We start from the raw sequence: 56,325 nt of genomic DNA, 5'->3' as shown, positions 1-56,325 counted from the left end.
GCTGGGGCGGTCATCGCTCCCCTGCTTCGCTGCCTGTGCCGCCGGCCCGCGGGCTGGCTCCGCGGGACGCCTGCTCCCGGTGCCGCCGTCGGAATCCGAAGACCGTGATCCGCTCAGGAACAGGGGCAGGGCCGGAAACAGCGGGCGCATCTGCCAGATCAGCAGTGCAGTGAACGCCAGCCAGGAGAGAACAGTCAGTCCTGTCCATGCAGCAAGCCGGCGTCCCGTCATCGGCCGCGGCGGGGGCTCTTCTCCCCGGCTGCGGCGCTGGATCAGTTCCTGCCAGGCTGACCTTCCCAGTGGCGCCAGAAACACCAAAGCGCCCGCAATAGTCAGGATTCCGGCTGCCGCATCAGGTACCCCGGCAAACTCCAGCAGGACGCGCAGGAGCGTGTCCAGGAGCGCAGCCCACAGGAAAGCCCACAGAAAAAAGCGCCGGCGCTTCGGCGGCAGCGATTCCCAGGTTCCGTCCCAGCGTGCGGGAGGTGCGGGCCGGTCCGGCGTCACTGCTCCTCCATGGGTCGGCGATACTGCAGGGATCACGCGCAAAGCTACCCCCGTTTTCCGCGGCGGCAACGAACTTCGCGCGCCGTCCCCGGACGCGTCCCGGACCGGCGCCCGGACTTCCGTAGACTGGCTGTATGTCTGCCACTTTTGCTGCCTCCGACGCCGTTGAACTCGCTGTTTTGGAGCGCAACGGCTTCATCGAATCCCGCCACGTGGGTTCCGCCGTCGTGCTGTCCGGTGACGGGTCGGTGGTGACCGCCCTGGGCGACATCACCACTCCGGTTTTCCCGCGGTCCTCCCTCAAGCCTTTCCAGGCTGTGGCCGCAATGCAGGCAGGTGTGCCGCTGCGCGGACCGCAGGTGGCGCTGGCCGCTGCCAGCCATATCGGCGCGAAGGAACACACCGACGTCGTGCGCGGAATGCTCGAGGCCGCCGGCGTCACGGAGGATCACCTCCAGTGCCCGGCGGACTGGCCGCAGGACGAAGAGGCGCGCACCGAGCTGGTCCGCGCCGGAAAGGGCAGGCAGCGCATCGCCTTCAACTGCTCCGGCAAGCATGCCGCTTTCCTCTGGGCCTGCACGGAGAACGGCTGGGACACCGGTTCCTACCTGGATCCGGCCCACCCGCTGCAGCAGGGCATCGCCCGGGTTTTCGAGGACTTCTGTGAAGAGAAGGCCGCGCACTGGGCAGTGGACGGCTGCGGTGCCCCGCTGGCCGCAGTGTCGCTGACAGGGCTTGCCCGGGGAATCGGAAAGCTGGCCAAAGCGCCGTCGGACAAGCACGGGGACGCGCGTGCCGCTACGGTCGCCACGGCGATGCTGGACTACCCCTGGGCCGTCCACGGCGCCGGCCGGGAGAACACCGTAGTGATGGAAGACCTGGGCATCATCGCCAAGAGCGGTGCTGAGGGCGTGCTGGTGCTCGGCACGGATACCGGGGTTTCAGTTGCCCTGAAGATGCTCGACGGAAACGGCCGTGCCGCCACCCTGGTGGGGCTGACCCTGCTCGCGGCCAGCGGCGCCATTGACCCGGAGGGCGTTTTCAAGGTGCTGGCCAAGACCGTTCCTCCTGTGCTCGGCGGCGGGGAACCCGTGGGCAGCCTGCGGCTCGCCTCCCCGGTTACCGCCCTGCTGGATTAGTCATGGCACGGCGCAGGATTTCTTCAGCCGACGGCATGGCTGCCCTCACCGCGGCAGCGGCCGGGCCGGCCGACCGGAACACGACGGCGACGGCGGTGCGCTACGCCCTGGAGGAACTCGCTGAGCGGGTACCGGGCAACTCTGTGGAGGTACGGGTACCGCCCTTTGGCGTCACCCAGTGCATCCCCGGTCCCCGGCACACCCGGGGCACTCCCCCGAACGTCGTGGAGACCGACGCCGCCACCTGGCTGGGGCTGGTCACCGGCACCCTGGCATGGGCCGACGCGGTAGCTGCGGGCAAGGTTTCGGCCTCCGGCCTGCGCGCGGACCTGTCCGAGTGCCTGCCGCTGTTTCCACGGCTTGCGGCTGGTGGGACGGCATGATCTCTACTGCCGGTAGAATTTGGTCATGACTTCCGAGCAGCACAGCCCTGAACGCCGCGAGATCACGATTCGCCGTGCTCCCCGTTTTGTCCCCTTTATGGCGCTGGGCGCAGTCGCTGCCTTCATCGTCGCCCTGATCATGGCCTACACGGGACCCGAAAACCCGCAGTACACCCGCGAAGCCGTGCTGGGATTCTTCACCGTCATGTTCCTCCTTCCGGGCGTGGCGCTTGGCTCCATTGCGGCCCTGTTCCTGGACCGCATCAGCGTGCGCCGCTCAGAGCATGCGGTAGTCGAGGCGGCCGACGACGAGCCCGGAAGCACAGGCACCTCGCCCACCGCGTAACGCTCTGTCCCGGAGCCGGTTGAAGCCGGGCGGCGTGAGAGAATGACTTCCATGGCACGCGGTGACGGAATGCTTTCCCACGATCTCATGCCCGGCGAGAAAGGCCCGCAGGATGCCTGCGGGGTTTTCGGAGTCTGGGCCCCCGGCGAAGAGGTAGCGAAGCTTACCTATTACGGTCTGTACGCGCTGCAGCACCGCGGACAGGAATCCGCAGGTATTGCGACAAGCGACGGCAACCGGATAAGCGTCTACAAAGACATGGGACTGGTTTCCCAGGTCTTTGACGAGACAACCCTGAACACCCTTCTGGGCCACATTGCGATCGGGCACTGCCGGTACTCCACTACCGGAGCCTCGCACTGGGCCAATGCCCAGCCCACCCTCGGCGCAACTGCCGCCGGAACGGTGGCCCTGGCCCACAACGGCAACCTGACCAACTCAGCTGAACTCTACGAAATGATCCTGGCCCGGCAGGGCCGCCCCCGCTCCGGCGAAATCGCCCAGGGCAACACCTCGGACACCGCACTGGTTACCGCACTGCTGAACGGCACCGACGGGCGGACCCTGGAGGAAACCGCCCTGGAACTGCTGCCCAAGCTGCGCGGCGCGTTCTCCTTCGTCTTTATGGACGAAGGCACCCTGTATGCCGCCCGTGACACCTACGGTGTCCGGCCCCTGGTCCTTGGCCGCCTGAACCGCGGCTGGGTTGTGGCCTCCGAAGGTTCGGCCCTGGCCACGGTTGGCGCCAGCTTCATTCGCGAGATCAAGCCCGGCGAGTTTATCGCGATCGATGAAAACGGCATCCGCTCCCAGATGTTCGGGGAGCCGACGCCGGCCGGCTGCGTTTTCGAGTATGTCTACCTGGCCCGTCCGGATGCCTCCATCAACGGCCGTTCCGTGTACGAATCCCGAGTGGAGATGGGCCGCCAGCTGGCCCGCGAAAACAGTGTCGAAGCAGACATCGTCATTCCGGTTCCGGAATCCGGCACCCCGGCCGCCGTCGGCTACGCCGAGCAGTCCGGCATCCCGTTCGCCCACGGCTTCGTGAAGAACTCCTATGTGGGCCGCACGTTCATCCAGCCGAGCCAGACGCTGCGCCAGCTCGGGATCAAGCTGAAGCTGAACGCCCTTGAATCAGTGATCCGCGGCAAGCGCGTAGTGGTCGTGGACGACTCGATCGTTCGCGGCAACACCCAGCGGGCGATCGTGCGGATGCTGCGGGAAGTCGGCGCCAAGGAAGTCCACGTCAAGATCTCCTCCCCGCCCGTTCAGTGGCCGTGCTTCTACGGCATCGACTTCGCCTCCCGCGCCGAACTGATTGCCAACGGCGCCAAGGTGGAAGAGATCTGCACCTCGATCGGTGCCGATTCCCTGGCCTACATCTCCGAAGACGGCATGATCGGTGCAACCCAGCAGCCGCGCGAGAAGCTCTGCACAGCGTGCTTCACCGGCCAGTACCCGATCGAGCTGCCCCCGGCCGACCGGCTAGGCAAGAACCTGCTGGAACCGCCGACGGACGCGGACGGTTCCAACGGATGCGACCCGGGTCCGGACAGTGAATTCGAGACCCTCCTGACCCCCTCAGACAAGAAAGAATCAGTATGAGCGCGAGCGAAAACGCCATCACCTACGCCTCCGCAGGTGTGGACGTCGAGGCCGGTGACCGGGCTGTCGAACTGATGAAGGCGGCGGTCAAGGCCACCCACAATGATTCAGTTCTTGGCGGGGTTGGCGGATTCGCCGGCCTGTATGACGTCTCCCGGCTGCTGACCTACAAGAAGCCGCTGCTGGCCACCTCCACCGACGGCGTCGGAACCAAGGTCGCCATCGCCCAGGCACTGGACATCCACCACACCATCGGGTTCGACCTGGTGGGAATGGTTGTGGATGACATCGTCGTTGTCGGCGCGGAGCCCCTGTTCATGACCGACTACATCGCCTGCGGCAAGGTCGTCCCGGAGCGCATCGCGGATATTGTCCGCGGCATCGCTGCCGCCTGCGAGGTTGCCGGTACCGCCCTGGTAGGCGGCGAAACCGCCGAGCACCCGGGGCTGCTGGGCGTAGATGAGTACGACGTCGCCGGTGCCGCCACCGGTGTCGTGGAAGCAGCGGACCTGCTGGGTCCCGAGCGCGTGCGGGAGGGCGACGTCGTCATTGGCATGGCGTCCTCCGGCATCCACTCCAACGGCTACTCGCTGGTGCGCCGCGTGATCAACCACGCCGGCTGGCAGCTTGAACGCCAGATTCCCGAACTGGGCCGCACCCTCGGTGAAGAACTCCTGGAGCCGACCCGCGTCTACGCCGCCGATTGCCTGGATCTGGCACGCTACGCCGCTGCCGGCGTGCACGGTTTCAGCCACGTCACTGGAGGCGGCCTGGCTGCCAACCTCGCCCGCGTCCTGCCCAAGGGCCTGGAAGCCACTGTGGACCGTTCCACCTGGGAGCTTCCGCCGGTCTTCAAGCTGGTCAGCGAGCTCGGCAATGTGCCGCTGCCTGACCTGGAGCGCACCTTGAACCTCGGCGTCGGAATGGTGGCCATTGTTGACGCCGCCGGCGCTGACGCTGCGCTGGCCCGCCTGGCTGAACGCGGTGTTCCGGCCTGGACGATGGGAACCGTCGGCGCTGCCACGGATTCCGAAGCCGGCGACCCCAACTACGTGCAGGGCGCCAAGGGCGTCGACGGCGGGGCCGTGCGCCTGGTGGGCAGCTACGCCTAGGTTTCCGAGGGGAGCCGCCCGCACTTCATTGAGATGACAGAAACTGCCCGTATCAGCCTTGATACGGGCAGTTTCTGTCATCTCGATGAACGGACAGCCGGCCCGTACAGTCGGAGTTTTCCGCCCCTTAACGCCCTTCAGCGGATCCACCATGATGGTGATCCGCTGAAGGAGGGCAATTAGCTTGCCGAAGAATGACAGGCTGCCGGCATCTAACCGATGCGGCGGGAGCCCTCATCATCGTCGTCTTCATCGCCAAATTGATCTGCGTACTTATCCTCGTACGCCGAGTAATCCGGCTCCGCCGGTTCCTCGGGATATCGACTCGACGGACGGCTCGAGGGTCCTGACAGCTCGCGCTGCAGGGCCGAGTAATCCGTGGCAGGAGTGAAGTACTTCATCTCGCGTGCCTGCTTGGTTGCTTTTGCCTTTTGACGGCCGCGCCCCATGGCGTGACCCCCTTTTTGCGTCGATCCGGAGGTGGTCGCTCGGGCAGGAGAGCGAGGCCCCGGAATATTTGGTCAATTTGTCGTAACTACAGGTTACATGTTTTCCCGCTGGGTTGTGCCCCTCAGGACCCGCAGGCGCACTCAACTTCCCAGTTTAGTCTCTCTCCCCTCCCGCCGCGTACTGCGCCGCGACCTGCAAATTCGCTAAAGTCAGGGAGGAACAGATGCCGCGGGACACCTTTGCGGCCATGGACAGGGAGGACCGGCGTTCACCATGAGCGATCAGAAGAGGACACCGCAGCAGGGAAAAACCCTGCGCGGACAGTCCCCGCGTCCCCCTGCCCCGAACGGGAGCACCGCTGCCCCCAAGGGATCCGGTGCCAAGCCACCGGCTCCCAAAACCGCACCTCCGGTCCGGAACAACCCCGCCACAAGGAGCATTCCAGTTATCAAGCCCCAGCCGTCCGCCTCCAACGGGCGCCCCGGTCCCGCTGACCCAGCCGACCGGCCCGCCGGTTCAAAGCCCGTGAAGCCTGCGAAGCCCGGCAAGTCAGGCCGCAAGCTGACCGGAGCCAAGCGGCCCGCCGCAGCAAAACAGGGCACCGTCTCGAAGGGACTACTTGGATCCAAGGGTGGAGCCAAGCGCCCTGCGCTTCGCCCCGGCCCCGGCGCCAAGCAGAATGCCGGCCCCGCGGATGAACCGACGCCGAAACCTTCCACGCCGGAGAATCCCGGGAACGCTGCCCCCGCCGGCGAGAACGGCAATGCCGGCGCCGCGGACAGCAGCACGGCTGCTCCCGCCCCGGATCAGGCGGACAAGCAGGCCCATCCGGAATCCGGCTCGTCGCCGAAGATTTCCGCCCTTCCGGACCTCTCGGCGCACACAGATTCCCCCGCCTGGCTGTCCGCCGGCGGAACCCGGGACGCCGAGCTTTGGGACGGTGCCTTCGACGCCGAGGCCCAGGACGCTGCCCCTGCCGAGCCCAGCGTGGTTCCCGCAGAAGACGTGCATCTTGAAGAGCCTTCCCTTGAGACCCCGTCGATCAGCTCGGACGCGGCAGAAGCTGCTTCCCTGCCCGAAACTGCCGCAGAAGTCCGGGCCGTCTCCGAGCAGGCCGCAGAAGCAGGCAAGCAGGCAGGCATCTCCGAACCGGCCCCCGAAGGCACGGAAGTCGCCGTCGAACCCGGAGAAGGTCTCACCGAACTCGAACCAGCCGCCGACGACAAGCCGGCAGACCAGCCCCCAGAACCGGGGCCGGAACCGGGACCGGCCCCGGAAGAAGCCTCCGCAGAAGACGAAAGTGGCGAAACACCGGGCGGCGTGACCAGCGGTTCCGGTGACCTGGACGAGGCAGTCGACAGCGCGGATGACAGTGACGCCGCTGCGGACACGGATGCCATGGCCACGGACAGCGGCGACGACGACGCGTCCGGGAAGGACCCGGAATCAGGCGGATCCGAGGAGACCGGCGAGGATGCGGCACCGGACGAGACCCCCGAAGAGACTGCCCGTGATCCCAAGCCTGCAGACGGCGCCTCCACGCCTAGGGAGGAACCAGCCGCGGGCGGGAATACGCCAAAGGACGCGGAGGGCTCCGGCACCAAAACCGCCGCGGCACCGGCGATCCGCACCTCGACCGTGAAGGGCGGCAGCTCCGACGTCGGTGCTCCGGTTACCGACTCGTTCGAGTCCCTGACGCTGACCAAGAAGGATCCCGACGACACGGGCCTGGTGCACACGGTGAATCCGTCGGGTTCAAGCGCCCTTCCTGCGGACTCCCGCCGGGCTCGGCGGACCCGGGAAGCCGAGGAAGCTGCAGCCAGGAGCAAGGGTCCGGGAAAGACCACGCGCACGCTGGTGCTGCTGGGCTCGATCCTCATTGTGGTGCTGCTGGGCATCTGGCTCGCCACAGTCATCGCTGACAGCAACCGCGAAGCGGGAGTCCTGGAAGACTCCGTGGCTCCCGTGGATCTGGAAGCCGGCGCGTGCCTGCAGGATTTCCAGAGCGTGAACGCTGAAGTCACGGTGGTGACCTGCGAAACTGCACACAACGCGCAGCTGGTCGCGACGTCGTCCTACGCCGATTCGGATACCTTCCCCGGAACCGATGCCCTGGCCGCGAAGGCAGAGGAGGTGTGTTCCTCCGTCATCTACACCGACGCAGCCTCGAAATACACCGACCTGGAACTCAACCGCGCGGTTCCCACGCAGAGCTCCTGGGACGCCGGTGACCGCCGGGTGGACTGCTTCGTGGTGGCACCAAGCGAAGAACTGACCGAATCCCTGATCGTCCAGCCGTAAGTTCTGACAGCAAAAAGGGAGGACCGCCGTTAGCGGTCCTCCCTTTTTGCTGCCTTACGCCTCGGACAGACCTAGCCCACAGGCGCTGCTGCCTGCACGGTCAGCCCCGGTTCTGCCAGTTCATCTCCCACGGCCTCCGGGCGGTCCACCAGCACGGTATCCCCGTCCGAAATCCGGCCGGCCAGGATTCCCTTGGCCAGCTTGTCCCCGATTTCGCGCTGGACCAGGCGGCGCAGCGGACGGGCGCCGTATGCCGGGTCGTAGCCGGTCAGCGCCAGCCACTCGCGGGCGGCGTCCGTGACGTCCAGGGTAAGGCGGCGGTCGCGAAGCCGCGCAGCCAGCGCCTTGACCTGCAGGTCCACAATCTCGGACAGTTCCTCAAGGTTCAGCGGATCGAAGAGGATGACGTCGTCCAGGCGGTTCAGGAACTCCGGTTTGAAGTTGGCATTCACCATGGACATGACCGACTCACGCTTCTGCTCCTCCGTCAGGCCGGGATCCACCAGGAACTGGGAACCGAGGTTGGACGTGAGGATCAGAATGACGTTGCGGAAGTCCACGGTGCGGCCCTGTCCGTCGGTGAGCCGGCCGTCGTCGAGCACCTGGAGCAGGATGTCGAAAACGTCCGGGTGCGCCTTCTCCACCTCATCGAGCAGGATCACCGAGTACGGACGCCGCCGGACGGCTTCCGTGAGCTGGCCGCCTTCTTCGTAGCCGACGTACCCCGGAGGGGCACCGACCAGGCGCGAGACCGTGTGCTTTTCGGCGTACTCACTCATGTCCAGCCGGACCATGGCACGCTCATCGTCAAAGATGAACTCTGCGAGCGCCTTGGCCAGCTCGGTCTTTCCGACGCCGGTAGGGCCGAGGAAGAGGAAGGAACCGGTGGGGCGGTCCGGGTCGGCAACCCCGGCGCGGGACCTGCGTACGGCGTCCGAGACCGCCTGGACAGCCTTCGTCTGGCCGATCAGCCGGGAGCCAATGACGGATTCCATGTCCAGCAGCTTCTGGGATTCGCCCTGCAGCATGCGGCCGGCCGGAATACCTGTCCAGGACGAGACCACCTCGGCGATGTCGTCCGCCGTGACCTCTTCGGAGACCATCAGTTCCCGTGCGCCGTCGCCGTATTTGTCCTCTTCCGCTTCCTGCGCGGCGTCGAGTTCCTTCTGCATCGCGGGGATCTCGCCGTAGAGGATGCGCGAGGCTTCCGTCAGGTCGCCGTCGCGCTGTGCCTTTTCCGCGAGGGAACGCAGTTCGTCGATGCGCGCCTTGATGTCGCCTACCCGGTTCAGGCCGGCCTTCTCAGCCTCCCAGCGGGCGTTGAGGGCGGCGAGCTGCTCCTTCTTATTCGCCATGTCCTCCCGCAGGACTTCCAGCCGTTCAAGTGAAGCTTCATCCGTTTCGCCGCTGATGGCCAGCTCCTCCATGGTGAGCCGGTCGACGGCGCGGCGCAGCTCGTCGATTTCCTCCGGGGCGGAGTCAATCTCCATGCGCAGGCGGGACGCTGCCTCGTCAACGAGGTCGATCGCCTTGTCCGGCAGCTGGCGGCCGGTGATGTAGCGGTTGGAAAGGGTGGCCGCGGCAACGAGGGCGGAGTCGGCGATGGCAACCTTGTGGTGCGCCTCGTAGCGCTCCTTCAGGCCGCGCAGGATCCCGATGGTGTCCGGGACGCTGGGCTCGCCGACGAATACCTGCTGGAAGCGGCGCTCAAGAGCGGCGTCCTTCTCGATGTTCTCCCGGTACTCGTTCAGGGTGGTGGCGCCGATCAGCCGCAGTTCGCCGCGGGCCAGCATCGGCTTGAGCATGTTCCCGGCGTCCATGGATCCCTCCGCGGCACCGGCGCCGACGACGGTGTGGAGTTCATCAATGAACGTGACGATCTGGCCCTCGGAGTTTGAAATCTCCTCAAGGACAGCCTTGAACCGCTCCTCGAATTCGCCGCGGTACTTTGCCCCGGCCACCATGGAGCCAAGGTCCAGGGAGAGCAGGGTCTTGCCGCTCAGGCTCTCCGGGACGTCACCGGCAACTATCCGCTGGGCGAGGCCTTCCACCACAGCGGTCTTGCCCACGCCGGGTTCACCGATGAGGACGGGGTTGTTCTTGGTGCGCCGGCTCAGGACCTGGATAACGCGGCGGATTTCCGAGTCGCGGCCGATTACCGGATCAAGCTTTCCGGCACGTGCCATCTCGGTGAGGTCGGTGCTGAACTTCTCCAGCGCCTGAAGGGTGTTTTCCGGATCGGCATTGGTCACTTTGCGGTCTCCTCGCACGCTGGGAAGGGCACTGGCCAGGACATCGTGGCCTGCGTTGTTGTCCCGCAGGGCCTTGCCGGCGGGACCGTTGTCCACCGAAAGCGCCAGCAGCAGGTGCTCCGTGGATACATAGGCGTCCCCCAGCTGCGCGGCCTCCTGCTGAGCAGTATTGATTACCTGCAGCAGCGGCCGGGAAAACTGCGGCTGCTGGACGGAGGAGCCGGAGCTGGAGGGAAGGTCGTGGATGGCGTTGCTGGCTGCAACGCTGACAGCGTCGGGATTCGCTCCGGCCGCTTTCAGCAGCGCGACTGCAACGCCCTGGCGCTGGTCCATAAGCGCCTTAAGCAGGTGCGCCGGTTCGATTTGGGGATTGCCGGCGGTGGTTGCGTTCATGGCCGCAGCCTGAAGCGCTTCCTGGCTCTTGTTGGTGAATTTGGTCTCCACGGCGGGCTCCTTCTCAGGCTCAGATAAACCGTTCAAGCTCCCGGCGGACTGGGCTGCATCCCGCTGGAACGGGCTGCGCGGCCCAGGCTCCGAAACCCCTGCCCGGAAACCCTGGCCGCCCGCTTCATCCAACCGTACTCAACTAACTTGAGTGTACTTCACTCAACCCCTGCTGTAAAGTTTTCCACGGCCACCAACCCGGCTCTGACCTGCAGTTACTCAGGTGCCGGCAGCGGCGCGTGCTGGCGCTCGAACTCCTCCCGGACACGCTCCCACTCAGTATTCCGCGCCTGGTAGAGATCCTGCTCCGCCTCTTCCATCTGCACCCAGCTGGCCACCGGTGCCGCGGTTTCCCTCCCCTGCAGGTGGGCTTCCAGCCGGTCCAGGAAGAACTCCCAGCCCGGCCCGGCCGCCCAGGCCGCAACCTCGGGATCGATGACCGCGAACTTCTTCCGCACCGAGGCATAAAGCAGTTCCACGCGCGTGGAACCGTCAACGTCTGCCAGATGGATCTCCAGCTCTCCCGGATTGCCGTGCGGCGGCAGCCAGGACACCGTGAGCATGCGCGGGGCATCGCACCGCAGGATGGTCCCGGTGGAAAACCCGTCCAGTTCATACTCTCCGCCGCGGCGGAGCTCCCCCCGGAGTTCCGCAAAGTAGGCGCCAACCCGCACCGGATCAGAAAGTGCGTTCCAAACTTCCCCGATGGGCTGATGCAGGTCGCGTCCTATCACCAGCATCCGCGCGTGTCCCGCCTGGATTTGGCGAAGGCCAAAAGACCGCTCGGTTTCGGATAGCAACACGTCCAATTCGGACATTCCCGCTCCTTCAGCTTGCCGTTATCACGGTCCCAAAGGAGGCTTCCGGATCGATCCAGCGGTCCGGCCGGAGGTCTCCGGAACCGGTAAATGTGATGCGCACCACTTCTGCCGCACCTTCTTGGAGGTTAGCAGGACACCGCCCGCACAGGACAGGCCCGACGGCCGGGTTGGTCCTTCCGGAAGCCGGGACGCGCACCCCGGCCCCGGACCGGAAAATTTGGCCCAGGTCACACAAATCAGCCTCCCACGAGGGCACTTGCTAGGGTAAAAGTCACGACTAAGGGACCTTACTTTTTATTCAAACAGCCTTGAAGGACGTCATGACCAAGACTGCAGAATCCGAAGCGCCGCCCGCGGCCGTGGAGAAAACCAGGACTAACAAGGTGGTCTTTACCGGCTCAGCGGTAGGAATCACGGCCATTGCGCTGTGGGCCATGATCTCCACCGAATCCGCCGAGGAAGTCATCGGAACCATGGTTGGCTGGGTCTCCACCAACATGGGCTGGTACTACTTCCTGGTGGTGACCATGGTGGTGGTTTTCGTCCTGGTCCTGGCACTCTCGGGGATCGGCAAGACCAAGCTCGGACCCGACCACTCCAAGCCGCAGTTCGGCCTGTTTACCTGGGGTGCCATGCTCTTCGCGGCGGGCATCGGAATCGACCTGATGTTCTTCTCGGTCTCCGAACCGGTCACCCAGTACCTTGCCCCTCCGACCGGTGACGGCTCTACCGCGGAAGCCGCACGCCAGGCACTGGTGTGGACTCTCTTCCATTACGGCATCACCGGCTGGGCACTCTACGCACTGATGGGCCTGGCCCTGGGCTACTTTGCCTACCGGCACAACCTGCCGCTAAGCATCCGCTCCGCGCTCTATCCCATCTTCGGGAAGAAGATCGACGGCCCGCTGGGGCACGGCGTGGACATCGCTGCCCTGCTGGGCACCATCTTCGGCATCGCCACCTCACTGGGCATCGGCGTCGTACAGCTGAACTACGGCCTGAGCTTTATGTTCGGCCTCCCTGAAAACCTCACCGTGCAGATCGCACTGATCGCCCTCTCCGTGATCATGGCTATCGTCTCCGTGGTCTCCGGCGTTGAAAAGGGTATCCGCCGCCTCTCCGAACTCAACGTCATCCTGGCTCTGGGCCTGATGGTCTTTATCCTCATTGCCGGCAAGACGAGCTTCCTGCTGGACGGGATCGTGCAGAACATCGGCGACGTGCTTAGCCGCTTCCCGGGGATGACCCTGGACACCATGGCCTACGACCGGCCGGATGAATGGCTCTCCGGCTGGACCCTGTTCTTCTGGGCCTGGTGGATCGCCTGGGCACCGTTCGTCGGACTGTTCCTGGCCCGCATCTCCCGCGGCCGCACCATCCGCCAGTTCGTGCTCGGCGTCATGATCGTGCCCTTCGCGTTCATCCTGCTGTGGATCTCCATCTTCGGCAACAGCGCCCTGGACCTGGTCATGGGCGGCAACGCAGCCTTCGGCGAGGTAGCCATGAACCAGCCTGAGCGGGCCTTCTACGGACTGCTGGAGCAGTTCCCCTGGCTGCCCGCCACCGCCGCGATCGCCACGTTCACCGGCCTGCTGTTCTACGTAACTTCCGCAGACTCCGGCGCCCTGGTGATGGCCAACTTCACCTCGCACCTCAAGGACGCCGATTCGGACGCTCCCAAGTGGATGCGCGTTTTCTGGGCCGTGATCACTGGCCTGCTTACCCTCGCCATGCTGATGGTGGGCGGTGTAACCACGCTGCAGAACGCCACCATCATCATGGGCCTGCCGCTGTCCATCCTGCTGCTGTTCATCATGCTCGGGGTCTACAAGGCACTGAGAGTGGAGAACTCCCTGGCCGCCAGTTTCCGTGCCTCCCTGCCGAGCATGATCGCCGGACGCAGCCCGGATCCGCGCGGCGGACGCACCTGGCGCCAGCGCCTGACCCGCGCGATGTCCTATCCCGGACGCCGGCAGGCAGCACGTTTCGTTGAAACCGTCGCCTGCCCGGCACTGGCCGAGGTACATGACGAGCTCGAGGCCAAGGGTGCCGAAGTCTCACTCTCCCAGTCGGAGGCCGGCAGCGGCATCCTCTCCGCAGACCTGACCGTTGGACTCGGCGACGAACGCCCGTTCAAATACCAGGTCTACCCGGTTGAATACGAGACCCCGTCCTACGCGCTGCGCAGCGCTTCCGCCGAGACGAAGTACTTCCGCATGGAGGTGTTCTCGCTCGAGGGCAGCCACGGCTACGACGTCATGGGCTACACCAAGGACCAGCTGATCACCGATGTCCTGGACCACTACGAACGCCACCTTGAATTCCTGCACCTGAACCGGGAGATGCCCGGAAACACCGCAATCACCGAAGACCCGGTTGTGAAAGACAACTGGGACGCCGACTTTGTCGGCGGGGAGGAGAAACGATGAGTACACCGGCAACACTTTTCATCGACGGGGCGTGGGTTCCCGCATCCGACGGCGGCACCAGGGAAATCCGCAATCCCGCCGACGGCGAACTGGTCGCCGTCGTTTCCGAAGCCACCTCGCAGGACACTGAGAAGGCTATTGCCTCTGCCCGCTCTGCGTTTGACCGCGGCGAGTGGGCAGCCGTTCCGGCACCCGAGCGCGGCGACTTCCTGCTGCGGGTCGCAGCCGAGCTGAAGGCCCGCAAGGCCGAGTTCGCCCGCGCCGAGACCCTGGACACCGGCAAGCGGCTGTCCGAAAGCGAGATCGACATGGACGACATCGCTGCCTGCTTTACCTACTTCGGGAAAATCGCCGGCCAGAACGCCGGCCGGATCGTGGACGCTGGAAACCCCGACGTCGTCTCCCGCATCGAGTACGAGCCCGTTGGTGTGTGCGGGCTGATCGCGCCCTGGAACTATCCCCTGCTGCAGGCCGCCTGGAAGATCGCTCCGGCGCTGGCGGCGGGCTGCACCTTTGTGCTCAAGCCGTCGGAGCTGACGCCGTCCACTTCCATCCTGATGATGAAGGTCCTCGAGGACCTGGGCCTGCCCCGCGGCACGGCCAACCTGGTGCTCGGTGCCGGTGCCGTGGCCGGAGCCCCGCTGGCCGAATCGCCCGACGTCGACCTGGTTTCCTTCACCGGCGGGGTCGCCACGGGCAAGACCATCGCGGCCGCGGCTGCCGGTACGGTCAAGAAGGTCGCCCTTGAGCTGGGCGGCAAGAACCCCAACGTCGTCTTCGCGGATGCCGACTTCGACGCCGCCCTGGACAACGCCCTGAACGCAGCCTTCGTCCACTCCGGCCAGGTCTGCTCCGCAGGTGCCCGCCTGATCGTCGAAGAGCCGATCGCTGAACGCTTCGTGGCCGAGCTGGTCCGCCGCGCCGAACAGATCCGCATGGGCGGCCCGTTCGACGAAAACACCGAGACCGGACCGCTGATCTCTGCCGCTCACCGGGACAAGGTGACGACCTACGTGAAGAACGCCGTGGCGGAAGGCGCCCGCGTGCGCTGCGGCGGCACCTGGGGCACCGGAGAGCTGGAAAAGGGTTTCTACTACGCCCCCACCGTCCTGGACAACGTCCAGCGCGGCAGCTCCGCCCTCCTGGAGGAGGCCTTCGGCCCGGTAGTCACCGTTGAGACCTTCAACGGCGAAGACGAGGCCGTTGCCCTGGCCAATGACACCGCCTACGGCCTGGCCGGAGCCGTCTGGTCCGCCGACGCGGGCAAGACCCAGCGCGTGGCCCGGCGCCTGCGCCACGGCACCGTCTGGATCAACGACTTCCACCCCTACCTGCCGCAGGCCGAATGGGGCGGCTTCGGGATCTCCGGCGTGGGCCGGGAACTCGGGCCCACCGGACTCGGCGAGTACCAGGAAGCCAAGCACATTTACCAGAACATCAATCCCCAGGTGACCGGCTGGTTCACCGACCACGGAAAGGTCAACTAAGTTCCATGACTGATCTGCACAAGCGCGAGTTCGACTACATCGTCATTGGCGGCGGCTCCGCCGGAGCGGCCGTAGCGTCCCGGCTCAGCGAGGACCCGTCAATTGAAGTAGCCCTGGTCGAGGCCGGCCCGGATGACCGCGGGCTGGAAGAGATCCTGCAGCTGGACCGCTGGATGGAACTGCTTGAATCCGGCTACGACTGGGACTACCAGATCGAGCCGCAGGAGAACGGCAACTCCTTTATGCGCCAGGCCCGGGCCAAGGTGATGGGCGGCTGCTCCAGCCACAACTCCTGCATCGCTTTCTGGGCTCCGCGGGAAGACATTGACGAATGGGAATCCCGCTTCGGTGCCGAGGGGTGGAACTCGGAGATGGCGTTCCGGCTCTACAAACAGCTGGAAAAGAACGAGGACGCCGGGCCGGACGCGCCGCACCACGGCGACAGCGGCCCGGTTCACCTCATGAACATTCCGGCGAACGACCCCTGCGGCGTGGCGCTGCTGGACGCCTGCGAACAGGCCGGCATCCCGCGGGTGAAGTTCAACACCGGAGAAACCGTCATCAACGGCGCCAACTTCTTCCAGATCAACCGCCGCGCGGACGGCACCCGCTCCTCGTCGTCGGTCTCCTACATCCACCCGATCATGGACCGGCCCAACTTCACCCTGCTGACCGACCTGCGGGCCCGGGAACTGACGTTCGATGAGAACAACCGCTGCACCGGCGTCGACGTGGTGGACGGGCAGTTCGCCCGTACCCACTCGCTCACGGCACGCACCGAGGTGATCCTCTCCGCTGGGGCGATCGACTCCCCCAAGCTGCTGATGCTCTCCGGCATCGGTCCGGCCGCGCACCTGCAGCAGCACGGCATCCACGTCCGGGTGGACTCCCCCGGCGTGGGCGAGAACCTGCAGGACCACCCGGAGGGCGTCATCCAGTGGGAGGCGAAGAAGCCGATGCCCGAAACCTCCACGCAGTGGTGGGAAATCGGCATCTTCACCCCGACGGAAGAGGGCCTTGACCGCCCGGACCTGATGTTCCACTACGGGTCCGTCCCTTTCGACATGCATACGCTGCGCCAGGGCTACCCCACCACGGAGAACGGCTTCTGCCTGACCCCGAACGTCACCCATGCCCGCTCACGCGGCACCGTGCGGCTGCGCAGCCGCGACTTCCGTGACAAGCCCATGGTTGACCCGCGGTACTTCACCGATCCGCACGACATGCGGGTCATGGTCTACGGCATCAAGAAGGCCCGTGAAATCGTCGCCTCCCCGGCGATGGCCGAGTGGGCAGGCCGCGAGCTGTATCCGGGCCCGGACGTGCAGACGGATGAAGAGATCACGGAGTACATCAGGAAGACGCACAACACGGTGTACCACCCGGCCGGTACGGTGCGGATGGGATCTGCCGACGACGCCATGTCGCCGCTGGATCCGCAGCTGCGGGTCAAGGGCGTCACCGGCCTGCGCGTCGCCGATGCCTCGGTCATGCCGGAGCTGACCACGGTGAACCCGAACATCACCACCATGATGATCGGCGAGCGCTGCGCTGAACTGGTGCGGCAGGACCGCACCGGCGGAGCAGGCGCGGCCGCCGCCGCGGAGACCGCCGCCGCATAGTTCCCCGCCCGCGGGGGTCTGCTGGACAAAGTGGGGAAGCGGATCCGGGGCGCCGCCCGGCGCCCCGGATCCGCTTCACGTGCCAGTTTTCCAGATCCGCGCCGGTACGCTGAGCGCATGGGGAAACACCGCTGGCTCGCGTCCGTACTGTCCGTTGCTGTCCTGGGACTCTCGCTGAGCGCCTGCTCAGCGGAGGGCCCAACGCCGGAGGAAGCAGCCCAGGCTCTCGCGGACGGTCTGGCTGAACTCGACGTTTCCAACAGCGCTTTCCTTGATTCCACCCCCGAGGAGGCGAACTCCCGGCTGGCGGACTGGACCTCCGGCATGGCGCCCCTGAAACCGTCCGTCAGCGTGGCGTCCGTGGAGGAAACCGGCGACGGCGAGGCCGTGGCCACCCTGAACTACGTGTGGGACGTCAACAAGTCGGAAAACGACTACAGCTATGACACGACCGTCGCGCTGCAGCGCGGCGAAGACGAAGAGTGGCAGGTCCGCCTCACCTCGGAGGCAGTCCATCCGGATTTGGCTCCGGAGGACTCCCTCCTGCTCGAAACCGGGGCCCCACAGCGCGGGGACATCCTCGGCGCCGGAGGCCAGGTGCTGGTCACTGACCGGCCCGTGTGGCGGGTCGGCATCGACAAGACCCGCCTCGAGGAAGAACAGCTGGAAGCCTCCGCCTCGGCCCTGGCCACCTTCCTGGAGATTGACCCCGCTCCCTTCGCCGAGCAGGTGAAAGCGGCCGGCCCTGAGGCTTTCGTGGAAGCGATCACTCTCAGGCAAGACGCCGTGAGTCCGCCACCGGTGTTCCAGAAGGAAATCTCGGCATTCACCGGAGCTGCCGCGCTGTCCTCCACCCTTTCGCTTGCACCAACCCGCACTTTCGCACGGGCGCTGCTCGGCTCTGCCGGGGAGGCGACGGCGGAACTGATCGAAAAGTCCGACGGGAGGCTCTCCCCCGGCGACATCACTGGCCTCTCCGGACTGCAGCGCGAATATGACGAAGTCCTGCGGGGCGCTGACTTTGTGAGCGTCCGAACCGTCGCTGCCGACGGTACCCGCTCTCCCGTCCTCTTCGAAGAGCCCGGAGAACGGGGCGAACTGCGCACCACGCTGGACGCCGGCATGCAGACGCTGGCTGAATCAGTGCTGGAGGACGAACCCTCCGCTTCTGCCCTGGTTGCCATCCAGCCGTCCACCGGCAATGTCCTGGCCGTGGCCAACGGACCGGGCAGCCAGGGACAGCAGACGGCCCTGCTGGGACAGTACGCACCCGGCTCAACCTTCAAGCTGGCCACTACCCTGGCCATGCTCCGCTCCGGAACCACGGCACAAAGTACCGTCTCCTGCCCGGCGGAACTGAACGTTGACGGGCGTAGCTTCAACAACGCCAGCACCTACCCCGCCCAGTTCCTCGGCGACATTCCCTTGATCCAGGCCTTCGCCCAGTCCTGCAACACGGCGTTCATCAACGCCCGCGGCGACATCTCCCAGTCCGCCCTCGCCGACGCCGCACTGAGCCTGGGCATCGGGGTGGAAGCACCGATCGGCACGGGCGCCTATTTCGGGGCAGTTCCCGAGACGGCCGAAGGCACCGCACACGCCGCCTCAATGATCGGACAGGGCCAGGTACTCGTCTCCCCGTTCGCGCTGGCTGTCGCCGCGGCCTCCATCGGCAACGGCGGGCTGGTCTCTCCCACGCTCGTAGAACAACCGGACGGTACGGCACCGGCGTCACCATCGGCGTCCGCTTCCCCCTCAGCGTCAGCTTCCGGCCCGGCCGCCGCCGGGGCAGGAACGCCGCTGTCAGCGGATGAAGCCGCTGCCCTGCGCGAAATGATGCGCGCGGTAGTGACCGACGGCGGTGTGCAGCTTCTGGGCTCCGTGCCTGGAGAACCCGTCATCGCCAAGACCGGCACTGCCGAGTTCGGCAGCGACGTTCCGCCGCGCACCCACGCCTGGGTGGTTGCGCTGCAGGGCGACCTCGCCGTCGCGCTCTTCATCGAAGAAGGAGAACTCGGTTCCACCTCCGGCGGCCCGGTGATGAAGGCATTCCTGGACGGGCTGGCCGGAAGCGGCCAATAGGCCCACCGGACACCCGACTTCGGGGCATCCCTGTGCCCTTTTGCCCGGTGCGCAGCTAGCCTTCCGGGATGGGGAAGAACCGCCTGGCAGCAGCCATCCTTTCCGTCACGATCCTTGGCCTCCCGCTGGCGGGATGCTCTCCTGAAGAACGCCCGGGACCGGAGGAGTCCGTCGCCTCACTGGCCGAAGGGCTCTCCCGCCTGGACGTCTCCGGAAACGAGTTTGCCGGTTCCACCGTCGAGGCAGTGAACGGCATGCTCGCCTACGAAGTCTCCGGCATGAATCTGGAGCCCTCAGTCACTGTCTCCAAAATCGAAGAGATCTCCGGCAGCGAAGCGGTTGCCACCCTGAAGTACGTGTGGGACGTCAATGCGTCGCCGGAGGACTACAGCTACGAGACCACAGTGACCCTGGAACGGACCCGTGACAGTGACTGGCAAACCCGTTTCCGGTCCACTACGGTTCATCCGGATCTCCTTCCCGGGCAGCGGCTGGTCCGCAAGGCCAGCTCACCTCCGCGGGCAGACATACTCGGTTCCGGCGGGTCTGTGCTGATGAGGCACTGGCCGGTGTGGCGGGTTGGACTGGATAAGTCCGTGCTGAACCCGCGGGAATATGCAGAGTCGGTCTTCTATCTCTCGCTCTATCTGGGCCTGGACACCGACGCCTTCGCCGCCAAGGTCCAGGCCGCCGGACCGGATGCCTTCGTCGACGCAGTAACGGTCCGCCAGGACAAAGTGCCGCCGGCCTTCGAGTCGGACATCGCCACTGTCCCGGGTGCAGCCGCCCTGCCGGAAAGGCAGGTGCTGGGCCCCAGCCCGTCGTTCGCCGCGGGCCTGCTGGGGACGGTAGGACCGGCAACCGCAGACATGGCCGGCGCCGGACCGATGGCACCCGGTGACCTGACCGGACTTTCCGGACTCCAGCAGCAATACGATTCACAGCTCCGCGGCTCCGACGCGGTGAGCGTACGGATCGTGGGCCAGGACAACGCGCCTTCCGAGCCGCTCTTCGAAGCACCTGCTGAGCCCGGCGCTGCCCTGCAGACCACTTTGGACCTGCCCGTCCAGGCCCAGGCCGATGCCGCGGTGGCAGATTCGCCAGGTGCCGCGCTGGTGGCCGTACAGCCGTCCACCGGCAACGTCCTGGCTGTCGCGAACGGTCCCGGAACGCCGGGCACGCAGGCCGCGCTGCTGGGAGAGTATTCACTGGGCACCGGGTTCCAGCCCGTAACCGCGCTGGCCCGGCTCCGTGCCGGAATACCCGCCGGGTCCGCCGAAACACCCGGGAACGCCGACATCAGTGCAGCCGCCCAAGCCCTCGGCCTGGGGGTTGCTGCCCCGCTGGGGACACAGGCGTTCTATGGGTCCGTGCCGGATGGTTCCGATGAAACCCGGCAGGCAGCCTCTGTCAGCGGTCCGGGCGAGGTAGTGGCTTCCCCCTTGGCCGCTGCGGTGGCCGCGGCATCCGCAGCCAGGGGCGAACGGGTTTCACCGGTGCTGGTACTTAATCCGGAAGACGCCGGCGGAACGGATCAGGACCCGCCTTCCGGGGATTCGGACACCGCGCAGGAACTCACCAGGGCGGAAGCCGAAACACTGCGTTCCAGTATGGCCGACGGCAGTTCCTCCGGCGCACTGGACCCGTTCCAGTCCGTGTCCGGGGGCCCGGTCCTGGCAGCAGCAGGCACAGCCGGGACGGGCGGGGAAAAGGCCGGGCATGCCTGGGTAACGGCGGTCCAGGGCGACCTCGCCGTAGCAGTGTTCGTCCAGGGCAGCGGCGAAGACTCCGCCGCCGTGGCGGCCGCTTTCCTGCAGGGCCTGGCAGGCTAGCGGTAGGACGGTCCCGGATACGTTCCGTAGGGAGCGCTGCGGCTGTAAGGCACCAGTCCGGAACCGGAGGTGGACACAATCCGCTTGCCCAGGGGCGTGAGGGAAATGGGGATCATCTTCAGGTTCGCGATGCCCAGCGGAATGCCGATGATACTGACGAACATGGGAATGGCCGTCAGCACATGGCCAATGGCAATCCAGATTCCGGCGACTATCACCCAGATGACGTTCCCCAGGGTGGCAAGCACCCCGGTACCCCGCCCGTTGTCCACTACGGTGCGGCCAAAAGGCCACAGAGCGTAGGACGCAATCCGGAAGGACGCGATGCCAAACGGGATCGTCACGATCAGCAGGCAGCACACAATCCCGGCCGCAACGTAGCCAAGAGCCAGCCAGATGCCGCCGAACAGTAGCCAGATGACGTTCAGGATTGCCTTCATGAACCCATTGTTCTCCATTTAGCCTGCGGAGTCACGGCCGGCGGCTTACCGGCGGCGCTGCGGTTATGCCTAGACTGGGGGCATGCCGCCAACCAATGATGCAGGGGTACCCGTCGAACTCGGATCCAGCGACTGCTGGGACTACATCCGCCAAGCGTCCGTGGGGCGGCTGGCCGTGGTGGTCGAGGGACATCCCGAAATTTTCCCCATTAACTTCGCCGTTGACCACGGCACCGTTGTCTTCCGCACCGCCGAAGGCACAAAGCTCTCCGCGGCCCTGGACGATTCGTCCGTCGCCTTCGAAGTGGACGGTTACGATGACAGGCTCGGTTATGCGTGGAGCGTCGTCCTGAAGGGCATGGCCTCCCAGCTCGAATCTATCGAGGACGTCCTGGACTCCGCTGACCTGGAACTTTTCCCGTGGCAGGCCGGGGAAAAGAACCACTTCGTCCGGATTGTCCCGGCTGAAACGACCGGACGGCGTTTCCTGATCAGCAACGCAGCGCGCCGCCATGTCCTTGAAGCCCGCCGCCGCCAGGCCCTGATCGAATAGGCATGACCAGCACCCTAATGCGGTTCGCATCCCTCCCCTCCCGTTCCTGGGGCTCGAATTCCGGGCGGGCCAAGGACCTGGCAGCCGGTCCACCCGGCCCTTCGGGCGGACCGGGCTGGCGCCTGTCGGCTGCCACCATCGAGAAATCCGGCCCCTTTACTGAGTTCCCGGATACTGACCGGATCACGGTTCCGGTGGAAGGCGAACTCCTGCTCCTCACGGTGGACGGCACAGAGCACGCCATGGAACGGCTCCGCCCGCTGCGCTACCCCGGCGACGTCCCGGTGCAGGCGTCCCTGCCCACGGGCGAGGTCACCGTCCTGAACACCTTCGCTGACCGGAACAGCTACGGAGCCGCGGTCATGGTGGTGGAGCTGTCCAAGAAGAACCCGCCGTCCCTTGGCCCGGACCAGTTCCTGGTGCTTCTGCAGGGATCCGCCAAAGCCGTGCTCGACGGCGGGAACCGCACCGAGGAGCTGGAGCTGCTGGACACCGTTGCCGGCGGTGAGGACCAGCCGCAGGTGCTCGGACGCGGATTTGGCGCCGTCGTCAGCTTCTATCCCCTGGACTGAGCCTGAGTCCCGGGGCCGGGGGCTGGGCCGCGGTGCTCCCGGACGCCTAGCATCTGGGCATGAGCACATCCTTGAACGAGCTGCCCCGGATCGGGGCACCGGCTTCCCGCGGTCTGGGAGCGGCGGGGTACACCACGCTGCGCCAGCTCGCCGGCGTGCCGCGCGGAGACCTGGCCCAGCTGCACGGAGTCGGCCCGAAAGCCCTGGACATCATCGAAGCCGCACTGAATGAGCACGGGCTCGGCCTCAAATAGGCGCGTGTACACTTCGGCAAATGGCGATTGATGCGGACGGCGAAACCGGCGCCGGACCACCCGGCGAGGAGTTCCATGAGCAGGCCTCGGCTGCAGCGGACACCAAGGCACGGCGCACCCGGTTCATCGCCGCGGCCCTGACCGGAACCCTATGGACGGCATCCGGGGTGGTGTCCTCCGCAGCCGCGCACCTTCCGGTACCCGCGGCACTCGCAGCGCTGGCCGTGCCGCGAACGGTGGAGCTGGACTTTGGCGCCTACCCCGCTGGCCGGTCGCCGCTGCCGGAACAATGGTTGTCCGCCCTGGCCGCCGGTGTGCTGGCGGCGGCGCTGACGGCGATGCTGCTGCAGTCCCTGTCCCGGCGCCAGCCGCGTATACCCCCGTTTCAGGCTGTTTGGGTGTGCACGGCCCTGGCTGCGCTGGCCGGTGGCCTGGTCCTGGGGCTAGGCGGAATGCTTGATGGCTGGCCTGCACCGCGTCCGGCCCGGTTCTTCGAGGCGCTGGTTCAGTTCCTGCTGGCGGGTGCCCATTGGGGTGCGCTCTGGGGATGGCTTCCCGCTTTGGTTGCTGCCCGCGGCGCCGCTGCGGGAATGCCTGCGGCCAGCCCGCGGACCGGGACCCGGCACCGTCGGGCACGCAGTTTTATCTTCCCGGCAGCCGTAACCCTGCTGGCCGGCGCGGTTGCCCTGGCCGTCTTGCCGTCAGCGGACAGGCCATCGGACAGGCCACCCGGCGAACGGCAGGGCGGCTGGCAGGCTGCGCCGCAGCCTGTTCCGGAAGCTGTGCCTGAACCGGCACCGGAGGCCGCCGTGTACGGGGCCGAGCTCACCGGCCACCCTTTTGAAGAACCCGATCCGGACTGGTGTACCGGCCACGAGGTGCGGATGATGGTTGACGGCTGGGACGCCGGACTCGGCAGCCGAGTCGGCCGCCTCACGCTGGAGGTGACCGGCGGCCGGAGCTGCGTTGTCCATGCCTACCCGGACCTGGATTTCAATCGGACTGACGGGTGGGCCATGGACATCACGACGGTCCATGGCGGGTCAATGATGACCAGGGATACGGTTCAGGATCCGTTCGTGCTCGAGCCGGGCCAGTTCGCAGAAGCGGGAATCGGCTGGCGTGCTACGGCAGGGGCCGGGATGAGCCGGGTGGGCACGCTGCTGGTGGCCCCCTACTCCGGGACCCTCCGCCAGGCTTTGGAAGTAGACCTGGACCTCACGGAACCCGGATTCCTTACGGTTACGTCCTGGGTTCCGGCAGGACCCGACGCACCACCGCCCGGGACCCTGCGCGCAGACTGGGAATGACCGCGCCCTGTCCAAGAAAAAAGACCCTGTACCCGGAAACGGGTACAGGGTCTTTCCTATGCGTTTTGGCTAGCGTCCGCGGCGATCATTTGACGCCGGTGCCGTTGCGCGGCGGGGACCGGCGGCGCGTGCCGGCCGGCCGCTGCCTGCCGGAGCGGCAGAACGGGTTCCGCCGGCGCGGTGAGTTCCGGTTGCTGCCACGTCGCCGGCGCGCTGGCCGGTGGCGGGACGGCGGTTGCGGCCCTGCGAGGTGGCTGCGGCAGCCGCTCCGCGGCGGCCCTCGGGGCTGCGCTGGGCGCGGGGAGCGTCAGCCGAAGCAGTACGCTCGGCCGAGACGCGTCCGCGGCCGCCTGCACCGCCGCGTCCGCCGGCCCGGGTTCCGGAACCGGAACGGGCTGCGCGCTTGCGCTGGGCGTTGGCTCCCGTGGAGCGGCCTGCACCCTGCTGCGGGGACTTCGCTGCCAGCTGGGCTGCACGGACGTGCGGCTCCACCACGGCTGCGCGCTCACCGACGAGCTTGGCAATGGACGGGGAGTTGTGGGACACCTTCTCGATCGAGACGTCGACGCCGGCAGCCTTCATCAGCTTGGACACCTCGCCCTTCTGCTCGGGCAGGGTCACCGTGACAACGGTTCCGTCCGAGCCGGCACGCGCGGTGCGGCCGGAGCGGTGCAGGTACGCCTTGTGCTCCGTGGGCGGATCGATGTGGACAACCAGCTCGACGTCGTTCACGTGGACGCCGCGGGCGGCGACGTCGGTGGCAACGAGGACGCGGACGTCGCCGGAGGCGAACTCGGCCAGGTTCCGGTCACGGGCATTCTGCGAGAGATTGCCGTGCAGGTCGACCGCGGGAATTCCGCTGTCCGTGAGGAACTTGGCCATCTTGCGGGCGTGGTGCTTGGTGCGCATGAACATGATGCGGCGGCCCTGGCCGGAAGCCAGTTCCTTGACCAGCAGCTTCTTGGCCGTCTGGTCCTGGACCAGCAGCACGTGGTGCTCCATGGTGGTGACCGCAGCCTGCGGGTCATCCACGGAGTGGGTCAGCGGGTTGGACAGGTAGCGGCGGACCAGCTTGTCCACGCCGTTGTCCAGGGTGGCGGAGAAGAGCATGCGCTGGCCCTTTTCCGGGGTGCGGTCCAGCAGGCGCTGAACCACCGGGAGGAAGCCGAGGTCGGCCATGTGGTCAGCCTCGTCCAGCACGGTGATTTCAACGGACTCCAGGCTGATGACCTTCTGCTTCATCAGGTCCTCGAGGCGCCCCGGGCAGGCGATGACAATGTCGACGCCGGCGCCCAGCGCCTTTTCCTGGCGCTGCTGGGAAACGCCGCCGTAGATCACGGTGGTGTTCAGGCCCAGCTCGGCAGCGAGCGGCTCAATCACGTTGTTGATCTGCGTGGCCAGCTCACGGGTCGGCGCCAGCACCAGGCCCAGCGGGCGGTTCGGCCGGCGGCGGTAAGCGGCTTCGGCCTCAGCCAGCCGGGTGACCAGCGGCAGGGAGAAGGCGAGGGTCTTGCCGGAGCCGGTACGCCCGCGGCCCAGGACATCCCGGCCCTTGAGGGTGTCGGGAAGGGTTTCCACCTGGATGGGGAACGGTTCTGCGATTCCCTGGGCGGAGAGGTTGGAGACAAGTGCCTTGGGTACGCCAAGGGCAGCAAAAGTAGTCATGAAAAGACAGGCAACTTTCGGTAAGTGGCCCCCTATGCCATCTGGCGCAGAGGGTTCGCCGAAGAAAAGTCAGACAGTGTCCACCGCCCCGTAACTAACGGGCGGGACAAAAGAAAGCGTTCATCGACGCAGGTTGCGCTGCTTACACACGCGGCTTTTAGGCGCGGCAGTCGCAACAACTTGCCCCAGTTTACCGGATCAGCGCCAGTAACCTAATTAGGGGGGCTTAGGACAGACACAGCCCGGTGTCCGCACACGGTTAGCATTAACAGTGATGACTACTGACCCAGCCCCGCCCGTTTCCGACGCCGCCGACGGGTCCGAGAGCCCTGATGCCGTGCATTTCCGGGCCCCGGTGTCCTTTGTCCGCAGGGGCTCGCGCCTGCAGGGACGGCGCCAGCAGGCCTGGGATGAGCTCTCGGATGTCTTCGTCATCGACGTTCCGCGTGTGCATTCGGACACCTCCGTGGACCCGGACTACGTGTTCGATGCCGAAGCCGCCTTTGGCCGCAAGGCTCCCCTCGTCGTCGAAATCGGTTCCGGCCTGGGCGAAGCCATTACGCATGCCGCAGAACAGAACCCGGACAAGAACTTCCTGGCCGTGGAGGTCTACCTGCCCGGCCTGGCGCAGACACTGCAGCGCATCGGCCAGAAGAACCTCACCAACGTGCGGGTGGTCCAGGCCAATGCTCCGGAGGTCCTCTCAACCATGCTGCCCGCCGGGTCCGTGGACGAGCTGTGGGTCTTTTTCCCGGACCCCTGGCACAAGACCCGGCACCACAAGCGCCGTATGGTCAAGGACTCCTTCGCAGAGCTCGCCGCCCGCGCACTGGTCCTGGGCGGCCTGTGGCGGCTCGCCACCGACTGGTCCGACTACGCGGTCCAGATGCGCGAGGTCCTCGACGCATCGCCGCACTTCGAGAACCTGCACCCGGGCGAGCGTGCCGGCACGGACGGCCCGCTGACCCAGGTTTACGCCCGCGGCCTGGAAGGCAAGGAAGCTACCAACGACGTCGATACCCGCGGCGGCTGGGCACCGCGCTTCGAGGGCCGCATCCTGACCAGCTTCGAGAACAAGGCCCACCAGGCCAACCGGCTTATCTTCGACCTCACCTACCGCAAGGCCTGAAATTTCCATGACTGAACCAAACGATGCACGCGTTGGCCTCTACATCGACTTCGACAACATCGTCATCTCGCGTTATCAGCAGCTGCACGGCCGCAACGCGTTCCAGCGTGACGGAATCCGTGATTTCGACCGGTCAAGCCGCGACGCCGACCCGGAGATCAGCGCCAAGCTGACCGCAGCGACCGTTGATTTCAACGCCATCATCGACTTCGCCGCTTCCTTCGGCACGCTGGTCGTCAACCGTGCCTACGCGGACTGGTCAGTGCCCGTCAACGCGAGTTACCAGCGCCAGCTGATGTCCCGGGCGGTGGACCTCACCCAGCTGTTCACCACCACCAACACGGGGCACCAAGAACGGTGCGGACATCCGGCTGGCCGTTGACGTCGTCGAGGACCTCGGGCCGTTTTGTGGTGGGCATCGGCGTTGCCGGTTCCACCAGCACCTCGCTCGCAGCGGCGTGCGACGAGTTCGAGGACTACGACTCGCTGCCCGGCATTGACAGGGCCACTGCAGCAGCGGCGGCCGAGCGGCCTTCCCCGAGTGGCTCAACACGGGCACGATCAAGAACCAGATGCGCCGGATGGACCCTTCCTTCAACGGAGAAGCCGCTCGGTTTCCGGTCCTTCACCGATTTCCTTGCCTCGCACGCCGATCTGGTCGAACTTCAGGAGGACGGCCCGCACCGGCTGATCCGCCTCCGCCCGGAGGCTGACCCCCAGGGCTGATCGCGCGGTGGAAGTCAGTGCAGGCGGAAGACGCGGATGCACACGGTGTCCGGTTCTGAGCGGGCGTATCCCACAAACTGCGCTTCGGTGAGCCAGCGGTGTGCCTCGGCACCGGTCTGGAACACGAATGCCGTCCGGTAATACAACTCTGCCTCGCTGACTTCCTCCCCCGCATTCAGGCGTTGCTCCACCGAATCCTGCGCGTGCCAGTAGCCGCGGTTGACCACGTCGATGGCGGCGCCGTCGTCGGCTTCGATGAGATAACGTGCGTCGAGCTGCGTCGTCGCGCCGCGCGTCACCCACCAATCGGCGCCTACTGGCAGCACCCGCCCGTTCAGCCGCGGGCCCGAGACTGTGCCGCCGACGATCGGTGTGACGTTGAGATCCGGCGTGCCCCCGACCCGGAGGGGATCAGACACCCTGACCTTCAGCTCGAAGGCAAACTCGAGCCCGGGCTCGAACGCGCTCATGCGACCACAGTCTTCGTGCTGACGTCGACCGGTGTCAGCGTCCCGAGGGCTGCCTCGACGTCACGCGCCGCGGCCAGGGCGATGTGCTCACCGTTCCGCCGGCCGATGAGCTGAACACCTGTCGGCAGGCTGTCCTCGTCAAGGCCCGTCGGCACGGCGACCGAGGGAAGCCCCAGGAAATTGACCGTGACGAGCAGACGGTGTGCCCGCCACAGCTCAGTCGTGGCTTCGGGCCCTGATAGGTCGAAACCGATCTCCGGCATCCGCCGGGCCGAAACGGGACCAAGGATGACCGGGTACTCGGACTGGAACCGTTCCCAAGCGGCAGCGATGACCGCACGCTGCGCCCATGCTCCTCCGTACGTCTGGCCGGTCTCGAGAATTTCGGTCTCCTTGGCATTGTCGAGGAAGTACTGCGTCGACCCCTGCGACAGCGGCATCGGCAAGGCCCCGGGCAGGAACGCACCCACCATCTCGGTCGTCGAGATCTTGCGCCACAGGGTGGCCGCCTCGTCGATGAGGGGCGGCTCAGCCTCGATGATCTCCCAACCCGCGGCACTCAGCGCGTCTGCAGCGCGGTCGACGGCCGCGGACACCTGCGGGTCGACACCCCACCCAAGTGGGTCGCGTACGACGGCCGCCCGGCGGGCTCCGTCGTACGAAGAAGGATGCGGGATCGTCACCGCCGCAGGGTCACTTCCATCGGCGCCGTGCATCAGCCCGAAGGCCGTGTCCAGGTCATCGACGCGGCGGGCAATCGGCCCGTTGACGGCGAAGAACTGCAGTGACAACGGGACCGGTTCGAGCACGTCGACCGACGGCGCGGGGATGCGTCCGGCCGACGGGCGCAGGGCGCACACTCCCGCGGCATACGCGGGGAGTCGCAGCGACCCCCCATAGTCGTTGCCCAAGCCCAGGGGTGTCATCCCGGTTGCGACAGCGACGGCATCTCCGCCGCTGGATCCGCCCGGTACCCGCTGCGGGTCCCACGGGTTGATCGTCCGTCCGAACAGGTCATTGTCGGTGTCCCAGCGCAGACCCCAGTCGGGCATATTGCCGCGCGCCACGGGGATCGCTCCGGCCTCGAGCAGACGGCGGACCATCGTGGCGTCCTTGGTGGCCGCAGCTTCGGCGAGGAAGGCCCAGCCGCTCGTCGTCGCCGACCAGGTGATGTCGATGTTCTCCTTGACGGTGAACGGGACGCCCGCGAGCGGGCCGGCGTCTTCGCCGGCGGCCAGGCGGCGATCCACTTCCTCAGCGAGGGCACGGGCGCGGTCGTGGAAGACGACCGTGAGCGCGTTGACGAGCGGATTGATCTCGTCGATGCGGGCAAGATGGGCGTCGATGACGGCGCGTGCTGTCACTGCGCGGGTGCGGACAGCCTCGGCGAGTTCGGATAGTGACAGCTGCCACAGGGGACGATTGGTCATTTCTTACCTCCAGGATGGACGATGAGCGTGGTCGAAGCGACCTCGGTCGGCGGGACGGATCCGGGTGTGGGGAGACGTCGGCGTGGCACCCACCCATCCCGTGGAATGGAGTCGAGCAGCATGCGTGTGTAGTCGGCGCGGGGATCGTCGAGCACCTCGGCGATGGGCCCCTGCTCGACGATGCGGCCCGTGCGCATCACCACGACGTAATCACACAGACGGCGGACGGTGGTGAGGTCGTGCGAGATCATAAGCAGGGCGACACCCGTGTCTCGGCGGATGCCGTCGAGCAGCGTCAGGATCTCGATCTGGGTAGTCACGTCCAGGGCTGACACGGCTTCGTCGAGCACCAGGATTTCGGGGTCGGCCGCAAGGGCCCGGGCGATCGCGACGCGCTGCCGCTGCCCGCCTGATAACGACCGCGGCCGCTGATCTGCGAGCGAGAGGTCGAGTGTGACGGCCAGCATGAGTTCGTCGACGCGCGCAGCGAGCTCGACACGTGTCGCCTTCGTCCGATGCACAGCGACAGCCTCCGACAGGCACTGCCGCACCGTCTGGCGGCGGTCAAGGGACTGGTAGGGGTCCTGGAACACCATCTGCGCGATCCGGGCGCGTCTGCGGCGGCCCGACGTGCCGCGTGCGGCCTTGATCCAGTCCTCGTCCTTAACGGTGACAGTGCCGGCATCCGCCGTCTCGAGGCCACAGATGATGCGGGCCATCGTCGACTTACCCGACCCCGATTCACCGACGATGCCGAGCGATCCGCCCGGTGCCAAGGTGAAGGCCACATCGTCGACGGCAACAAACTCCTCGCGCCCGCCCCCGCGTCCCGAGCGCACCTCGAACACCTTGCGCAGCCCCTCGACGACCAGCACAGGCCTGCCCTGCTCGCCGGAACCGGCGACGAGATCGCCGGGCAGGGACGCGGAGAGCAGCCGCTTTGTGTATGGGTCGGTCCCGTCCTGCCGCATCGTGGCGGCCCGGAGCGTCTCGATTGTCCGGCCCTGCTGCATCACCGCGACGCGGTCGCACACGGCACCGGCCAGGGCGAGATCATGCGTGATGAACAGCATCGCTAGGTTACGGTGTTTGCGCAGGTCGGCAATGACCGCCATAACCTCTTCCTGCGTTGTTACGTCGAGGGCCGTCGTAATCTCATCGGCGAGGAGGATGGGCGGATCCATCGCAAGGGTCGCCGCGATCATGACCCGCTGCAGCAAGCCGCCGGAGAGCTCGCCGGGGCGCTGGCGCATGCGGCGGGCCGGATCGGGGATTCCGACCTCGGCAAGCAGTTCGACGGCGCGGCGCTCCGCGGCATCGTGTTTCTGCCCGGCCACGGCGATGAGCGCCTCGGTCATGAAGTCGCCGATCGTGCGCAGTGGATTCAGGTGAGCACGCGGTGTCTGGAACACCATGCCGATTCGACGGGCGCGCACGTCGCGCAGCTGCTTGGGGCCAAGCACCGAGATGTCCTCGCCGTCAACCCGGATGCTCCCGCCGACCGTGAAACCGTCGGGGAGCAGGCCGGCGACGGCGCGAGCCGACAGTGTCTTGCCCGAACCCGACTCGCCCACGAGTCCAAGGGCTTCGCCGGCCCGCACATGCAGCGTGCAGTCGTGCACGAGTGTGTGGGGTCCGTTGATGCCGGGAGCGGCAATTGAGATGTGGTCGAGCTCGAGGACGACATTGGTCATCGGTCCACTCCTTCTGCCCAGTCTGTGACGCGGGCGCCGAGAATGTTTACGGAGAGCACAGTGAGCACGACCATCAGCGCGGGGAACATCGACTGCTCGGGTGCGCCGGTCAGAAGTGCCGGCTGGCCGCCGGAGATCATGACACCCCAGTCGGATGCCGGCGGCGCAGCACCCAAACCGAGGTAGGAGATCGCGGCCAAGTCGAGCATCGCGTAGCCGAACCCGATGGTGGACTGGGCGATGATCACGGGCAGCAGCGCCGGGATGAGGTGCTTGAAGCAGATCGCGAACGAGCTCACCCCCTGGATGGTTAGTGCTGCCATATATGGTTTACCGAGCTCCGAGCGGGCACCGGCGCGGACGAGGCGCGAGAGAATCGGCAGATAGGCGATCGACAGCGCGATGACGGGGGCGATAAGGCCTTTGCCGAACATGGAGATTGCGAGGACGGCGAGGACGAGGCCGGGGATCGCGAAGATCACCTCGATGGTGCGCGTGCTCACGCGGTCCACCCAGCCGCCAAACCAGGCTGAGAGGATCCCGATGACCGAGCCAAACACAGTGGAAAGAACCACAACGATGATCGGTGCGACAACGCTCGGTCCTGCCCCGGCGAGGATGCGCGAGAAAATATCGCGCCCCAGATCGTCGGTTCCCATCAGATGCGGCAGGCCGGCAGCCCCTGAAATGGGCCCGACGTACAGCTGATTCGGGTCGAAGGGGGCCAGCAGCGGCCCGAAAACAGCGATCGCTGCGACCGCGGTCATTACTACAACGGCGCCGATAAACAGTGGGCCGTGTTTGGCCGCCCGGCGCACGTTACCGGGGATGCGGCCGCCGGCAAGCTGAGCGACACTCATGCGTTCCTCCTGGATTTGGCCGAGTCTGGATCGATCACGGCTATAACGACGTCGACAATGACATTGAGTACGACGAACAGGGCCACCAGCAGCAGCGAGAGAGTCTGCACGACCGGCAGGTCCTTGCGTGCGGCAGCCTCGGTGAGCAGCGAACCGATGCCACCGAGCCCGAACGCCTGCTCGGCGATGGCCGCGACCGCAAAAAGACCTGCGACCGTTGCCCCGGAAACCGAGAGAATCGTCGGCGACGCATTAAGGAACACATGCTTGCGGAAGATCTGACCCCGTGGGATACCACGCACGACAGCCGTGCCGACGTGCTCAGCGTGCTGCTGCGCGACGATTGCTCCGCGGGTGATGCGGCTCATGTAGGCGATGTAGAGCACCGCCAGGGAGATTGCGGGGAGAGTCAGGTGGTACAGATTGTCGAAAAACCCTTGGCCGGCGCCATACACCGGGAACCAGCCCAGCACGCGGCCAAAGACCCAGATCAGCACGATCGCGACGACGAAGGTTGGCATCGAGACTCCGATCGAGGTGGCGACAAGCACCCCCCGATCGGTCGCGCCGCCCTTTTGCGCGGCCAAAATGCCTGAACCGATACCGAAGACGATGATCAGCACGACTGTGTAGACCACGAGCAGGAATGTGATCCCAAAGCGCGGCGCGATGAGGTCGATGACCGGCGTCTTGTAGACGAATGACGTGCCGAAATCGCCCGTGAGGACATTCTGGATCCAGTGCAGGTACTGGATCCAGACCGGCTGGTCCAGATGGTACTGCGCACGGATCGCGTCGATCATCTCCGGCGTCGGCCGCACGCCCCCGGCGAGGGCGACGACCGGATCGCCGGGGGTGAGCAGCATCGCGGAGAAGATCACGACGCTGGACAGGAAGAGAGTCAGGAGCAGCCCTCCGAACCTGCTCAGCAGCTGCCGGGCAGCGTGTATGTTCATTCGTCCCGCCTGTTTCTGTTCAGCTCCACGTCGATCATTCGCCACCGAGGTGCAGAGCCCAGGGGCTCGCGTACGCGGCCACAGAGGTCACAGCGCCGGTGAGGCGGTTGTTGAGGAACGTCGTGTGGAATGCTCCTGCGAGAGTCACCTGCAGCATGTCGGGCGCGAATCCCTCCTGGGCGGCGGTGTACGCCTCGGCCGCACCAAACGGGTCCGGCGTCGTGCGGGCAGCCTGAAGCGCACCTGTCACCTCGTGGTTCGCGTAACCGGTCCAGTTGAAGATCCCGCCGAGGTCCGGGCTCAGGAGGAACAGCTGGGGGTAGGCGAGCACGCCCGGAGTCTCGGTGTAGCCAGTCGTCGCGACGAAGTCGATGTTTTCGCGCGGGCCGGGATCCGGGAGGAAGATGGCCGCGAAGTCCGCTGCTTGGCGTTCGTCGATCTCCACTGTGAGGCCGATCTGCTGGGCGGCGTTCTGGATAATCGCCGCCGTCTGCGAAAACTCCTTGTTGCCTGCGGGGATCGCAAGCCGCAGCGGCACCGCTGTGTCCTCCCCCGATTCCTGGACGAGCTTCTTCGCGGCGTCGAGGTCGGTTTCGGGCTGTTCGAGCGCATCGTAACCAGCCTGGTAGGCATCGGCTGCGGGCGAGCCCGACCATGAGAAGGGTGCAACAAACGTGCTCTGGGGTTGGCCGAGACCGTTCAAGACCGTTGAGATGTACTGCTCGCGGTCAATCGCGAGGCTCAGCGCCTGACGAATCTTCGGATTCGCGCCCGCACCGGTGTCCCGAGTCGGTCCGAAGGAGAAGGACGCTGTCGAGGGCCCGACTACGAGCCGCCCCTGGTCCGAGGATTGAAACGCATCCCTGCTGCCGGGCGCCACGTTGAAGGCTCCGTCGACGTCGCCTTCCAGCAGGGCATTGGTGAGCGTCGTCCCGTCGGGAATGAACTTGAAGGTCAGCTTCTGCACAAGCGGCGCACCATCCCAGTAGTCCGCGTTGGCAACCGTCACGATCTCGCTTCCGGGCGTCCAGCTCTCGAGCTTGTACGGCCCTGCGCACAGCAAATCCCCACCCGATGTTCCCAGTGCCGGTCCCTGCTCCTCACTGACAGTCTTGCTGAGCACGGCACCAGCCCCGCCCGACAACGCGTCCCGGAAGGTCGAGTCCGGAGCAGCGAAGTGGATCGTCACCTGGTTGTCGCCCGTGATCTCAATGCCGCCTTCGGGTGCCACCAGCACGAACGCACCGAAGAACGCGGACGTGACATCCAAGTGGTGGCGCTCAAGGCTGTAGACGACGTCGCCGGGTGTGACGGGCGATCCGTCCCAGAAGGTGACGCCCGGGCGGATGTCGATGACGAACGTCACCGGGTCAACCCAGTCTGCGCTCTCGGCAATACCCGCATCGATGGTGAAGTCGGGCTGTACGCGCAGCAGGCTGTCACACAGGTTGGGCTGAATGAAGTTGTAGTCGGCGCCCGGAACCAGAGAGCGGGGCTCACCTTCCACGAGCCCCCAGGTGACGTCGTCGACGGCGGTTTTTCCCGCAGCCAGCGATGCTACGAGCGACTCCGGGTCAATGGTCGCTGCGGCTGACTGCTCGGGAGTGCGGGAGGTGCATCCCGTCAGCAGAAGTAGTGCGACGACGCCGGTTGAGAGCGCTTTCACGGTGGCGCGGTGGCCGGAGTTTTTCATGGCGGTTCCTTTCACAGGTTCGCGCACCGGCAGATCACCAGTGACGTAGGTCTCATTTGGATAATACAACAGTGTTGTACATCAAGGTTGCATGCAGATCACAATGAAATTAAGGTTGGGGACATGCCCCGAGAGGTAAACACTGAGAAGCGGCTTGCCGACATTGCAGCCGCGACGGTCCGCGTCGCACGGACGGCGGGAGCACAATCGGTCACGATCCGCTCCGTTGCAAGGGAATTGGGCGGCTCGACGACGCTCGTGACGAACTACCTGCCTTCACGGGCGGCGCTCATCATGAATGCCCTCGACCAGGGGCGGGACCGCTGGCTTGAAGAGCGCCGCGCGGTGGTCGCGGCTAGCCCTCCTGGCGAACGTCTGGCCGCGCTCATCGACTGGTCGTTGAGCGCCACCAGCGACGACTCCGTGCTGCGCACTCTCATCCTTGAGATAGTCGCCAACGCGCGCGTCGAGCCTGAGATGCGCGAATCGCTGCACCGCGAGTCGGTCGAGTTCCAGCAAATCCTCGAAAGCACGGCGAGCGAGTCCGGCTTCGCCGACGCGCGTCACGTCGCCGAGCTTCTCTACATCATCGTGCGGGGCGCATATATCGCGACGGTCGAGGACCCTGAGCACTGGAACGAGGACCGTGTGCGCGGCGTCGTCCACTCCACAATCTCGACGCTCCCCCGCCGTCACGACGCCACTCAGATAGCGTCTCCGGTGCCCTCCGCCGAATAGCAGTTCGCCGGCGCTGACCGGAGGCGAAGGATCCCCGCCAGGCCGGAAGGCCCGGCTTCCTGCATGGATTGTCCGAAACATCCTCGTGCTCCCGTCAGCGCACCACGTAGACGCGGACACAGACCTGACTGTCCTCGTCGCGTGCCAACCCGATGAACTGGTGCTCGGCAAGCCAGCGGTGTGGTTCAGCGTCCGTCTGGAAGACCGGAGCCGTGCGGAAGTAGTACTCATCCTCGGGAACGGTCTCCCCCGCTTCGACCCGGGCAATAACCTCGGCTGATGCGCGGTAGTAACCGCGGTTAAGGATGTCGATGACGGTGCCGTCATCGGCTTTGAGCAGGTAGCGGGCTTCCAGCTGGGCAGTGCCGCTGCGCTCAACGGCCCAGTCGCCGCCGCCGGCAAGCACAGCTCCGTTAAGCAGCGGGCCCGCGACGCTTCCGCCCGTCACGGGCGTGAACGAAAGTTCCTCATCGGCACTGCGCCCGATGCGCCAATAATGCGCGGTGTCCACTCGAATCTCGAAAGCAAACTCGAGGATGGGTTCGGGCCGGGTCATGATTCCTCCAGCACACTCAGGGTGAACGTGAAGGGCTCATCCCCGCCGAGCGTGAGCGACTGGCGGTTCTTGCGGAAATCAACCGCCGACCATGGGTGCTCGCCCGTGCCTGGTTGCGGAATGAACTCCGGGAAGTCGCTGCTCGAGACGTGCACGCGCAGTCGATGACCCGGTGCGAGGCGATAGCTCACCTGGCCGAGGTCAACCTCGACGACGGTCGGCTGCGAGGCGTCGGCGAGCTGCACCTGGCCACGGGCGATGCGAAGCGCCGTGCCGTCGGGGGCAACGTCGAGCAGACGAACGAAGAAATCCATGACAGGACCATCGGTTTGGATGCGGGCGCGCGCTGTAACAGGGCCGACGAGGTCCACAGCATGCTCGACGGCGTCGCCGGTGAACACGAGTACGTCGCCGCGGTCACCGATCGGCGCCTCGTTGGGCTGATCCAGGAGGAACGCGAAGGCATTGTCCACGCTCGACGGGACGAGGTCGGCGGGATCGTGCACCCATTCGGCCGTCGAGCCCGCGGTGTCCGGAGCCATCGCCAGAAAACCGTCAGAGGTGGCGAACAGGGTGCGCTCGACGGCGCCCGGCGGTGGCCAGGAGGCGGACGTGCGCACCTCCTCGGTTCCAGCCAGGGCCCATGTGACGCGTGGGAAGCCGGACGCTGAACCTTTGCCGCGGACAAAGATCTCAAAGAACTCAAGGGCCGCGTCGAGCATGCGCGGAAGTTCGCCGCGCAGCTGCTCCTCCGAGCGCTCCGCCACGCGTGCGTCAGCCGGGTCCCCCAGATAAAAGGACTCGTGATCCATCGCCTCGATGCGCAGGAAGTGGTTCATTGCCCACGCCGGACGCTTTTCAATCTCGGCAACGTCGGCCCAGGACAGTGGGGCGCAGTTGTCCCACAGGCCGATCGTCTGCAGAACCGGAACAGGGCGGGCGTCGAACGGGCTTCCTGCCGGGAACCGGCGCAGGTGCACCGGGCGGGGGAACCACTGATCGTAGGAGATCGACCGCGAGCCGATCTCAGTGAGCACTTCCTCGACCTGGGCACTGAATGGGCGGCGGTCAAGATCGAGCTCCCAGAAGTAGGCGTCCTGCGAGTGGAAGTAGGAGAGTGGGTAAAGGTAGGTGACCCCCCACTCGACACTGCGTGTGATGTCGTTGGACCGACGCTCAACGGGCTCACCCAGCTGGGTGCCTGTGACGCGCGGCGCGATCGCCTTGAGAGCTGGGTGCTGCGTTGATACGGCCGCCCACTGCGTATACCCGTAGTAGCTGTCGCCCCACATCGCGACGCGGCCGTTCGACCAGCGCTGACGGGTGATCCACTCGATCGTGTCGTATCCGTCGTAGGCCTCATTGACGAACAGCAGTGTCTCACCCTCGGAGCGGAATTTACCCCGCACATCCTGGGCGACCACGCGGTAGCCGCGGGTCATGAAGTACTCGGCGACCAGCGGGATAAAGGTGTACGTTCCGCTCTTGTCATAGGGGAGCCTGATGAGGATCGTGTCGCCGGGATCGGCGTCGCCGTTCGGCAGATACACATCGGTGGCCAGCCGCACTCCGTCCCGCATGGGCACGAATTCCTCTTCGGCCAGGGGGCTTGCCGGGGCCGGCCCGACACTCACAACCTTGTTCATCAGCGTCCTCTCGCATGGTGCGTTGAATGCACGATAGAGTCTCTGATAGTTTCTAGTCAATAGCGACTAAAAAAGAATTCCCAAGTCATCTCATCCATTGAAGGAGCTCCACATGGGACGCCCCTCTGTCTCCGCCGAGCGCCGCCGCCAGGTCCTCGAGGCGGCGATCCGCAGCCTCGCCGCGAACGGCCTGGCCGGCACCTCGCTGGACCGGATCGCCGAGGAAGCCGGCATGGCACGCGGCCATATCCGGCATTTCGCGGGAAACCGCGACGACATACTCACTGCGGCGGCCGTGCTGTTCTACTTCGGCGAGGTGCCGGATTTAGACACCAATGGACCAGTAATTTCGAACGCAGCATCATTCCTGCCGGAGAAGGCGGGCACCATCGCGGAAGCATTGGATTACCTGTTCGGGGATTTTGCGGAGCCCGACGCCGAGAACACTGTCGCGCTTGCCCTGGTCGACGCGGCGCGCACCAACCCGCGGATCCATGCGATCGTACTTCGGGCGTACACCGGTTCGCAGAACGAGCTGGCCGCGCTGCTGGCTCAGGCCTGCCCCGAAGCTGCGCCCGCCGCCTGCAGAAACGTCGCCTACGGCATTCTCACAATCGCCCTCGGCAACGTCTTCATGGCGGACATCGAGGTGTCCTCGCAGCGCACCGCTGTGGCACGCCAGAGCGCCGAGCTGCTTGTTGCAACGCTTTCAGAAACGCTTAGTCCCCGGGCGGGCTGACCCCCGTTGGGATTGGAAGCTCAAGCTGGATGGAACGCTACCCGGCCAATGTTCGCTCCGAAAAGCAGCCCGGCCCCTACCACCAGGGGGCAGCCCCTCCCCGGGATGAAGGCGCCAATGAGCCATCGCCCCGAAAGGATCCGGCGGCGGGGGCGGACCTCAGCACAGACGACGCACAGTGCAGGAGGCGCTCAATCGCACGCTAAGCACTGTGCAGACGGGGATCCAGCTCAGGCGGGCACTGACCTTTGCGTGGAGCTGGTCGGATGGGTGACCGTCGCAGGACCGACGGGGCGGGATCAAATATCGGCGACACGCGTTCCCACTCTAAGTTCACTTCTGAGACTGAAGTGACCCCACCCGCCACAGGAGGCTACATAGAGTGGGAACCCGTGTCTCGTGCACCCCTGGAACCGGAATGCCCCGCACAGTTTCCCACCCCAAATCCAGCCAACCCGGCCAACCCCGAAAGAAACATTCCCCCAACCTCTTCCCACAAAGCAGTTTGTGGTGAAAACTACTTTGTATGAATCAAGATCCCCTTCCGGACCGCGCATCCGCCGCTGCCAATCCGGAATCACCAGTCCACCCTGACCGGGCGGCACCCCGTGCCGGGGAAGCATTGGCAGAACCACCCCGGCATCCTAAAACGACGGCCCCGGCTGCCGGGTCCTTGGAACTTCCGACAGGGGAAGACCGGTCACTGAACCTGCACGAGGCGCTGGCAGTGGTGCAGGACGCGGAGCGCTCAGCCCGGCGGACCCTCACCGGAAACACGGCACTCGTCTACCTCCTGTGGGGCCTCACCTGGGTCATTGGCTACGGCTCGCTCTGGGGCAGCAAAACGGGGTGGCTCCCCTTGGAGCCCCAAACGGCCTTGGTCATCCTTGGCGCCGCCCTGGCCGCAGCCACCGTTTCCACAATCGTGATCTTCGCCCGGGGTTCCCGCGGCATCCGCGGGCAATCAAACTTCCAAGGCGGAATGTACGGCGCTGCCTGGGCGCTCGGCTTCACCGTCATGGGAGCGCTCAGCGGAACCCTTGGCAGGATTATCGACGACTTCTGGCTGCGCGGCATGCTCGTCAACTCCATTGCCGTACTGATCGTCGGCCTGCTCTACATCTCCGGCGGAAGCGCCTTCAATGACAAAGCGCAGTCCTTCCTGGGCATCTGGCTGCTGCTGGTCACCATTGCCGCCCTGGTCGCCGGACCGGACTGGTTCCTGGCGGTGTTCCTCTTCCTGGGCGCCACCGGGCTGCTGGCAGGTGCCGCCGTCGAGTACCTGCGCACGCGCCGGCAGCGGAACGGCTCTGCAAATGCCTGAGCTCGACCCGGTAATCCATGCCGAATCCCGCCTGCGGGTCCTCACCACGCTGAACGAAGTCGGTGAGAACAACCAGATCGCCTTCACCAAGCTCCAGAAGATGCTGGAGATGACTGCCGGCAACCTCTCCACCCATCTGCGGAAGCTCGAAACGGCGGGCTACATCGAGGTCACCAAAACCATCGAGGGCCGGAGCCCCGCAACCTACGTGGGCATTACTTCCGACGGGAAAGCCGCCTACGCCCGCTACCGCAAGAACCTCCACGATCTGCTCTCCGGCCTGGCCTAACGGCCGCAATCCCGATCCCTCAGGAGCCCGCGTCATGACCGTTTCTTCCCCTCCCCGCCAGGAAGTCCTGGCCGGCGCCTACGGGGTCCGTAAGAGCTATGGCCCCGTCACTGCCCTGGACGGTGTCGACTTCGCCGTCACCGCCGGTGAGACCGTGGGCCTGCTGGGGCCCAACGGTGCGGGCAAATCCACGCTGCTGAACCTGCTCAGCGGACTCCGCCAGCCGGATTCCGGCCGCGTCGAGCTCTTTGGCCGCGATCCGCGGAACCCGCACGCCCGCCAGCTGCTGGGCACCACACCGCAGGCGACGTCAGTGCCCGCCACCCTCCGGGTTCGGGAAACCGTGGACTTCGTCGGCTCCCATTACGCGGACCCCATACCCACGGCTGAACTGCTGGACGGATTCGGGCTCGGACCCGCGGCCGGCAAGCAGTGCGGCGGGCTTTCCGGCGGACAGCAGCGCCGCCTGCTGGTGGCACTGGCCCTGGTGGGACGGCCCCGGCTGGTCATCCTGGATGAACCGACCACCGGGCTGGACGTCGAAGCACGGGAAAACCTCTGGGAACGGCTGGCGGACTACCGTGCCGGCGGTGGAACCCTGCTCATCACCAGCCACTACCTGGACGAAATCCAGACCCTGGCCAGCCGCGTGGTCGTTCTCAACGGCGGGTCCGTGGCCGCTGACGGACAGGTGGATGAGATCCGCAGCCGGGTCAGCGTCAGCCGGGTGTCCTTCCACACCGCCCTTCCGGCGTCGTACTTCGAAGCCCTGCCGGACACAGTGTCGGTGACCCTGTCCCCTTCCGGTGCCACCACCATCCTCACGCACGACGCCGATGCCGCCGTCCGGACGCTGGTTCAGCAGGAAGTGGACTTCCGCGGGCTCGAGGTGCACGCGGCAAGCCTGGAAGAAGCGTTCATTTCCCTCACCCACTCCGGGGCAGTTCCGCCCCAGGGAACCAGCACCATGGACCGGAAGGCAGCCAGATGAGCAGCACCGCAGCGGTTCCACGCAGCAGCCACGTACCGGCAAACAAACCGCTCTTTACACTGATCCGGATCCACACCCGGGCGCAGGTCCTGGAACAGCTGCGGATTCCGGTGGCTGTACTGTCCTCAACGGTGTTCCCCACCCTGGCACTGGTCTTCTTCGTGCTGCCGCAGACGGCAGTGACGTCCGATCCGCAGGCCTCGCTGATGGCGATCGCCCAGCTGGCGGTTTTTGGGGTGATGAGCGCGTTCCTGTTCAACTACGGGATCGGCGTGGCAGAGGAGAGGGCCAATCCGTGGAGCAGCTATGTGCGCACACTGCCGGTGGGGGCGTTCCCGGCGACGGTGGCGCGGGCAGTAACTGCCATGATGTTCGCTTTCTTCGCGCTGGTCCCGGTCCTGGTGGTGGGTGCCGCCACCACGGCAGGGCTGCAGCTGTACACGGACGGAACCCTGCCCTGGTGGCGGATACCGGCGTCCGTTGTGGTGTGGCTGCTGTGCGGGCTGCCGTTCCTGTTCCTGGGACTGCTCATCGGCTACCTGTGCACGTCCAAGGTGGCGATCGCGGTCACGCAGGTGGTCTTCTTTCCGCTGGCCTTCGCCGGCGGGATGATGCTGCCGCCGGCCATCTTCTCCCCCGGCCTGAACACCTTTTCGCAGTTCCTGCCGTCCCGGGCAGCCCGCGACATTTCGGTGTCGGCCCTGTCCGGAGAGGCTCTGGCAGCGACGTCGGTTATTTGCTTCCTGGCCTGGACCGTCCTGCTCTGTGCGGGAGCTGTGTGGGCCAACCGGAGAGACCAGGGCCGCCGCTTCCGCTGATAAGCGCTAGTTGGCGCGGAAGAAGTCCCCGCGGTCGGCGGTGTAACCCAGTTCGGTTTCCACCGCGGCACCCTTGCCCGCCGGCAGCGCCATGACCCGGCGGCTGCGGGCCACCAGGGCCGCGAGCCCGGTCCGTGCCGGCGCCTTGGACGCAGGCGGCCGCTGCCCCCGGGAGAGGGTGACAACGTCTCCGGCAAGTCCGGCTGCGAAGACCCGTCCCATGTCTGAACTGCGCTGCTGGACCTGGTCCAGTTCCGCAGAGAGCTGGTCAACCCGCTGGCGCAGTCCGTTCACCTGCTGCTGAAGGTGCATGATCCGCTTGATGCCTTCCAGCGAGACACCTTCCTGGGACAGGCGCTGGACCTCCCGCAGCATCTCGATATCCCGCTGCGAGTACCGGCGGGACCGGCCCGGCGCCCGGCTGGGGCTGACAATGCCCAGCCGGTCGTACTGGCGGAGCGTCTGCGGGTGCATGTCCGCCAGTTCCGCGGCAACCGAGATCACGAAGATCGGCGCATTGACGTCTATGCCCACTGCCCTCTCCTTCGTTTCCCTGGTGTTCCCGTTATATTAGCCGCGCGCCTGGCGTACACGGCCGACGCGCTAGAGGCGCGCCTTGGCCGCGAGCCCTGCGCGCGGGTCCTCGCCCCTGGTCGCGTCCGCGAAGGCTTCAACGGCCGCCTTGGCATCCTTGTTCAGGTGCGAGGGAACCGCGACGTCGACCGTCACCAGCAGGTCGCCGTTGCCCTTCGACGTGTGGACCCCCCGGCCCTTGACCCGCAGCGTGCGTCCGGACGGCGTGCCGGCCGGAACCTTGAGCTTGACCTTGTCCGCGGTCAGCGTGGGCACCTCGATCGTGGCGCCGAGGGCCGCTTCCGGGAACGTGATGGGAACGTGGATGCGGATGTTGTTCCCGTCCCGGACAAAGAAATCGTGCGGGGTGACGTGCACGGTGACCATCAGGTCTCCGTTGCCGGCGGCGCCGGGCATGCCCTTTCCGCGCACCCGGATCCGCTGCCCGTCCTTGACCCCTGCGGGGACGCGGACTTCGACCACCTCACCGCTGGGTTCACGCAGTCCAATGACAGTGCCGTTGATGGAACCGGCGAAGGAGATGGTGGTGCTCGCCGTGCGGTCCGCACCCTTCTGGGGCGGCGCCGAGCCGAAGCCTCCGCCGCCAAAACCGCCGCCGCCAAACAGGTCGGCAAACTCCGGCGGGATGTTGCTGCCGCCGGTGCTGTACGTGGTGCGGCGTGAGCGTCCGGAGGACTGGTTGAACAGTCCGCCGAAGATGTCCTCGAAACCGGCGCCGGCGCCGCCTGCGGGACCGCCTCCGCCGCCCGCGGAGAACCGGGCACCGCTGCCCATGGCCCGAATGGCGTCGTACTGCTGGCGTTCCTCGGCATCGGAGAGAACCGAATAGGCCTCGGAGACGTCCTTGAACATCTTCTCCGCAGACGGATCATTCTGGTTCTGGTCCGGGTGGTATTTGCGGGCGAGCTTCCGGTACGACTTCTTGATGTCGGCGTCGGAAGCGTCCTTGGGAACACCCAGAATCTTGTAGAAATCCTTGTCGACCCAATCCTGGCTAGCCAATTGGTGTCCCCTTCCTGTGTCTTGCATAAACAACGCTTAGGCCTGCTCCGGTGCGGAGCTGCCAGGGACCGCCTCGCGGCGGCCCCTGGCGCAAAGTGCTACTGCTCCGGAACGGAGACGATCACCTGTGCCGCACGCAGCACCCTGTCATTCGCCTTGTAGCCGGTGCGCAGGATCTGCGTAACGGTGTCGAAGGTGACGTCCGGGCTCTGCTGCTGGATCAGTGCTTCGTGGACGTTCGGGTCGAACTCCACTCCGGTCTCGTCGATCCGGCTCAGGCCGTAGCCCTTGAGCGTGTTTTCCAGCTTGACGGAGATCGAGGCGAACGGCCCCTCCGCCAGGTCGCCGTGCTGGCGGGCGGCCTCGATGTCATCCAGGACCGGCAGCAGGGAATTAAGCATTCCCACTACTGCCATTTCCCGGGCGACGTCGCGGTCCCGCTCCACGCGGCGGCGGTAGTTCACGTACTCGGCCTGCAGCCGAAGCAGGTCGTTGCGCAGTTCCGCGGCTTCCGGGGAACCCGCAGCCGCGGGTGCCTCGGCACCGGCGCTGTTCAGGATTTCCTCCGCCTGGGACAGGGCATCGCCCTCTGCGCTGCCCTCCGCGGCGGGCTGAGCGCCCGCCTCGGAGGATCCTGCCTGCTGTGACTGGGGTTCCAGGTTTTCCTCCGGCTCGTTGCCCGGGGTCTGGTTTCCGTTTGCGTCCTCAGCAGCCATGGCTACTTCTTTTCTTCGTCGTCGACGACTTCGGCATCCACGATGTCTTCATCGCCTGCAGCCGAACCGCCTGCACCTTCGCCGGCTGCGGATCCACCCTCAGCACCGGCGCCTGCACCCGTGTCGCCGGCTGCCTGTGCCTGCGAGTAGATGGCTTCGCCGAGCTTGGTCTGGGAGGCCTGCAGCTTCTCGAACGCGGTCTTCACCTCGTCGTCGTTGTCGGTGCCCTCCAGCGCCTTCTTCAGCGCGTCGACGTCGCCCTTGACCTCGGACTTGACGTCCTCGGGCAGCTTGTCATCGTTGTCGGTGAGGAGCTTGTCCACCGAGTAGGCCAGCTGCTCGGCGGAGTTGCGGACATCGGCGGCCTCGCGGCGCTTCTTGTCTTCGGCAGCGTGCTCTTCAGCTTCGCGGACCATGCGGTCGATGTCTTCCTTGGAGAGGGAGGAACCGCCGGTGATGGTCATGGACTGCTCAGCACCGGTGCCCTTGTCCTTTGCGGAGACGTGGACAATGCCGTTGGCGTCGATGTCGAAGGTGACCTCGACCTGCGGCACGCCGCGCGGAGCCGGCGCGATGCCGGTCAGCTCGAAGGTGCCCAGCGGCTTGTTGTCCCGGGTGAACTCGCGTTCGCCCTGGAAGACCTGGATGGCCACCGAGGGCTGGTTGTCATCAGCCGTGGTGAAGGTTTCGCTGCGCTTGGTCGGGATGGCCGTGTTGCGCTCGATCAGCTTGGTCATCACGCCGCCCTTGGTCTCAATGCCCAGGGAAAGCGGGGTGACGTCGATCAGCAGCACGTCCTTGCGCTCGCCCTTCAGGACACCGGCCTGCAGTGCTGCGCCAACGGCCACAACCTCGTCCGGGTTCACGCCCTTGTTCGGTTCCTGGCCGCCGGCCAGTTCCTTGACCAGCTCGGAGACAGCCGGCATACGGGTGGAGCCGCCAACCAGGATGATGTGGTCGATGTCCGAGACCTTGATGCCGGCTTCGGAGATGACGTCGTGGAACGGCTTCTTGGTGCGGTCCAGCAGGTCCTTGGTCAGGTCCTGGAACTTGGCCCGGGAAAGGTGCTCGTCCAGGTGGACGGGACCTTCGGGGGTCACCGAGAGGTACTGCAGGGAGATGTTGGTGGAGGTGGCCGAGGACAGTTCCTTCTTGGCCTGCTCCGCAGCTTCCTTCAGGCGCTGCAGGGCAATCTTGTCCTTGGACAGGTCCGCACCCTTGGCCTTGGCCTGGCCCAGCAGGTAATCAACGATGCGCTGGTCCCAGTCGTCGCCGCCGAGGCGGTTGTCGCCGGCGGTCGCGCGGACCTGGATGGTGGAGAAGTCGTCCTCGTCCTTGCCGACTTCCAGCAGGGACACGTCGAAGGTGCCGCCGCCGAGGTCGAAGACCAGGATGAGCTCGTCTTCCTTGCCCTTGTCCAGGCCATAGGCCAGGGCTGCGGCGGTGGGCTCGTTGACGATGCGCAGGACGTTGAGGCCGGCAATCTCGCCGGCTTCCTTGGTGGCCTGGCGCTCGGCGTCGTTGAAGTAGGCCGGGACGGTCACGACGGCGTCGGTAACCTTCTCGCCCAGGTATGCCTCGGCGTCGGCCTTCAGCTTCTGCAGGATGCGGGCGGAGATTTCCTGGGCGGTGTACTTCTTGCCGTCAATGTCCACGCTCCAGTCGGTGCCCATGTGGCGCTTGACCGAGGAAATGGTGCGGTCGATGTTGTTAACGGCCTGGCGCTTGGCGATCTCGCCTACCAGGACCTCACCGGACTTTGCGAAAGCAACAACCGAGGGGGTGGTCCGGCCGCCTTCGGCGTTGGCGATGACTGTGGGCTCGCCGCCTTCCAGGACGGAGACAACGGAGTTGGTGGTTCCGAGGTCGATACCTACTGCACGTGACATATTTGCTTCCTCTTTCCTTGGAAATCGATGGCCGCTGCTGAAGGTGCCCCGCCGGCAACCCGGCCGGAGCGCCCGCTGCGCCACCCGTAGCGCATATTGAGCGTTCTGCACTCAACTTTACTCAGGGGACGCAGTTTGTCAACAAACTTGAGTGCGGTTGGCTCAACTCTGAAGCGATCCCCGTTTCCGGCTTTACAGCCCTACCGCGTGGAGCAGGGACCTGCCCCAGAACGCCGCCTTCTCCACCTCCCCTGCCACGAGCGGACCCTCTGTTCCCTTCACGAAAAACGGCTGCGGAGCAGAGATGATCTCCGCCCCGCGGCGCCTGAGTTCCTCGGACAGCTTCCCGGCTGCATCACCGTGAACAAACAGGCGGACCCGGGTGTCGAAGGCAGCCGCTTTGACTCCCTCGAGCTGGTCCGGCCCCAATGCCTCGACCGCTGCGGAAATGATGGGGGTCGGCCGCCAGCCGTTGATCGGGCTGCCCACCACAAGCAGGTCTCCCGCCCTTAGCTCCCCGGGGCGGAAAGCAGGAACCTGGATGGCTTCAGCGGCCACGTCCTCCAGGGAGCCGTCGATTGCTTCGGCTATGCGGCGTGTATTGCCGTAGGCAGAGTCGTAGAGGACAACAGCCTTCATTCACCGTTTCCTTTCCCGCATGCCTCCCCGTTCAATCAAGGCACCGGGCGGCAAGGCGCACAAGGGGTTCCCGGAATCCCGGTGGCCGCACGGGCACAGCCGGCAGCCTGGATGTGACACACCATGACCTGCGGGGCGCGCAGCGGCAGATTTTCCGGGCCGGGTCCGCGTATCGTCCTGCTATGCCCCAGGACACGTATTCGCATGGACACCACCGCAGCGTAGTCAGCGCGCATGCCGCCCGCAGCGCCGCGGATTCCGCCGCCTACCTCCTCCCGCATCTGCAGCCCGGGCTGCGCGTTCTCGACGTCGGCTGCGGCCCCGGCAGCATCACCGTGGATCTCGCCTCGCTCGCGGCGCCCGGCATGGTCACCGGCCTGGACCGTTCCGAGGATGTTCTTGCGCAGGCCCGCGCCCTGGCTGCGGAGCGCGGCACGGAGAACGTCGAGTTCCAGCCGGGAAACGTCTACGACCTCGAGTTTCCGGACGACACGTTCGACGTCGTCCACGCCCATCAGGTGCTTCAGCACCTGACGGATCCGGTGGCGGCCCTTCACGAGATGCGCCGGGTCACCCGGCCCGGCGGCCTGGTGGCAGTGCGCGACGCCGACTTCCGGGCCATGAGCTGGTATCCGGAGGTGCCGGAACTGGACGAATGGATGCAGACCTACCAGCAGATCGCCCGCGGCAACCGGGCCGAGCCCAATGCCGGGCGCAGGCTGATCGCCTGGGCGCTGGAGGCCGGGTTCACCGACCTGGAACCGTCGTCGTCAAACTGGCTGTACGCCACGGCAGAGCGGCGCAGCTGGCATGCCGGAACCTGGGCTGAGCGGGTGCTCCATTCGGCGTACGCCGAACAGGCGCTCGAACGCGGCCTGGCATCCCCGGAAGACCTCGCCCGGATCGCGAATGGCTGGAGGCGCTGGGCCGACGCTCCCGACGGGTGGTTCCTGATGCCGAACGGAGAGCTGCTGGCCCGGGCCTAACGGGCAGCGGCCGGCGGAAGTTCAGGCAGCCGGTGCTGGGTAGGCTGGAACGATGTACCGAATCATCACGGTGTGCACCGGGAACATCTGCCGCTCCCCCATGGCCCAGTTCAGCATAGAGCGCGCCCTGTCCGAAGCCGGGCTGCAGGCGCAGACCGATGTGGACTCCGCCGGGGTTACCGGCTGGGAAGCCGGACGTCCCATGGACCCGCGCACGGCCGCAGAGCTGCTCAAGCACCACTACCCGGAGCCTGCCGTCGGCCGTTTCCGGGCCCGCGCCTTCGAAGCGGACTGGTACAGCTCCCGGGACCTGATCCTGGCCCTGGACTACGGGCACCTGACCCATATGCAGGCCGAAGCTCCGGCCGAAGCCCGGGACAAGATCCGGATGCTGCGCAGCTTCGATCCGGCCGCCGCCCGGCTCCCGGCCGGCGAACAGGGAATCGAGGACCCCTGGTACGGGGATATGTCCGACTTCGACTCTTCCTACGCCCTGATCCAGGCCGCCGTCCCGGGCGTGGTGGACCACGTCCGCGCCGCCCTGGCGGACCGCGGCCGATGACTTCCGCCGCCGCGCGGCCGCTGCTGATCGCCGTCGACGGGTTCTCCGGTGCCGGAAAAACCAGCCTCGCGCTGGAGCTGGCTGCCGCACTTCGCCCCCACCGCTCCGTTGCGGTGTTCCACCTCGAGGACGTGTACCCCGGATGGGACGGGCTGCAGGAGGGGATGGACTACTACCGCCGCGAGGTCCTGGTTCCCCTGGCATCCGGGCAGCCTGCCCGCTGGCAGGCATGGGACTGGACAGCCGGGCAGTACGGCCGGCGGCAGGAGACCGGCCACGCGGACATCGTGATTTTTGAGGGCGTTGGTGCCGGACACCGGGCGGCCCGCAGCCTGCTCGACGCCGTGGTGTGGGTAGAGGCCCCCGAGGCGCTCCGCAAGGAACGTGCACTGGCACGCGACGGTGAAACCTATGCGCCGCACTGGGACCGGTGGGCGGCACAGGAGGCTGCCTGGGCTGCCGCAGACCGGGTGCCCGGTGAAGCTGATGTCCTGCTCACGAGCGGCGCCGCAGCTTTCCCGCTCCACAGGTACGTGCTGCGCGCACTGCAGTCGCTGCCCCTTCCCGCCCCCGGGCTGGGCCTGCCCCGGCCCGCGCTTCGGGTCTCCGTCCAGACAGTGGCGGGTACACCTGATCCACAGGCCCTGTTCAGCGCCCTGTTCGGCGGCAGCGCCAGCGCGGTGTGGCTGGACAGTTCCGACGCCGGTTCCGCCGGGGCCGGCGGCAGCCCGCCCGAACGCAGCAGGTTCAGCATCATGGCCGACGACGGCGGGCCGCTGGGCCGAAACGCCCTGCACGCTTCCGGGAATACCCGCGTGACCTGGGGGCCGGTGCAGGCAACCATCCCCGGGCCGTTTTTCCGCTGGCTCGATTCCGAGTGGAGCATGCCGCCCGTGCCGGTTCCGGCGGGCTATCCCTGCCCGTTTGCCCTCGGCTGGGCGGGGGCGCTTGGTTACGGGCTCAAACGGGAAACCGGGGCCGCTCCACGTCCGGAGCCCGGGGCCGGACCGCTTCCTGCGGCAGATGCTGCCCTGATATTCGCAGCCCGCGCCGTGGTGCTGGACCATGCCCTGGGGCAGGTCCATCTGCTGCTCCTGCACGATCCGGATCTGGAAGAACCGGCCCCGGCCCCGGTTCCGGGAACCAGGCCGGCAGGCAATCCCGGCGCCGGCACAGCCGACGCTCGCTGGCTGGAACAGGCCCTGCACGCCGTCGGCGCTGCCGCCCGGGACCAGTCCGGCGGGCAGGCTCCCCGCTGGCCGGCGCCGGCTTTTGCTTTCCGGGACAGCCGTGCGGAGTATCTGGCCAAGGTCCGCCTCGCCCAGGCTCAGATCAGGGAGGGAAACAGCTACGAGATCTGCCTGACCACGGCCCTGGAGGCCAGGCTGCCGGATGCCGTGGCGCCCCAGGACGTCCTGGCTCTTTACGGCACCCTGCGGCGCCGCAGCCCTGCTCCCTTTGCTTCGTTCTTCCAGATGGACGGCCTGGCACTGCTGGGCACCTCTCCCGAGCGTTTCCTGCGGATCACCGCAGACGGCGCAGTGCGTGCCGAGCCGATCAAGGGCACACGCCCGCGCGGTGCGGGACCGGCAGAGGATGCAGCGCTGCGGAAGGACCTGCTGGAGAGCGCCAAGGACCGCGCCGAGAACATCATGATCGTGGACCTGATGCGCAATGACCTCTCCCGGCTGGCGGTTCCGGGCACGGTGACGGTCCCCCGGCTGTGCGTGGTTGAAAGCTACGCCACGGTGCACCAGCTGGTCAGCACCATCGACGCACAGCTGGCTCCAGGGGCCAGCCGGGCGGAAGCCGTGGCCGCTGCATTTCCCGCCGGGTCCATGACCGGTGCTCCCAAGGTGAGCACCATGGCCATTCTCGAGGACCTTGAAGCTGCGCCGCGCGGTTTCTATTCCGGGGCGCTGGGGTACTTTTCGCTGACCGGCGCGGCCGACCTCTCCGTGGTGATCCGCACCCTGGTGATGCGGGCGGAGGAAGACGGCGGCACTTCGCTCAGCCTCGGCGTCGGCGGGGCCGTGACCTCCGGGTCCGACCCGGAAGCGGAGTGGGAAGAGGTCCGCACCAAGTCCCGGGGCGTGCTTGGCGCCCTGGGGTCGGAGGTTCCAGCCGGCTAGGACCCTACTGCAGGGTGGCCGTCAGGCGGGCAACGTTGTCCACGTAGCGCTGCCAGACGGGCCGGTTGCGCCACTCGTCGAGAATCAGTTCCTTCGACAGGCTGCGGTAGGTGTCCTCGATCTGGCGCATCTTTTCAACGATGTCGCCGCCGAACATCATCATGGAGACTTCCAGGTTCAGCGAGAAGGACCGCATGTCCATGTTCGAAGAGCCCAGGACGGCAACCTCGTTGTCCACGGTGAAGTGCTTGGCGTGCAGCACGAGCGGGGCCGGGTACAGCCAGATCCGGATGCCGGCCTCCAGCAGTGCCTCGTAGTAGGAACGCTGGGCGTGGTCCACCAGGAACTGGTCGCCGCGTTCGGAGACGAACAGTTCCACCTGGACGCCGCGCTGCGCCGCCGTCGTAATGGCGTAGAGCAGGGAGTCATCCGGCACGAAGTACGGGCTGGTGATCGAGATCCGTTCGGAGGCCGAATAAAGCAGGGAGGTGAACAGCCGCAGGTTGTTCTCCGTGGTGAAACCCGGACCGGAGGGGACTACCTGGCAGGTGATGTCGCCGGGCTTGGACGTCCCCTCATACAGGCTGAGCTCCTGTTCGAGGTTCTCGTCCGTTTCCATGTTCCAGTCGGTGGCGAACACAACGTTGATTTCATCGACCACCGGCCCCTCGAGGCGGCTCATGAGTTCGACCCATTTGCGGCCGATCCTGTGGTTGCCGGGTTTGCGGTAGCCGGGCTCTACGAGGTTCTGCGAGCCGGTGAAGCCCAGCACTCCGTCCACCACCAGGATCTTGCGGTGGTTGCGCAGGTCCGGGCGGCGCCAGTGGCCGCGCAGCGGCTGGATGGGCAGCATGGGGTGCCACTGGATCCTGCTGGCCTTCAGCTGCTTGAGCAGCTGCCGGTATCCCTTCACCCGCAGGGTGCCGATGTGGTCGAACAGCAGGCGCACGGTCACGCCGCGCTCCGCCGCATCCCGCAGGGCCGTGAAGAATTCCCGGGTGACGGCGTCGTAGCTCATGATGTAGAACTCGACGTGCACGTACTTGGTGGCGCCGCGGACCGCCTCGGTCATCTGGCGGATGGATTCCTCGTAGTCCCGCTGCAGTTCAACCTTGTTGCCGTCCAGGCTGGGCAGTGAACCGAGCCGCCGGTTGAGTTCAACGGCGGAGAGCACCCATTCGGGCCCAGAATAGGAGGAGGACTCGGCTTCAAGCTCGCGGGTGTTTTCACGGACGCGGCGGTTGATCATCGTCTGGCGTTCAACGCGCTGCTCGGAGAGCCGGTGGTTGCCAAACAAAGCGAACAGGATGATTCCGGGGACCGGAAGGAAGAAGATGGCCAGCAGCCAGGCCATGGCTGTGGTGGGACGGCGGTTTCCGGGCACCACACCGAGGGCAATGATCCGAATCGCGAAATCAAGGATCGTCAGGCTCGTCGCCAGCCAGTTTGGAGCAGTAACCGTCCACCACACGTGCGCTTATCCCTCCGACCACCCAACCGTCCCTTCAGCCTAGCGCCCGGAACGGCACACCGCGGCCACTAGGCTTGCTCTATGACTGTTTTGGTTTTCCTGGATCCTGCTTATCCCGCCGGCCGCACCGTGGATGCGTCCAAGCCGCAGCTGATGGCAACGGACCTCGGCGCCACCCGCGGTGACGGCGTCTTCGAGTCGATGCTCGCCGTAGACGGGCGTCCCCGGAAGCTTGCCATGCACCTTGAGCGGATGGCGTCCTCGGCCGCAGCACTGCAGCTGGACTTTCCGTCCCCGCAGGCCTGGGAACCGGCCATCACGACGGCGCTGGCTGAGTTCGCGCGGGTGCACGGCGACGTGCCGGCGGTGGTGAAGCTCATGCTGACCCGCGGACCCGAGGGCGCCGGAAGCCCGACGGCCTGGGTTGCGGCGTCCCCCGTCCCGGAGTCCAGCGCCCTGCAGCGCGAGGAAGGCCTGGCCGTGCTGCTGCTGGACCGCGGCTATGACTCCTCCGTGGCGGAGCGTGCACCCTGGCTCCTGCTCGGTTCCAAGACCCTCTCCTACGCCGTGAACATGGCCGCGCTCCGGTTCGCCAAACAGCACGGCGCGGACGACGTCATCTTTACGTCCTCCGACGGCAAGGTCCTGGAAGGCCCAACCTCCACGGTTGTGCTGGCAGTGGTCGAGGACGGTGTGAAGACGCTGCTCACCCCGGAGCTTGAGAGCGGCATCCTCCCCGGAACCACGCAGAGCGCATTGTTCGCCGCGGCTGAAAAGGCAGGCTGGCAGCTTGGCTACGGCCCGCTGGAGCCTTCGCACCTGATGCAGGCCGACGGCGTGTGGCTGATTTCCAGCATCCGCCTGCTGGCACCGGTGAAGTCGATCGACGGCACTCCGGTGCCGGTCTCCCGCGAGCTCACCGACGAGCTGGCAGCGCTGGTGGAAACCGTCCTGTAGCGCGGCGGCACGAAGCGCAGTATGGGCGCAGCCGGGGATGGCTGCGCCCGTACTGCGGTGCCGGGCCTCAGGACAGGATGAAGTTGAACGTTCCCGCCGCCGCAGCTGCCCACACTGCCGCCGCCGCCAGCCCCACGCCGTAGGCCAGGACCCACAGGTCGATCCGGCTGAACGTGGAAGTCCGGGCCCAGGTCCGCCCGCCGCTTCCAAACCCCCTGGCCTCCATGGCGACTGCCAGCCGCGTGGCGCGTCGGATCGCCTGGATCAGCAGGGCCAGGCCCTGGCCCAGGAAGTTGCGGAACCTCCCCAGCGGGGAGGCAGCGGCGTCGGCTCCGCGAGCGTGCCGTACCAGTCCCAGAGTGCGCCATTCCTCGACCAGCAGTCCCACCAGCCGCATAGCGGCCAGCGCCCCGAGGACAAAGCGCGGGGGCAGCCGCAGCCGCTGCGCCAGGGCGTCTGCCAGGTCCGTGGCATCCACAGTCACCAGCAGGAAGATGCCCGGCAGCGCGATCGCGAGTCCGCGCAGGCCTATCGCAATGCCCGCGGCCACCGAATCGGTGGTGAACAGCAGCGGCCCCGCATCCAGCAGCACTTCGCCGGTCTTCTCCGCGAGCAGGGCGGTTCCGTAAGCGCCAACGGCTGCGGCGATGAGCAGCGGCCAGATCCGCTTCACCAGCGTCCAGGAGTTGATCCGCAGCAGCGGCAGCAGCGCCAGTTCCCCGGCCAGCACCACGGTGGCACTGACCCAGTCCACCGTGAGCAGCACGGCTATGGTCACGGCGACGGCGGCGCCAAGCGTGGAGAGTGGATTCGCTGCCGCCAGCGGGGACGGACGCGGGCCGGAAACGGTCCCCCGGGCCGTGGCCCGGACAGCCTGGGCGCTCATGCTGCCTCCTCCTCCGCCCGGCTGGACTGCAGCCGTGCACTGCCGTCCCGGACGCGGAGGACCCGGCCGCCCAGGGCAGCAATGAACTCGCGGTCGTGGGTTACCGATACGACGGTGCAGCCGGAGCCTCTGCGCTGTTCGGCCAGCAGGGACACCAGTTCACGCCAGGTATTGGCGTCCTGGCCGAAGGTGGGCTCGTCCAGGAGCAGGATGTCCGGTGACGTTGCCAGCATGGTGGCAACGGAGAGCCGCCGCTTCTCCCCGCCGGAGAGGGTAAACGGGTTCACGGCCAGCAGCGCGGTCAGCCGCAGCCTGCCGGACAGTTCCTCCACGGTTTGCCGCACCTCGGCTTCGCTGCGTCCTGCGCGCCTGGGCCCGAAGGCAAGTTCTTCCCGGACCGAACCAGTGAGGAACTGGTGCTCCGGTTCCTGGAACACCGTTCCAATCCGGGTCACCAGCTGGGCGGACTTCCACTTGGACGGGGCTGTTCCTGCGTCCCGGGCCAGTGCCGGAGCCGCAGTGAGGTTTCCGCCGCGCGGACGCAGCAACCCGCCCAGGGTCAGCGCCAGCGTGGATTTCCCGGCACCGTTGGGTCCGGTGATGCCCAGGGCGTCTCCTGATTTCAGGGAAAGGTCCACTCCGGTAAGCACGGGCTGGCCTTTGGGGGTGCGGGCGACCTCGAGTGCGTCCGCAGCGAGCAGTTCGGGTGCTGACGGAGCGGTGGGCGGCGGAGAGGGAACATCCAGGGCTGCCCCGGGAAGCCAGACTCCCGCTTCCGCCAGCCGGGACCGGGTCCGCTCCGCGGTGAGCACCTCCTGGGGCGGGCCGTCGGCCAGGAGCCCGCCGCCGGCGTCGAGCACTATTACCCGGTCCACCAGCTGGGCCCATGCCGCGACGCGGTGTTCCACCACGATCAGTGTGGCGCCGGTCCGGTCCAGGACGCGTTCAACCGAGTCCCGGATCTCCAGGACACCGTCCGGGTCAAGGTTCGCGGTGGGTTCGTCGAGCAGCAGCAGGCCCGGAGCCATCGCCAGGATTGAGGCGAGGGCAAGCCGCTGTTTCTGGCCGCCGGAGAGCGCTGCCGTTGAGTGCCCCAGCGGTACCCGCAGTCCCACGTCGTCCAGGGCTGCGTGCACGCGTTCCCAGATCTGCGCGCGGGGCACCCCCAGGTTCTCCGCGCCGAAAGCCACTTCATCGCCCACCCGGGAGAGCACGATCTGCGACTCAGGGTCCTGCAGCAGCAGGCCCGCCCGACCTCGCGCGGCCTGCGGATGAGCGCCGTCGAGCCGCAGTGTTCCGCTTTCAGTACCGCCCGTGTCTTCGCCGAGCACACCGGCGAGGGCATGCAGCAGGGTGGATTTGCCTGCTCCGGACGCGCCCAGGAGGAGCACCCGCTCCCCCGGGCTGATATCGAAGGACACGCCTGCTACTGCCTGGGCTTTCCGCCCGGCGTGCCGCCATCCCCAGTCCCGGGCGCTGACCGCCACGGGGTTTGCAGCGGCCACTGGTTAAGCGTCCGCCGTGCGGCCGGAGGCAAAGGCGGAAAGCACTCCGGTCTTTGCCAGCGCACGAACCGCCAGCCAGGAAAGCAGGCCGGCCAGCACCAGTCCGGACACGCCTGCAAAGACGGTGTAGAGCACCTGCCACTGGAAGGCCCACTCCGGCATGTACAGGACCGATTCGCTTATGCCCAGGAACAGGCCTGAGCCGAGGCCGGCGAGCAGTGCCACGGGGAGGGTGAACTTCCGGTACAGGAAGAGTAGGAACACGAGTTCGGCGCCCAGCCCCTGGATGGCTCCGGAGAGCAGTACGGACAATCCGAACTGTGTTCCGAGCACGCCTGAAACTGCGGCAGCCAGGACCTCGCAGTACAGTGCGGCGCCGGGCTTGCGGATGATCAGGCCGCCCAGCACACCGGCAATGAGCCAGCCTCCGGTGTAGAGCCCGCCCAGCGGCGGGAAGGCCACGAACAGCGCCGCCACCCCGCCGTAGGCGAGGGACCAGGCCCAGAACACCACGCCGGTGGCGACGGCAAGGACGGATGCGACGACGATGTCCACTACGCGCCAGGATGATCTGACCGGAGCTGTGGATCGGGTTTCTTGCATGGAAGGTTCCTCCTGGATTCAGGAGGGGAGGGAAAACCGCCGGCGGCGGTGCACCCCTGAGATCTCGACTCCCTTCGCCGGTACTAACCGGAGCAGGTTCGAGGGTCTGCGGCTTGGTCCGCACTCTCAGCGCCCGAAAACCGGCATCCGGATATCCTCCGGAGCCGGGAAGCGGCGCTCCCCTGTCGTGTGTATGCGTGGTCCACTGTACACGCAGTGCCGGGTGGAATCCGGGTGCGGCAGGTAGCGTAGGGGGAAACATCAACGCACAACACCAAGGAGCACTCATGAACCTGATCCTGAAACTGCTGGGTACCGGTGTCAGCGTAGGCGCGGGCCTGGCTTCGGCGAAGCTCCTGGACTTCGTCTGGACCAAGGCCACCGGCAATGAACCGCCCAAGGACAAGGACGGCGCCCTCGACGCCAGCCTGCGCTCGGCAGTCATTTTCGCCCTGGTTTCCGGTGCGGTCAGCCAGGTAATCCGGGTGCTGACCAACCGGGGCACGCAGCGCGCAATCGCCCGCTACAGCCGGACTCCCGAGGTGGTCTAGGACCTGCCCCTCGAGATGACAGAAACTGCCCGTATGAGCGGGCGGGTTCTAGCGGTCGTTGCAACACCTGAGAATTTCGGGAGTTGCAACGACCGTGTCTGTTTCATCAGGAAAGCAGTCCCGTCCGCGGCATAGCGCGGAGCAGAGAGCAGCGTTCTTCGTGGTCT

The 56,325-nt window shown here is 66.4% G+C and carries 51 protein-coding genes, 1 pseudogene and 1 riboswitch (1 of these 53 only partly in view); of the genes and pseudogenes, 29 read left to right on the top strand and 23 right to left on the bottom strand.

What is annotated here, in order from left to right; all coding sequences use genetic code 11:
- Positions 1-507: the 5' portion of a hypothetical protein gene (locus tag NGB94_RS15355; protein WP_325791564.1), read on the bottom strand. The gene continues 171 nt to the left of window position 1, outside the view; the window shows 507 of its 678 coding nt (coding positions 1-507); its start codon is at positions 505-507; its stop codon lies off the left edge, out of view.
- Positions 508-641: 134 nt separating this feature from the next.
- On the opposite strand from NGB94_RS15355, the gene NGB94_RS15350 reads away from it, so the two are divergent.
- The 5 genes from NGB94_RS15350 to purM are packed head-to-tail and all read left to right on the top strand — an operon-like array spanning position 642 to position 5,092.
- The gene (locus tag NGB94_RS15350) at positions 642-1,646 is read left to right on the top strand and encodes an asparaginase (RefSeq protein ID WP_325791563.1); all 1,005 of its coding nucleotides are present in this window, start codon (positions 642-644) and stop codon (positions 1,644-1,646) included.
- 2 nt (positions 1,647-1,648) lie between these two features.
- The gene (locus NGB94_RS15345; protein WP_325791562.1) at positions 1,649-2,029 is read left to right on the top strand and encodes a sterol carrier family protein; all 381 of its coding nucleotides are present in this window, start codon (positions 1,649-1,651) and stop codon (positions 2,027-2,029) included.
- Between the two features lie 25 nt (positions 2,030-2,054).
- The gene (locus NGB94_RS15340) at positions 2,055-2,375 is read left to right on the top strand and encodes a hypothetical protein (RefSeq protein ID WP_325791561.1); all 321 of its coding nucleotides are present in this window, start codon (positions 2,055-2,057) and stop codon (positions 2,373-2,375) included.
- A 51-nt stretch (positions 2,376-2,426) separates the two neighbouring features.
- Positions 2,427-3,980, top strand: coding sequence for an amidophosphoribosyltransferase (gene purF, locus NGB94_RS15335; protein WP_325791560.1), 1,554 nt, complete (start codon positions 2,427-2,429; stop codon positions 3,978-3,980).
- Positions 3,977-5,092, top strand: coding sequence for a phosphoribosylformylglycinamidine cyclo-ligase (gene purM / locus NGB94_RS15330; protein WP_325791559.1), 1,116 nt, complete (start codon positions 3,977-3,979; stop codon positions 5,090-5,092). Before purF ends, purM begins: the two co-directional genes overlap by 4 nt.
- Before the next feature lie 212 nt (positions 5,093-5,304).
- Here the strand turns inward: purM and NGB94_RS15325 are convergent, their stop codons facing one another.
- Positions 5,305-5,541: a DUF3073 domain-containing protein gene (locus tag NGB94_RS15325; RefSeq protein ID WP_091601863.1), complete on the bottom strand. Its 237-nt coding sequence runs from the start codon at positions 5,539-5,541 to the stop codon at positions 5,305-5,307.
- 274 nt (positions 5,542-5,815) lie between these two features.
- Between NGB94_RS15325 and NGB94_RS15320 the strand changes: the two genes are divergently transcribed.
- A complete protein-coding gene (locus tag NGB94_RS15320; RefSeq protein ID WP_325791558.1) occupies positions 5,816-7,843 on the top strand; it encodes a septum formation family protein in 2,028 nt (675 codons plus the stop codon).
- A gap of 71 nt (positions 7,844-7,914) precedes the next feature.
- Here the strand turns inward: NGB94_RS15320 and clpB are convergent, their stop codons facing one another.
- Positions 7,915-10,539 (bottom strand): ATP-dependent chaperone ClpB, encoded by a 2,625-nt coding sequence (gene clpB / locus NGB94_RS15315; protein ID WP_325791557.1) that lies wholly within the window; start codon positions 10,537-10,539, stop codon positions 7,915-7,917.
- Positions 10,540-10,754: 215 nt separating this feature from the next.
- Positions 10,755-11,357: an SRPBCC domain-containing protein gene (locus tag NGB94_RS15310; RefSeq protein ID WP_325791556.1), complete on the bottom strand. Its 603-nt coding sequence runs from the start codon at positions 11,355-11,357 to the stop codon at positions 10,755-10,757.
- A gap of 323 nt (positions 11,358-11,680) precedes the next feature.
- Here NGB94_RS15310 and betT point away from each other — a divergent pair, with 323 nt between their 5' ends.
- From betT to NGB94_RS15285, 5 genes are all read left to right on the top strand, one after another.
- Entirely contained in the window at positions 11,681-13,789 is a 2,109-nt protein-coding gene (betT, locus tag NGB94_RS15305; RefSeq protein WP_325791555.1) for a choline BCCT transporter BetT, read from the top strand.
- Positions 13,786-15,276 carry an aldehyde dehydrogenase family protein gene (locus NGB94_RS15300; protein WP_325791554.1) on the top strand — a complete coding sequence of 497 codons (1,491 nt, stop codon included), beginning with the start codon at positions 13,786-13,788 and terminating at the stop codon, positions 15,274-15,276. Before betT ends, NGB94_RS15300 begins: the two co-directional genes overlap by 4 nt.
- A gap of 5 nt (positions 15,277-15,281) precedes the next feature.
- On the top strand, positions 15,282-16,898 hold the full coding sequence (locus NGB94_RS15295; RefSeq protein WP_325791553.1) for a GMC family oxidoreductase: 1,617 nt from the start codon (positions 15,282-15,284) through the stop codon (positions 16,896-16,898).
- 117 nt (positions 16,899-17,015) lie between these two features.
- Positions 17,016-18,980, top strand: a complete 1,965-nt coding sequence (locus tag NGB94_RS15290; RefSeq protein ID WP_325791552.1) for a penicillin-binding transpeptidase domain-containing protein — start codon at positions 17,016-17,018, stop codon at positions 18,978-18,980.
- Positions 18,981-19,048: 68 nt separating this feature from the next.
- Positions 19,049-20,812 carry a hypothetical protein gene (locus NGB94_RS15285; RefSeq protein WP_325791551.1) on the top strand — a complete coding sequence of 588 codons (1,764 nt, stop codon included), beginning with the start codon at positions 19,049-19,051 and terminating at the stop codon, positions 20,810-20,812.
- Here the strand turns inward: NGB94_RS15285 and NGB94_RS15280 are convergent.
- Entirely contained in the window at positions 20,809-21,252 is a 444-nt protein-coding gene (locus tag NGB94_RS15280; RefSeq protein WP_325791550.1) for a YccF domain-containing protein, read from the bottom strand. The two genes, NGB94_RS15285 and NGB94_RS15280, sit on opposite strands and share 4 nt — an antisense overlap.
- 82 nt (positions 21,253-21,334) lie before the next feature.
- Here NGB94_RS15280 and NGB94_RS15275 point away from each other — a divergent pair, with 82 nt between their 5' ends.
- Genes NGB94_RS15275 through NGB94_RS15260 form a run of 4 tightly spaced genes read left to right on the top strand, consistent with a single transcriptional unit; the run spans position 21,335 to position 23,941 of the window.
- Complete coding sequence (locus tag NGB94_RS15275) at positions 21,335-21,805, top strand: pyridoxamine 5'-phosphate oxidase family protein (protein WP_325791549.1); 471 nt, start codon at positions 21,335-21,337, stop codon at positions 21,803-21,805.
- A 2-nt stretch (positions 21,806-21,807) separates the two neighbouring features.
- Complete coding sequence (locus tag NGB94_RS15270) at positions 21,808-22,377, top strand: HutD family protein (protein ID WP_325791548.1); 570 nt, start codon at positions 21,808-21,810, stop codon at positions 22,375-22,377.
- A 59-nt stretch (positions 22,378-22,436) separates the two neighbouring features.
- On the top strand, positions 22,437-22,631 hold the full coding sequence (locus tag NGB94_RS15265; RefSeq protein ID WP_325791547.1) for a DNA-binding protein: 195 nt from the start codon (positions 22,437-22,439) through the stop codon (positions 22,629-22,631).
- Positions 22,632-22,651: 20 nt separating this feature from the next.
- Positions 22,652-23,941, top strand: coding sequence for a DUF4232 domain-containing protein (locus NGB94_RS15260; protein ID WP_325791546.1), 1,290 nt, complete (start codon positions 22,652-22,654; stop codon positions 23,939-23,941).
- A gap of 69 nt (positions 23,942-24,010) precedes the next feature.
- On the opposite strand, the gene NGB94_RS15255 is transcribed toward NGB94_RS15260, so the two are convergent.
- The gene (locus NGB94_RS15255; RefSeq protein ID WP_325791545.1) at positions 24,011-25,606 is read right to left on the bottom strand and encodes a DEAD/DEAH box helicase; all 1,596 of its coding nucleotides are present in this window, start codon (positions 25,604-25,606) and stop codon (positions 24,011-24,013) included.
- Positions 25,607-25,880: 274 nt separating this feature from the next.
- Between NGB94_RS15255 and trmB the strand changes: the two genes are divergently transcribed.
- From trmB to NGB94_RS15240, 3 genes are read left to right on the top strand one after another with little or no spacing between them, the layout of a single operon-like run.
- The gene (gene trmB / locus NGB94_RS15250) at positions 25,881-26,735 is read left to right on the top strand and encodes a tRNA (guanosine(46)-N7)-methyltransferase TrmB (RefSeq protein WP_325791544.1); all 855 of its coding nucleotides are present in this window, start codon (positions 25,881-25,883) and stop codon (positions 26,733-26,735) included.
- Between the two features lie 7 nt (positions 26,736-26,742).
- Positions 26,743-27,117, top strand: coding sequence for a hypothetical protein (locus NGB94_RS15245; RefSeq protein WP_325791543.1), 375 nt, complete (start codon positions 26,743-26,745; stop codon positions 27,115-27,117).
- Positions 27,114-27,461: a hypothetical protein gene (locus NGB94_RS15240; RefSeq protein WP_325791541.1), complete on the top strand. Its 348-nt coding sequence runs from the start codon at positions 27,114-27,116 to the stop codon at positions 27,459-27,461. Before NGB94_RS15245 ends, NGB94_RS15240 begins: the two co-directional genes overlap by 4 nt.
- A 14-nt stretch (positions 27,462-27,475) precedes the next feature.
- Here the strand turns inward: NGB94_RS15240 and NGB94_RS15235 are convergent, their stop codons facing one another.
- The 6 genes from NGB94_RS15235 to NGB94_RS15210 are packed head-to-tail and all read right to left on the bottom strand — an operon-like array spanning position 27,476 to position 34,564.
- Entirely contained in the window at positions 27,476-27,931 is a 456-nt protein-coding gene (locus NGB94_RS15235) for a DUF3237 family protein (protein ID WP_325791540.1), read from the bottom strand.
- Positions 27,928-29,361 (bottom strand): amidase, encoded by a 1,434-nt coding sequence (locus NGB94_RS15230; protein ID WP_325791539.1) that lies wholly within the window; start codon positions 29,359-29,361, stop codon positions 27,928-27,930. The genes NGB94_RS15235 and NGB94_RS15230 overlap by 4 nt, the downstream gene beginning before the upstream one ends.
- On the bottom strand, positions 29,358-31,055 hold the full coding sequence (gene nikE / locus NGB94_RS15225) for an ABC transporter ATP-binding protein (RefSeq protein ID WP_325791538.1): 1,698 nt from the start codon (positions 31,053-31,055) through the stop codon (positions 29,358-29,360). Before nikE ends, NGB94_RS15230 begins: the two co-directional genes overlap by 4 nt.
- Entirely contained in the window at positions 31,052-31,915 is an 864-nt protein-coding gene (locus NGB94_RS15220) for an ABC transporter permease (RefSeq protein ID WP_325791537.1), read from the bottom strand. Before NGB94_RS15220 ends, nikE begins: the two co-directional genes overlap by 4 nt.
- The gene (locus NGB94_RS15215; RefSeq protein ID WP_325791536.1) at positions 31,912-32,871 is read right to left on the bottom strand and encodes an ABC transporter permease; all 960 of its coding nucleotides are present in this window, start codon (positions 32,869-32,871) and stop codon (positions 31,912-31,914) included. Before NGB94_RS15215 ends, NGB94_RS15220 begins: the two co-directional genes overlap by 4 nt.
- Positions 32,872-32,905: 34 nt before the next feature.
- Positions 32,906-34,564, bottom strand: a complete 1,659-nt coding sequence (locus tag NGB94_RS15210) for an ABC transporter substrate-binding protein (protein WP_325791535.1) — start codon at positions 34,562-34,564, stop codon at positions 32,906-32,908.
- A gap of 123 nt (positions 34,565-34,687) precedes the next feature.
- Between NGB94_RS15210 and NGB94_RS15205 the strand changes: the two genes are divergently transcribed.
- Positions 34,688-35,302 carry a TetR family transcriptional regulator C-terminal domain-containing protein gene (locus NGB94_RS15205; RefSeq protein ID WP_325791534.1) on the top strand — a complete coding sequence of 205 codons (615 nt, stop codon included), beginning with the start codon at positions 34,688-34,690 and terminating at the stop codon, positions 35,300-35,302.
- Positions 35,303-35,396: 94 nt separating this feature from the next.
- On the opposite strand, the gene NGB94_RS15200 is transcribed toward NGB94_RS15205, so the two are convergent.
- Positions 35,397-35,858, bottom strand: coding sequence for a DUF3237 domain-containing protein (locus tag NGB94_RS15200; RefSeq protein ID WP_325791533.1), 462 nt, complete (start codon positions 35,856-35,858; stop codon positions 35,397-35,399).
- Complete coding sequence (locus tag NGB94_RS15195) at positions 35,855-37,504, bottom strand: CocE/NonD family hydrolase (protein WP_325791532.1); 1,650 nt, start codon at positions 37,502-37,504, stop codon at positions 35,855-35,857. Before NGB94_RS15195 ends, NGB94_RS15200 begins: the two co-directional genes overlap by 4 nt.
- Positions 37,505-37,616: 112 nt before the next feature.
- Here NGB94_RS15195 and NGB94_RS15190 point away from each other — a divergent pair, with 112 nt between their 5' ends.
- The 5 genes from NGB94_RS15190 to NGB94_RS15170 all read left to right on the top strand — a co-directional run bounded on the left by NGB94_RS15190 (position 37,617) and on the right by NGB94_RS15170 (position 41,665).
- Positions 37,617-38,243, top strand: a complete 627-nt coding sequence (locus tag NGB94_RS15190) for a TetR/AcrR family transcriptional regulator (protein ID WP_325791531.1) — start codon at positions 37,617-37,619, stop codon at positions 38,241-38,243.
- Between the two features lie 673 nt (positions 38,244-38,916).
- Positions 38,917-39,567, top strand: coding sequence for a hypothetical protein (locus tag NGB94_RS15185; protein WP_325791530.1), 651 nt, complete (start codon positions 38,917-38,919; stop codon positions 39,565-39,567).
- Positions 39,560-39,856 (top strand): transcriptional regulator, encoded by a 297-nt coding sequence (locus NGB94_RS15180; protein WP_325791529.1) that lies wholly within the window; start codon positions 39,560-39,562, stop codon positions 39,854-39,856. Before NGB94_RS15185 ends, NGB94_RS15180 begins: the two co-directional genes overlap by 8 nt.
- 34 nt (positions 39,857-39,890) lie before the next feature.
- Positions 39,891-40,847 carry an ABC transporter ATP-binding protein gene (locus NGB94_RS15175; RefSeq protein ID WP_325791528.1) on the top strand — a complete coding sequence of 319 codons (957 nt, stop codon included), beginning with the start codon at positions 39,891-39,893 and terminating at the stop codon, positions 40,845-40,847.
- The gene (locus NGB94_RS15170; RefSeq protein WP_325791527.1) at positions 40,844-41,665 is read left to right on the top strand and encodes an ABC transporter permease; all 822 of its coding nucleotides are present in this window, start codon (positions 40,844-40,846) and stop codon (positions 41,663-41,665) included. Before NGB94_RS15175 ends, NGB94_RS15170 begins: the two co-directional genes overlap by 4 nt.
- Before the next feature lie 141 nt (positions 41,666-41,806).
- Here the strand turns inward: NGB94_RS15170 and NGB94_RS15165 are convergent.
- The 5 genes and pseudogenes from NGB94_RS15165 to NGB94_RS15145 all read right to left on the bottom strand — a co-directional run.
- A pseudogene (locus NGB94_RS15165) lies at positions 41,807-42,193 on the bottom strand (heat shock protein transcriptional repressor HspR); the annotation flags it as partial.
- A 75-nt stretch (positions 42,194-42,268) separates the two neighbouring features.
- Positions 42,269-43,261 carry a DnaJ C-terminal domain-containing protein gene (locus NGB94_RS15160; RefSeq protein ID WP_325791526.1) on the bottom strand — a complete coding sequence of 331 codons (993 nt, stop codon included), beginning with the start codon at positions 43,259-43,261 and terminating at the stop codon, positions 42,269-42,271.
- A gap of 98 nt (positions 43,262-43,359) precedes the next feature.
- Positions 43,360-43,977, bottom strand: a complete 618-nt coding sequence (locus NGB94_RS15155) for a nucleotide exchange factor GrpE (protein WP_325791525.1) — start codon at positions 43,975-43,977, stop codon at positions 43,360-43,362.
- A gap of 2 nt (positions 43,978-43,979) precedes the next feature.
- A complete protein-coding gene (dnaK, locus tag NGB94_RS15150; RefSeq protein WP_325791524.1) occupies positions 43,980-45,866 on the bottom strand; it encodes a molecular chaperone DnaK in 1,887 nt (628 codons plus the stop codon).
- 192 nt (positions 45,867-46,058) lie between these two features.
- Positions 46,059-46,505, bottom strand: a complete 447-nt coding sequence (locus tag NGB94_RS15145; protein ID WP_325791523.1) for a flavodoxin family protein — start codon at positions 46,503-46,505, stop codon at positions 46,059-46,061.
- 182 nt (positions 46,506-46,687) lie between these two features.
- Between NGB94_RS15145 and NGB94_RS15140 the strand changes: the two genes are divergently transcribed.
- From NGB94_RS15140 to NGB94_RS15130, 3 genes are read left to right on the top strand one after another with little or no spacing between them, the layout of a single operon-like run.
- The gene (locus tag NGB94_RS15140; RefSeq protein ID WP_325791522.1) at positions 46,688-47,491 is read left to right on the top strand and encodes a methyltransferase domain-containing protein; all 804 of its coding nucleotides are present in this window, start codon (positions 46,688-46,690) and stop codon (positions 47,489-47,491) included.
- A 52-nt stretch (positions 47,492-47,543) separates the two neighbouring features.
- Positions 47,544-48,053: a low molecular weight protein-tyrosine-phosphatase gene (locus NGB94_RS15135; protein WP_325791521.1), complete on the top strand. Its 510-nt coding sequence runs from the start codon at positions 47,544-47,546 to the stop codon at positions 48,051-48,053.
- On the top strand, positions 48,050-50,185 hold the full coding sequence (locus tag NGB94_RS15130; RefSeq protein ID WP_325791520.1) for a chorismate-binding protein: 2,136 nt from the start codon (positions 48,050-48,052) through the stop codon (positions 50,183-50,185). Before NGB94_RS15135 ends, NGB94_RS15130 begins: the two co-directional genes overlap by 4 nt.
- Positions 50,186-50,189: 4 nt before the next feature.
- Here NGB94_RS15130 and cls read toward each other — a convergent pair whose 3' ends face one another.
- Positions 50,190-51,656: a cardiolipin synthase gene (gene cls / locus NGB94_RS15125; RefSeq protein WP_418910665.1), complete on the bottom strand. Its 1,467-nt coding sequence runs from the start codon at positions 51,654-51,656 to the stop codon at positions 50,190-50,192.
- Positions 51,657-51,737: 81 nt separating this feature from the next.
- On the opposite strand from cls, the gene NGB94_RS15120 reads away from it, so the two are divergent.
- On the top strand, positions 51,738-52,613 hold the full coding sequence (locus tag NGB94_RS15120) for an aminodeoxychorismate lyase (protein WP_325791519.1): 876 nt from the start codon (positions 51,738-51,740) through the stop codon (positions 52,611-52,613).
- 67 nt (positions 52,614-52,680) lie between these two features.
- Here the strand turns inward: NGB94_RS15120 and NGB94_RS15115 are convergent, their stop codons facing one another.
- The 3 genes from NGB94_RS15115 to NGB94_RS15105 are packed head-to-tail and all read right to left on the bottom strand — an operon-like array spanning position 52,681 to position 55,607.
- Entirely contained in the window at positions 52,681-53,499 is an 819-nt protein-coding gene (locus NGB94_RS15115) for an energy-coupling factor transporter transmembrane component T (RefSeq protein ID WP_325791518.1), read from the bottom strand.
- The gene (locus NGB94_RS15110; RefSeq protein WP_325791517.1) at positions 53,496-55,004 is read right to left on the bottom strand and encodes an ABC transporter ATP-binding protein; all 1,509 of its coding nucleotides are present in this window, start codon (positions 55,002-55,004) and stop codon (positions 53,496-53,498) included. Before NGB94_RS15110 ends, NGB94_RS15115 begins: the two co-directional genes overlap by 4 nt.
- A gap of 3 nt (positions 55,005-55,007) precedes the next feature.
- Complete coding sequence (locus tag NGB94_RS15105; RefSeq protein WP_325791515.1) at positions 55,008-55,607, bottom strand: ECF transporter S component; 600 nt, start codon at positions 55,605-55,607, stop codon at positions 55,008-55,010.
- A 52-nt stretch (positions 55,608-55,659) separates the two neighbouring features.
- Positions 55,660-55,801, bottom strand: a riboswitch (TPP riboswitch).
- A gap of 93 nt (positions 55,802-55,894) precedes the next feature.
- Here NGB94_RS15105 and NGB94_RS15100 point away from each other — a divergent pair.
- On the top strand, positions 55,895-56,158 hold the full coding sequence (locus NGB94_RS15100) for a DUF4235 domain-containing protein (RefSeq protein ID WP_325791514.1): 264 nt from the start codon (positions 55,895-55,897) through the stop codon (positions 56,156-56,158).
- Positions 56,159-56,325 lie beyond the last annotated feature (167 nt).

The organism is Arthrobacter koreensis, from assembly GCF_035792275.1.
GTDB lineage: Bacteria > Actinomycetota > Actinomycetes > Actinomycetales > Micrococcaceae > Arthrobacter_B > Arthrobacter_B koreensis_A.
The sequence above is the reverse complement of the archived record's forward strand: the minus strand, read 5'-3'. Positions and strand labels throughout refer to the sequence as shown.

Excerpts from the sequence above, each read along its gene's own strand:
- NGB94_RS15350 (WP_325791563.1), top strand. The coding sequence starts at position 642 with ATGTCTGCCACTTTTGCTGCCTCCGACGCCGTTGAACTCGCTGTTTTG.
- NGB94_RS15345 (WP_325791562.1), top strand. The coding sequence starts at position 1,649 with ATGGCACGGCGCAGGATTTCTTCAGCCGACGGCATGGCTGCCCTCACC.
- NGB94_RS15340 (WP_325791561.1), top strand. The coding sequence starts at position 2,055 with ATGACTTCCGAGCAGCACAGCCCTGAACGCCGCGAGATCACGATTCGC.
- purF (WP_325791560.1), top strand. The coding sequence starts at position 2,427 with ATGGCACGCGGTGACGGAATGCTTTCCCACGATCTCATGCCCGGCGAG.
- purM (WP_325791559.1), top strand. The coding sequence starts at position 3,977 with ATGAGCGCGAGCGAAAACGCCATCACCTACGCCTCCGCAGGTGTGGAC.
- NGB94_RS15325 (WP_091601863.1), bottom strand. The coding sequence starts at position 5,541 with ATGGGGCGCGGCCGTCAAAAGGCAAAAGCAACCAAGCAGGCACGCGAG.
- NGB94_RS15320 (WP_325791558.1), top strand. The coding sequence starts at position 5,816 with ATGAGCGATCAGAAGAGGACACCGCAGCAGGGAAAAACCCTGCGCGGA.
- NGB94_RS15310 (WP_325791556.1), bottom strand. The coding sequence starts at position 11,357 with ATGTCCGAATTGGACGTGTTGCTATCCGAAACCGAGCGGTCTTTTGGC.
- betT (WP_325791555.1), top strand. The coding sequence starts at position 11,681 with ATGACCAAGACTGCAGAATCCGAAGCGCCGCCCGCGGCCGTGGAGAAA.
- NGB94_RS15300 (WP_325791554.1), top strand. The coding sequence starts at position 13,786 with ATGAGTACACCGGCAACACTTTTCATCGACGGGGCGTGGGTTCCCGCA.
- NGB94_RS15295 (WP_325791553.1), top strand. The coding sequence starts at position 15,282 with ATGACTGATCTGCACAAGCGCGAGTTCGACTACATCGTCATTGGCGGC.
- NGB94_RS15290 (WP_325791552.1), top strand. The coding sequence starts at position 17,016 with ATGGGGAAACACCGCTGGCTCGCGTCCGTACTGTCCGTTGCTGTCCTG.
- NGB94_RS15285 (WP_325791551.1), top strand. The coding sequence starts at position 19,049 with ATGGGGAAGAACCGCCTGGCAGCAGCCATCCTTTCCGTCACGATCCTT.
- NGB94_RS15280 (WP_325791550.1), bottom strand. The coding sequence starts at position 21,252 with ATGAAGGCAATCCTGAACGTCATCTGGCTACTGTTCGGCGGCATCTGG.
- NGB94_RS15275 (WP_325791549.1), top strand. The coding sequence starts at position 21,335 with ATGCCGCCAACCAATGATGCAGGGGTACCCGTCGAACTCGGATCCAGC.
- NGB94_RS15270 (WP_325791548.1), top strand. The coding sequence starts at position 21,808 with ATGACCAGCACCCTAATGCGGTTCGCATCCCTCCCCTCCCGTTCCTGG.
- NGB94_RS15265 (WP_325791547.1), top strand. The coding sequence starts at position 22,437 with ATGAGCACATCCTTGAACGAGCTGCCCCGGATCGGGGCACCGGCTTCC.
- NGB94_RS15260 (WP_325791546.1), top strand. The coding sequence starts at position 22,652 with ATGGCGATTGATGCGGACGGCGAAACCGGCGCCGGACCACCCGGCGAG.
- NGB94_RS15255 (WP_325791545.1), bottom strand. The coding sequence starts at position 25,606 with ATGACTACTTTTGCTGCCCTTGGCGTACCCAAGGCACTTGTCTCCAAC.
- trmB (WP_325791544.1), top strand. The coding sequence starts at position 25,881 with ATGACTACTGACCCAGCCCCGCCCGTTTCCGACGCCGCCGACGGGTCC.
- NGB94_RS15245 (WP_325791543.1), top strand. The coding sequence starts at position 26,743 with ATGACTGAACCAAACGATGCACGCGTTGGCCTCTACATCGACTTCGAC.
- NGB94_RS15235 (WP_325791540.1), bottom strand. The coding sequence starts at position 27,931 with ATGAGCGCGTTCGAGCCCGGGCTCGAGTTTGCCTTCGAGCTGAAGGTC.
- NGB94_RS15230 (WP_325791539.1), bottom strand. The coding sequence starts at position 29,361 with ATGACCAATCGTCCCCTGTGGCAGCTGTCACTATCCGAACTCGCCGAG.
- nikE (WP_325791538.1), bottom strand. The coding sequence starts at position 31,055 with ATGACCAATGTCGTCCTCGAGCTCGACCACATCTCAATTGCCGCTCCC.
- NGB94_RS15220 (WP_325791537.1), bottom strand. The coding sequence starts at position 31,915 with ATGAGTGTCGCTCAGCTTGCCGGCGGCCGCATCCCCGGTAACGTGCGC.
- NGB94_RS15215 (WP_325791536.1), bottom strand. The coding sequence starts at position 32,871 with ATGAACATACACGCTGCCCGGCAGCTGCTGAGCAGGTTCGGAGGGCTG.
- NGB94_RS15210 (WP_325791535.1), bottom strand. The coding sequence starts at position 34,564 with ATGAAAAACTCCGGCCACCGCGCCACCGTGAAAGCGCTCTCAACCGGC.
- NGB94_RS15205 (WP_325791534.1), top strand. The coding sequence starts at position 34,688 with ATGCCCCGAGAGGTAAACACTGAGAAGCGGCTTGCCGACATTGCAGCC.
- NGB94_RS15200 (WP_325791533.1), bottom strand. The coding sequence starts at position 35,858 with ATGACCCGGCCCGAACCCATCCTCGAGTTTGCTTTCGAGATTCGAGTG.
- NGB94_RS15195 (WP_325791532.1), bottom strand. The coding sequence starts at position 37,504 with ATGAACAAGGTTGTGAGTGTCGGGCCGGCCCCGGCAAGCCCCCTGGCC.
- NGB94_RS15190 (WP_325791531.1), top strand. The coding sequence starts at position 37,617 with ATGGGACGCCCCTCTGTCTCCGCCGAGCGCCGCCGCCAGGTCCTCGAG.
- NGB94_RS15180 (WP_325791529.1), top strand. The coding sequence starts at position 39,560 with ATGCCTGAGCTCGACCCGGTAATCCATGCCGAATCCCGCCTGCGGGTC.
- NGB94_RS15175 (WP_325791528.1), top strand. The coding sequence starts at position 39,891 with ATGACCGTTTCTTCCCCTCCCCGCCAGGAAGTCCTGGCCGGCGCCTAC.
- NGB94_RS15170 (WP_325791527.1), top strand. The coding sequence starts at position 40,844 with ATGAGCAGCACCGCAGCGGTTCCACGCAGCAGCCACGTACCGGCAAAC.
- NGB94_RS15155 (WP_325791525.1), bottom strand. The coding sequence starts at position 43,977 with ATGGCTGCTGAGGACGCAAACGGAAACCAGACCCCGGGCAACGAGCCG.
- dnaK (WP_325791524.1), bottom strand. The coding sequence starts at position 45,866 with ATGTCACGTGCAGTAGGTATCGACCTCGGAACCACCAACTCCGTTGTC.
- NGB94_RS15145 (WP_325791523.1), bottom strand. The coding sequence starts at position 46,505 with ATGAAGGCTGTTGTCCTCTACGACTCTGCCTACGGCAATACACGCCGC.
- NGB94_RS15140 (WP_325791522.1), top strand. The coding sequence starts at position 46,688 with ATGCCCCAGGACACGTATTCGCATGGACACCACCGCAGCGTAGTCAGC.
- NGB94_RS15135 (WP_325791521.1), top strand. The coding sequence starts at position 47,544 with ATGTACCGAATCATCACGGTGTGCACCGGGAACATCTGCCGCTCCCCC.
- NGB94_RS15130 (WP_325791520.1), top strand. The coding sequence starts at position 48,050 with ATGACTTCCGCCGCCGCGCGGCCGCTGCTGATCGCCGTCGACGGGTTC.
- NGB94_RS15120 (WP_325791519.1), top strand. The coding sequence starts at position 51,738 with ATGACTGTTTTGGTTTTCCTGGATCCTGCTTATCCCGCCGGCCGCACC.
- NGB94_RS15115 (WP_325791518.1), bottom strand. The coding sequence starts at position 53,499 with ATGAGCGCCCAGGCTGTCCGGGCCACGGCCCGGGGGACCGTTTCCGGC.
- NGB94_RS15105 (WP_325791515.1), bottom strand. The coding sequence starts at position 55,607 with ATGCAAGAAACCCGATCCACAGCTCCGGTCAGATCATCCTGGCGCGTA.
- NGB94_RS15100 (WP_325791514.1), top strand. The coding sequence starts at position 55,895 with ATGAACCTGATCCTGAAACTGCTGGGTACCGGTGTCAGCGTAGGCGCG.